Source organism: Devosia sp. (assembly GCF_030689745.1).
GTDB lineage: Bacteria > Pseudomonadota > Alphaproteobacteria > Rhizobiales > Devosiaceae > Devosia > Devosia alba.
In genome coordinates, this window is sequence record NZ_JAUYGL010000196.1 from 1 (window position 1) to 57,671 (window position 57,671).

The window sequence follows — 57,671 nt, forward strand, 5'->3', positions numbered from 1 at the left end:
CAATGATGTGTCGAGCCTCACCACCCAATTGGTGGCGGCGCTGGAAGAAGAGGGCAGCGCGGTCAAGTTCGTCGCGCTCTATGACGGCAGCGGCAATGTGCGGCTGACGGCGCTGTCCGGCGACGCGGTGCCAGACAAGGATTTCGAGCTCTGGGCCATCCAGGGCGGCAATGACCCGATCTCCATGGGCGTCATTCCGGTCAATGCCCGCAGCGCCGTCGCAATCAGCCCCGAGGTCATGGCCGGCTGGGGCGAAGGCTCGGTACTGGCCATTACGCTCGAACAGGCCGGCGGCTCGCCCGATGGCAATCCGCATGGACCCGTTGTGGCCAAGGGCGCCGTTACGCAGATCTGACGCAGTTGGATCGCGCCAAAACAAGAATAAAAATTATCATCAAAAGTACTGCCGTCACCCGGAAAGGGGTGGCGGCAGTTGTGCTGAGGCGCCTGAAAGCAAAGCGATTTCGGCGTGCACAAGAAACTATTCAATTATTTTTCCCTCAGATGAAACAATCTGAAACTTAACTGGAGGGCACCCCGTTCTTTCTCATGTCCCAGCCGAACAATGGGAACGAAACACAGGAAGGAACTACCCCATGAACTTTTCTCTTCGCGCACTCACCGTCGCCACCATGATCTCCGCCGCCGCTATCGGTGGCGCTATGGCCCAGGACAATCCAATGGTCGGCGGCGCTGCCATGATGGCCGACAAGAACATCGTTGAAAACGCCGTCAACTCGGCCGACCACACCACGCTGGTTGCCGCCGTGCAGGCCGCCGGCCTGGTCGAGACGCTGTCCGGCGCAGGCCCGTTCACCGTGCTGGCGCCCGTCAACGCAGCATTTGACGCCCTGCCAGCTGGCACTGTCGACACCCTGCTCAAGCCAGAAAACAAGGATACGCTGGCCACCATTCTGGCCTGCCACGTGATCCCGGCCAAGGCCCTCTCCACCGACATCGTCGGCATGGTTGAAGCCGATGGCGGCGAGCATATCGTGGACACCGTTGGTGGCTGCAAGCTGACCCTGAAGTCGGAGAATGGCGGCGTCACGGTCACCGATGAGAACGGCACCGTTGCCAATGTCACCATCGCTGACGTGCTGCAGTCCAATGGCGTCATCCACGTGATCGATGCCGTGCTGACGCCAAAGTCGGCAATGTAACCAATCAGGGCGCCATGCCGAATGGCACCTTGAGAGAGGCGACGGGTTTGCCGCCTCTCACCACAAGTTGACGTGCCACTGTCTTGCCCAAGAAATACAGTGCACGTCATTCGCCCCGCGCCGCCGCCCGCATACCCTCCTGCGGTCCCGGGCGCGGGGCATCGTCACCAAGGAGAACTGACATGACTGTCAATCGTCGCAATCTGCTGCTGGGTGGCACGGCCATCGCCGCCGTCGCGGCCTTTGCTGGTCTGCGCCCCACGGGCACCCTCCAGGCCGCCGAGGGCGATTTTCCGTTCCAGCTCACCGATGAGCAATGGCGCGCCAGGCTCGACCCGGCTGCCTATGACGTGCTGCGCCACGAAGCCACCGAGCGGCCGTTCAGCTCGCCCCTCGATAGCGAAAAGCGCGCGGGCACCTTTGTCTGCGCCGGCTGCGCCCAGCCGCTGTTCACCTCGGACACCAAATTTGACAGCGGCACCGGCTGGCCCAGCTTCTACACCTTCATCGATGGCGCCCTCGGCACCACCGTCGACACATCCCTGTTCATGACGCGCACCGAAGTCCACTGCTCCAATTGCGGTGGCCATCAGGGTCATGTGTTCGAGGATGGTCCCCAGCCCACCGGCCTGCGCTATTGCATCAATGGCGTGGCGCTGAATTTCATCGCTGCCTAGACAATGCCGGCGCCGGCCCGGCCTGGCCGCCAGACAATCAAGCCTGCGCTCGACGCGACCCATTGCCTTGCGTCGAACTTGGGGGTTTAAGGGTGCTCTCACCCGCCAGATTGCCACCCATGAAACTCACCATCATCCAGACCGGCGAAGTCCCGCTCGCCCTGCGCCCGACATTCGGCCCCTACCGCAAAATGTTCGAAACCATGTTCGACCAGACGGGGCAGGGCTTCAGCTACCAGACCATCAATATTGCCGATGGCGAGCCGTTTCCGCAGCTCGACACGATTGAGGGCATGGTCATCACCGGCTCGGCAGCTGGCGTTTACGACACCCTGCCCTGGCTCGATCCACTGCGCGATTTCATCCGCAGGGGCTATGGGCAGCGCACGCCAATGCTGGGCGTCTGCTTCGGCCATCAGATCATGGCCGACGCGCTGGGTGGCGACGTGCGCAAGTCCGACAAGGGCTGGGGCCTGGGGCGGCACACCTATGCGGTGACCGAACGGCCCGGCTTCATGCAGCATGCGCCTGCAGCGCTGGCCGTGGCCTGTTCGCATCAGGACCAGGTGCTGACGCCGCCCGCCGATGCCACGGTGATCCTGGCCTCCGATTTCACCCCCAATGCCGGACTTGCCTATGGCAATGGGGCCGCGCTCAGCTTCCAGCCCCATCCCGAATTCGATGACGACTATACCATCGCCCTGGCCGAGCTGCGGCGCGGCAAGGCGCCCGATGCGCTGGTGGACAAGGCCGTCGCCTCGGTCGCCACGCCCTCACACAGCGCCGACATGGCCGGCTATATCGGCCAGTTTTTCAAAAGCCGCTGAATCGTGGCGGCGGCAGCGCCGCTGCCGCTGGATTGCACAAGGCTTGCGGCGCAATGCCCCAGGGCAATCGGCGGCCCGTCAACGCGCCATTAAGCATGAATGGCCATTGTAGCCCGAACTTCACCTGTTAGTTGCTCGGTGCCCATCGTGTTCAATTTCGGCAAACTCTCCATCACGCAGAAGCTCGTTCTCGCTTTTCTCGGATTTGGTGCACTGGTCGCCATCTTTGGCAGCATGGCAATCGCCCAGTTGCTGGCGCAGGACAATATGGTGGTCATCGTGCCGCTGGTCCTGGCTGGCGCTGCCGCCGCATCGGGGTGTCTGGCGGTATTCGTGCTGTTCCAGCGTGTCGTCTCGCGGCGGCTCAAGACGCTGGTCCGGCTCACCGGCGACCTTGCCGCCGGCACGACGGACGTCGATATTCCCGCCCAGAAGGCGAGCGACGAACTGACGGTGATGTTCGACGCCTTGCAGGGCTTTCGCGCCGCGCTGGTTGAACAGGCTGCGCTGGAGGCAAGCGAACGGCAGCGCGATGCGGAGGCGGGCCAGCGCCGCCAGGCGGCCGACAAGCTGACCGATGACCTGCAGGCCACGCTGCGCGCCGTCATGGCCGGTGATCTCGGCCGGCGGGTGGATGTGGCCTATCAGCAAGCCGAGCTCCGCCAGTTGGCCACCGAGGTCAATGCGCTGCTCGAGGCGGTCGATCTGGGCCTGACCAGCACCGGCCGGGTGCTGTCGGCCCTGGCGCAGGCTGACCTGACGGCCCGCGTCGAGGGGGCGTTCACCGGCGCCTTTGCCGACCTGCGCGACAACACCAATGCGGTGGCCGAGAAGCTGTCCAGTGTGGTGGCCGATCTGCGTGTCACCTCGCGGGCGCTCAAGACCGCGACCGGGGAGATACTCATCGGCGCCAATGACCTGTCCGAGCGCACCACCCGCCAGGCGGCCACGGTGGAGCAGACGTCGGCGACCATTGAGCATCTGTCGGCCACTGTCGGGGCCAATGCCGGCCGCGCCCGCGAGGCCAATCAGGCCGTGTCGGCCGCTTCGCTGATTGCGGTGGAAAGTGGCCAGGCCATGCAGACAGCCACGGCGGCCATGGCGGCCATATCGAGTTCTTCGGCCAAGATTTCCAGCATTATCGGGCTGATCGACGACATCGCCTTCCAGACCAATCTGCTGGCGCTGAACGCGTCTGTGGAAGCGGCGCGCGCCGGGGATGCCGGCAAGGGCTTTGCCGTGGTGGCGGTGGAAGTGCGGCGCCTGGCGCAATCGGCCGCAAGCGCCTCCTCCGACATCAAGCAATTGATCGACGTTTCGGCCGGCGAGGTGGCCGGTGGCACCAAGCTGGTCGCCGATATTGCCGAACGCATCGTCGCGCTCAATGACTCGGTGACCCAGAGCGCCACGCTGATCGGGGAGATTGCCAGCGCCAGCCAAAGCCAGGCATCGGCGATCGAGGAAGTGTCCATCGCCGTGCGGCAGATGGATGAAATCACCCAGCACAATGCCGCGCTGGTGGAACAGACCAATGCGGCCATTGAGCAGACCGAGGCGCAGGCGGCCCAGCTGGACCGTATCGTTGACGTCTTCACCATCGCCGAGGGAACGGGCGGCGCGGGTCACCGCCGGGCGGCCTGAGCGGCCCGGGAGCTTTCCCATTCACGATGACGTGGTGCGATGGCGCCCTTCCCGCTACGGGGGAGGGCGGCGCAGGAGCGCGTCCGCGACAGGTGAAGCGGCCTAGTTTTCCAGCAGCATGGCGATTTCGGTGCGCAGTTCCCGCAGGCCATCGCCCTTGACCGACGAGGTCAGGATGACATGGGGATGCGCGGCGGGGCGCTTGGCAATGGCCGCCCTGGTCGCGGCAATCACCTGGTCGAGCTCTTCCTTGCCCGGCTTGTCCGCCTTGGTCAGCACGATCTGATAGCTGACGGCCGAATTGTCGAGCTCGTCCATCACCGTCAGATCGGTGTCCTTGGGGCCGTGGCGGCCATCGATCAGCACATAGACCCGGCGCAGCGTGGCGCGGCCCACCAGATAGCGGTGAATCAGCTTGGTCCACTGCCGCACCTTGTCCTGCGGCGCCTTGGCATAGCCATAGCCCGGCATGTCGACGATGCGCAGGTTCTCGCTCTGGCTCTCAAAGATGTTGAGCTCCTGGGTGCGGCCCGGCGTATTGGAGGTGCGCGCCAGCCCCGAGGTGCCGCACAGCGCGTTGATCAGGCTCGACTTGCCGACATTGGAGCGTCCGGCAAAGGAGATTTCCACGCGATCCATCTCGGGCAGATCGGCAATGCTGACGCAGCCTTTGACGAACAGGAAGGGCCGCGCAAACAGCAGCCGGCCGCGTTCGATCATGTCGGGGGCGTAATCGATAGTGCTCATGGTGCTGCTGCCTTCAAACAATTTGCCCGCCGGAGGGTCCGGCGGGCATGTAGCATGGTTGATCGGTTGTGGCGATCAGGACTTGGTCGGTTCGTCCGCCGCCGGCTTGCGCTTGAACGAGCCCAGGATATTGCCAATCAGATCCACATCGACGCCGTGGCGCTTCATGATGAAATACTGCTGGGTCACTGACAGCGCATTGTTCCAGGCCCAGTAGATCACCAGACCGGCGGGGAAGGTGCCCAGCATGAAGGTGAAGATCACCGGCATCCAGTTGAAGATCATCGCCTGGGTCGGATCTGGTGGCGGCGGGTTCAGCTTCATCTGCACCCACATGGTGATGCCCATGATCACCGGCCAGATACCCAGATGCAGGAAGCCGCCAATGAACGGCATGACGGTCGGATCCCACGGGATCAGGCCGAACAGCGTGAAGATATTGGTTGGATCGGGCGCCGCCAGATCCTGAATCCAGCCGAAGAACGGCGCATGGCGCATGTCGAGGCTGATGAAAATGACGGTATAGAGCGCGAAGAACACCGGGATCTGGATCAGCACAGGCCAACAGCCGGACAGCGGATTGATCTTCTCTGTCTTGTAGAGCTCCATCATCGCCTGCTGCTGGGCCGGGCGATCGTCCTTGAAGCGCTCCTGGATCGACTTCATCTCCGGCTGCACCCGGCGCATCGCGGCCATCGAGGCATAGGAGCGGCTGGCCAGCGGGAAGAACAGCGCCTTGACGATCACGGTCACCGCCATCACGGCGAGGCCGAAATTGCCGATAATGCCGTTGAGGAAGGTCAGCGCATAGTACATCGGCTTGGTGATGAAGCTGAGCCAGCCCCAGTCGATCAACAGGTCGATGCGGTCAAAACCGTATTCCTGCTGATAGCGATTGATGACGGCTTCTTCCTTGGCGCCGGCGAACAGATAGCTCTGGTGGGTTGCCGTGGCGCCGGGGGCGACCACCACCGGCGTGGTTTCCACAAAACTGGTCTGGTAGTCGTCATACGACCCGGTATTTTTCCAGGAAAACAGCGCGTTGATGGTTTCGCCGGGCTCGGGCAGCACCGCTGTGGCCCAGTACTTGTCCGAGAAACCCAGCCAGCCCGTGGTGTTGTCGAGCCTGACCTGCTGATCATTCTGCAGATCGCTGTACTTCTTGGAGATCATGTTGTTGGAGCCCAGCACGCCGTGCGGGCCCTCATGCTGGATGAAGAAGTTGGCGACCTTGGGCGTGCCGTGGCGGGCGACGCGGGCATAGGGGAACAGCGAGACTTCGCCGCTGGTCGTGTTCTCGACCGATTGGGTGACGGTGAACAGATAGAACTCATCAACCGCAAAGGTGCGGCGGAAGATCAGGCCCTCGCCATTGTCCCAGCGCAGGGTGACCGGCGTGGTTGCGCTCAGGGCTGTGGCATTGCCCTCAACCGCCCACACGCTCTGGCCATCGGGCACGGCAATATCGGCGCCGGCACCGGGGACGAAGCCCTGTTCGGCAAAATAGGCACCGGGCGCGCCAGCGGGCGTCAGCAGGGTGATGATCGGGGAATCCGGATCGACCGTCTCGCGATATTGCTTGAGCTCAAGATCGTCGAGCCGCGCGCCGGTCAGGTTGATCGAGCCGTGCAGGTCCGGGGTATCAATGGTGACACGCTCGCTGGCGGCAATGGCTTCAGCGCGGTCGGCATAGAACACCTTGCCATCGGGGCCAACCGTCCCCGGCGTGCCGGCGGCGGCTGGGGTTGCTGCCGGAGTCGCCAGTGCCGCTTCGCTCTGGGCCTGCTCGGTGGCAATCTGCGCCTGCTGCTGCGCCCGTTCCAATTGCGGGCCGGCAATGAAGAACTGCCAGCCAAACAGCACGATCATGCTGAGGATGATGGCCAGGATCACATTGCGATTGTCGGTCATTGTTTTGGTTTCCGTGGGCCGCGGCCGGAAGAATTGCGCTGATCGGTCGATCGGGGGGCGTGCACACGCACGATCAAGTCACCCAGATCGGCAACCAGCTTGGCAAAGGGTTCGCTCAGCGCTTCGCGCCGACCCACCAGCACATAGTCGTGGGCAGGTAAAAAGTCACGCGCACATGCTGTCACAGCGGCGCGCAAACGTCGTTTTATGCGATTGCGTTCAGGAGAGTTGCCCGTCTTCTTGGTGACGGTAAACCCGATACCCGGTTCTGCCATGGGCGCGGCAACAACCTGTAGCCCAAATGCAGAGCGCCCGGCGCGATTGCCCCGGGCAGCCCGTTGAAACTGCGAGCGCCTGGTCAGCCGACGCAGGGCGTCAGGCGTTGGCGCCGTGGCCGTCATCCGGCCAGACGACCTTAGGCCGTGAGCTTCTTGCGGCCGTCGCGACGGCGCTTGTTGATGATGGCGCGACCGTCCTTGGTAGCCATGCGCGCACGGAAACCATGGCGGCGGGCACGCACGAGCTGAGACGGCTGATAAGTACGCTTCATGAAATCAAACCGCGCTGGGCGCAGTTCCTCTTGATTGCTGCTCTGGAGCAAGAATATCGGACACACATGGAGCGCGGGGCGCCCACGGTGCGGGTTGGTGGCGTCTATAGGGAAAACTCGACCCCAAGTCAACGCGCCACGCGCTAGTTCATGGCATGTCTTGCCCCGTTGTTTTCCCGGGCGGATCGCCGCATAAGTCCCCTTGTAGCTCTTATGCCGTTGGCGGTCATGGCGGAACTTCTCAAAACCGATCTCTGCATCATTGGTGCTGGTGCGCTCGGCATTTCCCTGGCGATCAAGGCCCGGGCCCGCGACCGCCGCGTGGTCCTGGTGCAGCGCGATGGCGATGAACCCGGCGACGCGGCGCGCGGACAGGTGTTGCGGGCTGCCTTCATGGCCAGCGCCGCGCGGGCCCAGGCCATGCGCAGTGCCGACGGTCTGGGCCTGAGGAATGTTGATCCAAAGCCCAGTTTCCGTGCCATCGCCGAGCGCGCCGCCGCCATTGCCGATTCTGTCGCGCCGCATGCCTCGCCCGAGCGCCTGACCGCGCTGGGCATCACGCTGCTCACCACACCCGCCGCGTTTGCCGATCGGCAGAGCCTGCGCGTCGGCAGCACCCTGGTTCGCGCCCGCCAGTTCGTGCTGGCCACCGGCAGTCGCCCGGCGCTGCCCGCGCTGCCGGGGCTTGATCAGGTGTCCTATTTCACCCCCGACACCATCCTGGCCAATATGCGCAAGCTCAGCCACTTGCTGGTGCTGGGCGGCGACGCCACGGCGCTGGAACTGGCGCAGGCCTATCGCCAGCTGGGGTGCGATGTGACCCTGGTGCCGCAGGGGCCGCTGCTGCCCGGCTTTGATCCCGAGCTGGTGGACATCGTGCTGCGTGCCCTGCGCGAGGAGGGGGTCAATATCATTGCCGAGGCCAGTGTCACCGCCGTGCTGCCGCGGGCCCAGGGCACGGGCGTCGCCCTTGCCCATGCCGATGGCAGTCTGGCGACGCTGGACGTCTCCCACATTCTGGTGGCGCTCGGTCGCGTGCCCGATCTTGATCCGGCCCTGCTCGAGGCTGCCCGGCTCAAGCGCCAGCCCCTGCACCCCGAGCGCCTGCTGGTGAGCCCGGAGGGGCAGACGTCAAGCGAGCTGATCACCGCCATCGGCGGCGCCGCCGGGGTCTTTGAGGCGCAACACGCCCTGCGCCAGGCCGACATTGCATTGGCCCGTGCCAGCGGCCAGGCCAGCGCCCGCATTGCCCCGCTCCGTATTCCCCGCAGCGTCAACACCACGCCACCCCTGGCCCAGATCGGCCTGCACGACGACGGGTCGCCCTTGCGCGCCGGTTCCCTGGTGCTGCGCGCCAATGCCAGCGAAACCGACGCCGCCCGCGCCACCGGCGATTTGCAGGGCAGCGCCAAACTGATCGTCGCCGAAAACGGCGCCATTCTGGGTGGCGCCGTGCTGGGCAGCGGCGCCGGCGAGGTGGCAGCCATGCTGGCCCTGGCGCTTGATCGGGGCATCGGCGCCGCCGACCTGGCCGATATGCTGCTGCCGCCCGCCAGCCCCGCCGCCCTGCTGGTGGATCTCGGGCGGCAGTTCACTGCCCAGCAGCGCCCCTCGCGCTGGGCTCTCCGGCGTGCTGCACTGCGGCGCCTGCTCCCCTGAAATGCGCGGTTACGGGGCTTACGCAGGCTTGCGCTTCGCTTATAGTGGCTGGCAATGACAACCAGAAGCAGCGCTTTGCCCGGCCGGTTCTCCGGCCTCTCGATCAAGCTGATCGCCACCATCAGTGCGGTGATCCTGCTGGTCGAAATCGTGGTCTATTTGCCCTCGCTGGCCAATTTTCGGGCCAGTTGGCTTGATGATCGCCTGCGCGTCGGTGTGGTCGGGGCGCGGGTGCTTGATGCCGTGCCCGATGTCATGGCCCTGCCACGCAGCCTGACCGACCGCCTGCTGACCTCGGCGGGGGCCTATGCCATCGTCTATCGCCGCGACGGCCAGAGCCAGCTGATCGAACTGGCCGATCCGGTCACCCCCGAACTCGTCGTCACCGCCGATATGCGCCAGCGTGACCTGCCCAGCCTGATCATGGGAGCCATCGACACCCTGCTGGCCGGCCCCGGTCGCACCCTGCGCATTATCGGGCCCGGCGATCTCGACCAGACCATGGTCGAACTGCTGATGCCCGAACGGCCCTTGCGCCAGGACATGCTCGATTATTCCGGTCAGGTGGTGTTCATCTCGCTGGCGCTGGCCCTGCTGACCGCCCTGACCCTTTATCTGCTGGCCAGCTACCTGTTCATTCACCCGGTGCGACGGCTGACCGAAAACATGCTGGCCTTCCGCCAGGCGCCCGAAAATGGCAGCCTGATCATCGCGCCATCGGCCCGCCGCGACGAAATCGGCATTGCCGAGCGCGAACTGGCAGCCATGGAAACCGATATTTTCACCCTGCTGCGGCAGCGCCGCCATCTGGCCGACCTGGGTCTGGCCGTGGCCAAGATCAACCACGATCTGCGCAACACCCTGACCTCGGCGCAACTGCTCTCCGATCAGGTGGCCACGCTGGATGATCCCAAGGTGCAGCGCCTGGCGCCGCGCCTCGTCACCACGCTCGATCGCGCCATCGGCTTTGCCCAGTCGGTGCTCGATTATGGGCGGGAAACCGCGCTGCCGCCGGTGCTGGCGCCCACCCGCCTGCGGCCATTGGTGGATGAGGCGGCCTTTGATGCCCGCCTGTCTGCCCATCCCCGTATCACCTTCACCAATGCAACGCCCGATGCGCTGCTGCTCAATATCGACAGTGGCCAGATGGGCCGCGTGCTGCTCAACCTGCTCAAGAACGCCCGCGAAGCCCTTGAAGCCGCCGGCACCAAGATCGAGGCCCCCGAAGTCTCGTTCACCGCCGTGCCCGGCACCCAGGGCATCACCCTGTCGGTTTCCGACAATGGTCCTGGCCTGGCGCCACGCGCCCGTGACAAGCTGTTTGTGGCCTTTGAAGGCTCGGCCCGGGCGGGCGGCACCGGCCTGGGCCTGGCCATCGCCCGCGAGATCGTGGAGGCCCATGGCGGCCAGATCAGCCTGGTCGATCAGCCGGTCGGAACCCGCTTTGATCTGGTCCTGCCGAACGCCTTGCTGGTGAAAAACCAGAGCACGTAGAAAAACCGTCCTCGACGCTTGCCAAGCCGGAAACGCCCCTGTATGGGTTGCCCCGCTTCAGGCAGTCAGGCGTCCTCGCCGCTTCCTGAAATTGCCGTTTCGACATGAAACGGCCGTGCGCGCCCTTAGCTCAGCTGGATAGAGCACCAGACTACGAATCTGGGGGTCAGGAGTTCGAATCTCTTAGGGCGCGCCATTTCAGTCCAGAAAACTGAACTATTTCACCTGAAGAATCGGTGGCATTGGCGGCGGCAAACAGCGTTTCGCGGCTGCCCATGATGCGGACCTTTTCCGGACCGACTTCCACGGTCAGCAGAGAACGCAGATAGGCCTTGCGCGTCGGGTTGTCGGCGTTCTCCAAAACCCCTCGCATCAGCCTGGAGAAGGCGGCGATCTTTTCGGGGTCAAGCGCTGCTTCGCCGCCGAACTCCCGGCGCGCCCGATCCAGGGTGGCCTGCGCCTTCTCACGGTCGGCTTTCAGCATGGTGATGCGTTCGCGCAGCAGGTCATCCATTTCGGCAAGGCCGTCTTCGACCAATGCGTAAAGACGTTGCAGCCGCTCTTTGGCAGTGTCGGCCTCAATCTGCAGCGCCACAAGCCGGGCATTATGAGCTTCCGCGCGCTCTGAGCGCTTGGCAGCAATGGCGGTGAGCAGGCCGGCCAACCGTTCTGGCGCGAACAGCTTCTCATTCAATGCTTTGAGAACTATGTCATCCAGATAGGCCATAGGGATCGTATTGCCCTTGCAGGCCGTCGGCCCCTTCTGGGCGCGGGTGGCGCAAGTATAATATTCATAGACGCGTCCGGTTGCCGACGTGCCGGTGCGCTGGGTCATGCCGCCGCCGCAATGGGAGCAGGTGGCGATAGTGGTGAGCAGGATCGGGCCGCTGACGGCGCGGACCGGACTGACGCGCGGATTGTTGGCAGCGAGCTTGGCCTCGACTGCCGCGAACACGGAATCCTCGATGATGGCCGGCACCGGCACTTCGACAACTTCGCCTGCCGGATGTTTCCCACCGGACTTGGAATTGCGCGAGTGATAGTGCCAGCGCCCGACATAGGCTTTGTTGGTGAGGATGTGATGGACTGGTCCGACACCGAAGGTGCCGCCCTTCTTGGTGCGGTAGCCGTGGCTGTTGAGCCATTTTACCACTTCCTTGATACCCATGGGCGGCTTGGCCGTGGCCGGGTCGCCCTCCAGGTACAGCCGGAAAATCAGCCGCACGGTTTCGGCTTCGACGGGATCGATAGCGAGTTTTTTCTTGATCTTCTGGCCACGCCGTTCGGCTTCGACGATGGTGTAGCCCAATGGCGGGGCGGCACCGTTCCAGAACCCCTGGCGGGCATTCTCGGTCATGGCGCGCGTCACCTGCCGCCCATTTTCCTTGGAGGTATACTCGTCGAAAATGCCGATAATCTGGCGGATCATGGCGCCTGAGGGATCATCGCCGCTAGGTTGGGTGACCGACGCGACTTCGACGCCATGCCTGCGCAGCTTGCGGATGACCAGTTCCATAGCCGCGCCGTCCCGATAGAACCGAGAAAATGCATGGACCACGATGACGTCATAGGGATGGTCGGGATCGCAGGCACGGTCGATCATGGCTTGAAAGGCGGGGCGCCGATCGTCGGTGGCGGTCAGCCCCGGTTCGACATATTCATCGACGACGGTCCAGCCGCCACGCTCGCAGAAATCGGCGTTGAGCTTGCGCTGCGAAGGCAGGCTCACATCATGCTTTGCCTGACGGCCCGTCGACACGCGCAGGTAGAGTGCTGCCCTCAAGGGGGCGGCCGCGGCCTTGAGTGCAATGCTATTGGCTTTGCTTCCGAACGCCATGTCTTACGGCCTCCCGATTACCTGGAATTTTGCCAGCAGCGTCGCATCAAACGCTTGTCGGTGCAAGCTAAGTCCATGCAGAACAAGGACGAATTTCTCCGCCACCGTCAAATGCCTACCCCTTGAGGATAGCGTCGATCTGGGCCCCCAGCATTTTGTCGAGCACCTCGATCTCGGCCTGCGTAATCGGCAGGGCCGAGGGCAACTGATCGATCAGCTCCCATTCCCGCGGTGCGCGCGCGGGGCGGCGCGGCGGCCGCACCTTGCGGGGTGGCTTTGCTGCGCGTCTTGGCGCGGACGGGCGGCTAGAGCTCATGGTCAAGCCCTTTTGCCCGGGCCCGTGCCGGCTCTTTCTCGGGATTGTAGTCGAGGGCGTTGGTCTTGATGCTCTGGCGGGCCAGGCGGTTGCCCAGATAGGTCATTCTCGCCTGGTCCCGATCTTCACCGGCGGCGAGCGGAGCGTCCTGCTCGCGTTCGCGATCCAGGGTCCGCGCATCGATGAAGAATACGGTGCTTTCCCGCGCCCGGCTGGAGGCGACATAGGCATCGTGCCGGTCAAAACGAGCGGACAGCAGGACCAGGGTGTGGTCAACAGTCAGACCCTGCGCTTGGAACAGCGTTGCGGCATAGGCGTGCGCGAGCCGGGCCCGGCCCTTGGTATCGGCGACGTCGCTGGGTGAAAAGCTGATTCGCTGCCCGTCCCGTTCGGCCTCGATCCGGATGATTCCCGCCTTGTCCTGTGCGATGGCGACGATCCGGGCCTCGGTGCCATTGACGACACCGAGTCCGTCATGGCGGCGCAGAAACCGCACCTGATCGCCTATGGCGAGACGCAGTATGTGCCGGTTGCCGGAGGCATCCGCGGCTTCGATCTGGAAGTCGGACCCGGTGAGCGCACTACGCTCCCGCAGTCGATTGCGGATCGCGGCCGACAAGGCCCGCACTTCGGCATTGGTCTTGGCCGTCACCAGCACATTTTTGGCCGGGGCGGTCCTCGTGGTCTCATTCCAGTGATCGGCCACGGCCTCTACTGTCGCACGGGGGCTATACTGAAATGCGATCTGGCCATGCTCGGAAAAGGCCGTCAGAGCTTTTTCGGCCTTACCACGCGCGAAATCTTTCGGGGCTTGCCGCGCCCAGCTTTCGCGCTGGCGGACGACGGTTTGGATGCGGGTGGCACCGACCGTTTCTCGCATGAGCCGCATGGCATGACCGGCGCCGATGGGGACGAGTTGATCCTCGTCGCCAACCATCACCACCACGCCGCCGGTCCGGTCCACTGCCTCGAGCAGCTGGAGCGTCTGCAGCGTGGCCTGCAGGCCGGCTTCTTCGACAATCAGGCAGGTCTTTTCCCCGAAGGGCTGATTGCCCATGGCGATGGATTTGCACCAGGCGTCGATGGCGCGGGATTCAACGCCGAGATCGGTGCCGAGGATGTTAGCGGGGCGCCAGGCCACGGCGGCGCCCTTCACCTGATAACCTGCAGTCTGCCAGGTCTTGGCGACGGTTTTCAGGGTCGTGGATTTCCCCGTCCCGGCACCGCCCTGGACGAGGACAAACCTGGCGCCGCTGGTGGCGGCGCGCACCACATCCTGTTGCTCGGCATTCAGGCCAGAAATGGCGAGCATTTCGTCCCTGGCGCTCCGGTCGGGACCGACCACGCGGGCCTGTGCATTGCGCCGCACCAGGTTCACCAAGGCGCGCTCAGCCGCCAGCATCTGGGGTGTGGAGTAAACGGGCCCGTCGCGTGTTTCGGCGCGTTCAAGAACGCTGTTCCGGGCGACGAGATCATCGGCACCGGCAATGACGTCATCGAGCGTCGCGCCGGTGCCGACGAGGGTGTTAGCGCTGACTTCGATCAATTGGCGGCGCGAGAAGGTCGCTTGGTATTCGGTCAGTTTTTCCGGGACAGTGGCGAGGCGCTCTTTCCGTGCTCCATTGAAATCCTGGGGCTCTTGCTCAACCTGCCGTCCTGCAAGGGCGATCTGTTCGGGATCGAAGCCGAGACCCCGAACCGCCGCGTGCCACTGTTCGGTGAGCTGGTTCAGACTCAGATCCTGTTTGGTGCGGCGGTCTGTGGCGTTGATCGCAGCGGCGAGAGCCGGCGCCTGACCGGAGGTCAGTCCTGCCTCGGCCAACTCTTCTTCCAGCGTCGCCCGGCGAGCGCTGAAGTACTTGGTGAGGGTCTCTGGCACACCGGCAATCGACCACTTCCATTCGTCATCGGCGTGCTCAATGGTGAAGCCGTGCGCCTGCAGCCCACTGGCGAGCCGCAGCCTGAAGACCGCGCCCAGTGCCTTTTTCCAGCTGCGCAGTGCAACCGAGTCGATGCCACCCCAAGTGCCGTCATCGCGTTCGGCAATATTGGGTATGCAGAGATGATGATGACGTTGTGGATCGGCGAAGACGACGCCATCCGCATGGCGTTCCGGACGCGCCTCGGAATGCGTGAAAGCGGCGGCAACGAAACTGGCCTGTTCACGACGGCTGCCATTGTGACCGCGTCGGGCCAGGGAAATTTCCTGCTCCACCAGCCGAACCACGTCTTCGAGCGCATCCTGCTCGATATCCGCGAAGACCTGGCGCAAGGCCCCGTGGGAGCATGCGAATTTGACGGAAAACCCCTTGGGCGCGGATAGGGTCACGTCTATGCCCAGCATGCGGGGGCCGCCCCCTGCTTTGGTCAGCGGCTTCCCGGTGGCATCGAGCCCGGCGCAGATGCGGTCGAAGTCGTCGGCCCGCACGATCTGGCCGGCGGCGATGCCCAAGGCGTCGTGCCCGCGCAGCCAGATACCGGCGCTGTCGTCGGCAGCGTAGTAGTCAAGTGCGGCTGCCGCGGCTTGACGGGTGTAATAGGACGACGATTTGATAACGGCGAATGTAGCGACCAAGAAAAGGGCCCCCAATGGAGGCCCTTTAGATATCCCTGATTTTCTCACCTTTTGGAGGAACGATTGGACGAGGAAATCTCAGCGATTTCAGATGGTTGTCTGTATCAGCGACGACGCGCCCAGACGGTGATCGGCCATTCCAGCCGGTAGATCTGTTTCAGGCCAACAAGAACGGCATGGACGGCGCCGCCGCTAACCCCAAGCCGGTCGGAAAGATGCTCCTCGGGGATAACGGGAACCTCCTGCGGATCCGGGGGCACGGTTTTGCCGTCAACAACCCTTGCGGACTTCCAGTCCCGGACCTGGCGGATGCCGATCCATTGCTGGGCAATTTCCCTGGCATCCGGACCGGGGGTCTGCTCACAGATGATTTTCAGGCGGAACCGTTGCAGGATCGAGCGAGAAACCTCGCCATACGCCGAGCGGAACTGGGTCAGGTCTTGGGCAACGGCAATGGTCGAGAGGCCTTTGTTTCTGCCGGTATCGAGGATTTCCGGCCAGCGCGGCAGCATGCCCAGGGTTGGCGCCTCCTCCAGGGCAATGGTGCGCAACCTGGTCTGGCTGACCGGCAGGTCAGGATCGCCGACATGACCGGCAATTGCGTCGATCGCCATGGAAATCCAGCCTGCCGAAATGCGGGGATGCCGCCCGTTGCGGGGCAGCACAACAATGCGGGGTTGCCTGCCGGTGCCGTGCAGCCATTCGGCGAAGGAGAACTGGCGTTGCGGCGGCAAGTCGTTCCACGCCTCGGCCAAAGGACGCAGCGTGCGCAGGACGTTGATGCGCCAGGTGATCAACAGCGACACCGTGGTCTTGGACAATTCCCCCGCAGCATCCACTTCGATCAGCCCTGCCGCGGGAGGATAATGCAATTCCCATTGCTGCTTGAGCCAGAGCGGATCGGACAGCGACATGGCGTAAAGTTCCGGCGCGGACCAGTGTTCATGGCTACGCATGCACTCAACCATGACGCCGGCGTCGAGCGTGGCGGCGCCGTCCTGCCACATGCCACTCTCCTTCGTCGCAAGGGCGCGCTGGGCCCCCGCGGATTCGCAGTCATCGATCGTGCGGATGTCTCGGCTCATTGCCCAGCCATAGCGCGACCGGCCGGTGCTGGAAATGACCGCAATGTCTTTGTTGTCGACGGGCAATCCGGCTAGGATTTCGCCGGTGGCGTCGTAGACGAGCAGACCAAAATCGCGGCCCGTCTGCTTGGCCTGCATGAGCAGTACTTCCAGTAGCTTGAGCAGGATGCGCGTTTTGCCCGAGCCGATCGCCCCGAGGATCAACAGATTGAGAACCTGCCAGCCCCGCGGCCAGGCGACACCGGGCGCGAGCTCAGGCATCCATTGTTTCCGCTTGCCGGCTTTGGCCAGGATCTCGGCATTGGCGCCGCTTGCTGCCGCCTTGCCGAAGATGAGGCGCCGCCCACTATAGTGCTGGCGGGTATCCACTGCCGGTGTTGCTGCGTGCGCGATGGCAAACCCGGCCAAGCCGGCAAGGCCCATGCCGATACCAATCCCGCAAAGGCGAAACAGAACCTGGTCGGCAATGTCGTAGTCGAGCCAGCCCTGACCACGCCAGGAGATGAGGCGCATCAGGGCATCGACCAGCATGGGCGCGGTCACGGTGACCGGCTGGTCGGCCTGCCAGCCGGAGAGAGGCAGGCAGATGAACGCAAGGGTGAGGATGAAACCGGTCAACAGCGCCATCGTGGTGGCGCGGAAGATGGCCGAGGTCAGGGGGACCACTTCGTATTCGGCAAGTTCAAGCGTGTTCATCATCAATTCTCCAGGTGGCCCTGATAGCGCCAGACAACCAGCTGGCTGGCCCGGGGCACCATGTTTTGGGGCAGATGCGCATTGTTGCGGTGAAGGATGTTGCGATCCATTTCGAGCATGGCGGCGACATAGTCCCAGGACAGGTCCTGGGTGGGGCGATAGACACAGCCATCGACCTCTGCCGTGAGCCGGCGGCAGGCCGGCCAGTCCAGCACGGTCTGGGAGCGGACGAGCGGCGCGTCGAACACCGCTTCGGTCACAATCGGTGCCGCCAGGAACCCGGCAAGACCCAGTGCGATACTGGCGCTGATGGCAATGGCGTAGAGCCGGCGGGGCGTCCAGTTGAACGAAGGTTTGTCTGGCTCAGGATCAGCCGCCTGCATTGCGGCGATCGGCAGGATGTCGGGCGCGATGGCCCGCGCGACGTCGATATATTGGGCCAGGCTCAGCCGTTCGACATCGTGGCGTGACAGGCGCAGAAACTCCTCGGCACTGAGCGACTTGAGACGGGCGATGAATGCGCCCGTCTCCTCTTTCGCGTCCCGGGCGATTGCCGCCACCGAGGTCTTGAACTTTTCCAGATCAGGCATCGACGCTCTCCCCGGCGAGGAAGGGCATCACGCGGGTCAGCTCCTCCTGGATCGTTCCGGTCCAGGCCGCCACGTCGCGCACGAAGCGCTTGGCCTCGTCGCGCGGCTTGCCGGTCTGGCGCAGGGCCTCGGCGTAATTGTCCGCATGCCAGCCGACGACCGTCGAAGGCAGGACGGGCAGGCGCTCATAGAGCACCATGGTGCGGGGGTTGAGGCGCGGGAGGCGGATCGAGGGATAGCGATCAAAGACGTCGAGCACCTGCTTGCGCAAGCCCTTGTCGAGCTCGGCCGCGGCAGTGATCGGCGAGCCGACCATTTCGTTGCGGGCGACGATAATGGGGCTGCCCGGCAGGTTGCGCTCGGTGCGGCGCACGACGCGCACCAGCTGCGAGGCGGCGTCGCCACCCGCCTTGGTGACGATGACGGTCACGATGCCCAGACCCAGGAGGTCGATATCTTCCTCAAGATCGAAATCGGTAATCGCCTCATGATAGACCGGCGACAGGGCGCCACCGACTTCAAGAAGGCACGAGCGGCCGGTCTCGGGCATGGCCGTTGCGGCGCGATACCACGGTGCCAGGACATCGGCCCCGGTTACCGCGTCGGCATTGACGTCATGCCGGTCGGGAACCAGCAGGCTGGTGACGCTCTCGCCCGACTTTTCCGCCAGGGTGCGCTTGCTGTCGAGCTGGAACAAGTCGAGCGGATAGCCGGCGAGGCGGAAGGCGGTGATGAACTGGACGGCGGTATGGGTCTTGCCGACACCGCCGTCATCGGCATCGAGCACGATGCCGATCGGAGGCGTCAGCGCACTCGTCGAAAGAAGGGAAGAAGGGGTAGTCATGGTCGGCTCCGGGGTTGGTGGAGCCTTCAGTCTTTCCGATTTTCCGCCTCATCGGTCTGGAACGATTGAGGCGGAAAAGAGCTTGCATATCAGAATGTTGAAGGTGCTCGGTGGGCCTTCAGCCGCTCTCTAGTCGTTCGAAATCACCGAGACCTTACGGGTTTTGCGCGCAACAACCAGGTGCTGGTCGGTGCCGGCAGCGTCCGAAAGTGCGCGCAGCAACTTGTCCGGCCCGATCAGGTCGGCCATCGCCTGAGCCAAACGCCTGAGCGCCACGACGATACTGGCGTCACTGTCCGGATGGTCCCGACTGGGCCCGTCCGTGAGCACTTCGCGGAAAACATCCTGGATGTGCGGCGGCACCATCACCCTGGCCCCGGCCTGCACGCGGCCCGCGATCCTAGCGGCTTCGAATGCCAGGGCATGATCATCATGGGACCGGGACCAGAAGGTGAGCGGGTTGATGTTGCCAAGCATGGCGATCTGGAACAGATCATCAAGGCCCAGATTGGTGTGCGGACTTTCGGCATAGGCTTCACGAATGATGATAGCGGCCAGTTCCGGCGGTTCGCGCTCGGCGCGATCGTACGCCACCACGATCCTTTCGGCATGGGCGAGGGCGCGCGAGAGGATTTTTACCGGCGCCAGTTCACCATCCAGAGGAATAGCATTGAGATTGCGGATCTTGGGGTGGCCGGCATATTTGGCTTTGGCCCAGTGTTCGACCTGTTCGACATTGTCGAATTCGGTCCAGACGACAAGGTGCCCAGTCCCGATGTCGCGCAGATGTGCGCCCGTGCGCGGCAAAGCCTTCTGCAGTTCGTCCCGGGCGCGGGTCCGATCTCCCAGCAATGCACGCAGGCCGCAATCGGCCAGGATGGCCTGTACAGCGAGACCCGCGCGAAGCCGGTCGACGATCTTGCGTGGCGGGTAGGCGCCTGGCGTCTCTTTACGCCCCTGAATGGGAACGAGCAGGAGGTCATCTCCAGACACTGGACCCACACCACCAACCATCGGGGTTGGGAGAAAGGTCGCGGCCGGGAGGGTAAGCCCAAGCTGGCCGGTCGGGCCGATGCACTCCTGCCGTTCCTGCAACTTTACACGCTGCCGAGCGCCCTCATGGCGGCGCTGACCCTCACGCGTGCGACCGCGCCCTTTCGCTTCCGCCGCCTGGGTCTTTTCGGCCACCTTGCCTTCGGCGCGCCGGACCCGCTCCCACAATCCCGGCAATTCGGCGGTCAATCCGATCAGTGCCCGATCAAAGTTTTCCATCTTCAGCACCAGGCGTTCAGCCTCACCCCCGATTACCAGAACCGGCATGCCGTCATAACTGAGGAGCAACCCGGCCTTGGGGGGAGCGATGCGACCACTTGCGATATCTTCGGGCTGCACATCGACGACATTGCTGGCCGCAACATGGAACTGGCCCGCCAATTTCGGGTCCGCCAGCAGATCGGCCAGCACCATCAGCTTGCCCCCAATCTCGCCGACAGCATGCACCATCAGTTCCGGGCCGCTGGCGCCGCCACGGGCAAGGTTGACCGGGAACAGGTCAGGCAAATGACCTGTCGCTTCGAAGCGCGTGGCGAGACGCGCCACGATGTCGGTGATGACCACCAGCCGCCCGGCCGCAGGCGCGCAGTTGACGATGAGGTGCCAGAGCATTTCAGCGTTCATTGTTTCCATTCCTTTGTTTTGCTGCGCGGTTCATGAATGACCGGATCGCAGAATTGGTTGGTGTTGAGGTCTGCTCCGTCGGGCGGGTACCCGACGCCTGTTCAGGGTCGCGCTGCACCTTCTGTGTCGAAGAGGCAGGCCTGGGGCGGGCGGGCGACGAGGGCGGTTGCCACGGAGGTTTTGGCGGTCGGGCGCCAATAGCCGGCGGTGGCTCGACCGCATTGCCCGGGGGTTGCTGGTGAACCTTGCGCCGCTGCCGCGAATAGACGGCGCTCAGGTGCCCCCGTGCCAGCGGCCGCCCATCGTCACGGGTGACACTCGCGCGCCGCAGAAGTTCGATGATCTGGTGCCAGGACAATCCGCGCGCCAGCGCCGTTGAAAACCAGCCGAGGTGCTGGCCAACGGCGATGTCGAACGAAATCCGCCCTGCCGGTCCCACCAGGGTCCGGGCAAATGCTGCAGCGCCGTTCTTGAGTTCGGTGTCTTGGTCCATGATCTGACGTCGTCGACTGGCTGAGGCGTGAAGCCTAGATGGGCCAGAGGCCCTTGGGCGTGGCAGGATTGAATGGAAAAGCGTGTTGCAGGCCAGTTGGTTAGGTCGCGGAGGCCTCGGACGGCCAGGGCACGAAGTGCCCGGCCGCCCGAGATTACCACCCAGATCGGATCGGCTCGCTCGTTGCTACCGCGCCATCGGAGCGAAGTGGCCGGCAACAAAGCCCCGCAGCCAGGAAGCGGTTTCGCGTTCCACCTTCTGGTCATCCTGAGGATCATAGGGCTTGAAAAGAGGCCGCCAGCTCACCTGGGGCAAACCGGACGGGCCAGCGGAGCGCACCAGGTATTCGGTGCGGGCGATGACGACGTCCATGTGAAGGCTGCTGGTATCTTCGGCGCCGTCGAAATCAATGGCGGCTCCAAGCACGGCGGAAGCGACGCATTCGAAGCCGGCGTCATTCAGTTCCGGGCCGATGGCCATCCGGCACAAAGGATACTCGACGGCCGCGACCTCTTCGGCACTGACCGCAACGTACTCGATGTGCTCGCTTGCCGTGCCGAGCCTGGCATCGCGCGCTTCCTGGCTGGCATACGCCTCTGCGCGGAACTCGGTCCCCATGACGATCATGTAGTCGTCATAGCGGGGATCGTCTTCCTGGATCGGCGTATCCAGAAGCGACGCGTACTTCGCGAGAATGTTCTCGCGGCAAAAACTGAAATTGACCATCTCGGCCTCCTTGTCGATGCCACCCATTGGCATTGACCGCTTCATAGGCCGAAACAAAATCTTCTACGTCTGAATTGATCTAACACGGTAAACAGAAGCTAAAGGCCGATCTCTTCGATAGGCTCGCCGGCGAACACGACGCGATGGATTCCCTCGATGCTGTCGCGGGCAAAGCGGGTTTCGATGCTGGGAGAAATCTGCCGGACGATAACCTCATCGGCGCTTTCATGCACCAATTGGCGGATATAGGCGATGATCGTGTCGCGATAATTCACGCGCCCTTTGACCAGGATCGACACATAGTCCTTGGGGCGAGCTATGGCGCTCTTGTGGGCGTAGGCCAGCTCACCCGGTTCGTAGCGCGGGGACATGGTCGTGTCGGAGATGGCGACGGCATAAAGCCCGTTCGACTGCACCTTGATCGGCAGGGTGAGGTGGTAGAGGGGGAAGCTCTCGACAATGCTGCCGCCATCAAAGCGACCGCCCGATCGATATACAGGAAACCTGCCCAGTTCCTCGGCTTTTTTGATCTCCGCACGCGACGCCGCCTGGTCCGCAAGATGCCTGGCAATGGCGTCAAGGTCAGCGGCGGCGTCCGGACTGAGTTCCGGCTCGGCGGGAGCGTATTCTGGTTGCCATCCAACCTCTGTCTTGATCCGATCAATTTCGGCCTCGGACGGCTGGGTTCCTGTCTGCAGGTAGGCCTGCGTCGTTAGTAGAGCCCTTGCCAGGCGACCATAATTGCCCGCGTGCAACGTGAGTTTCTTGCCCCGCAAGAGATCTGACACAAACGTGGCGTTGAAGCGCCCGCGCCGGGCGATGTCTGCTTGGGATAGACCCAACTCGGCCATGCGTGCGGCGACCCGTCCGGCAAGCGTGGATATGTCCGATTCCATGATCGATCTCGAAAACCGTATATATCTGAATTAATCTAACATGGCTCGATGGGCGGCGATACCCCGCCTCGGCGAGGTCCTTCCTCCCTTTTGGGTCTGTGGAGGGAGAGGGCGGTCTCCAGGAAATGACGGGTTGAGGGCGAGAGAGAGTTCTCCGCCGGCCCGCTTGGAGAAATACAATGAGCAGTGTGGAAGTTCTGGATGCGGTTCATCGAAAACATGTCGGCTATCGTGTCGATGTCAGCCGGGGGGAGCGGATCGGGCGAGTGAGCTCGGAATGGTTCAACCGGCCCGACGACCAGCGCTATCTGTCCTTGTCCGAACTCTATGCCTCCGTTCGGGAACGGGCCGAGCGAAGCCGGACGCGCACGGTTGACAGTGCGGCGATCCGGGTTGAGGCCCGCAGCGACAATCCTGAACACATGGCGTTGATGCTGCCGGGCGCGGATAGTCCTGCGGCGCCGACGCACTGGAGTTTTGGACAGTTATCCAGCTTGGTCGGCGCGCCCGCCGCCTATCTGCGGCAATTGCCAGCACCGCTAGCCGCGATCAATCTGCAGTATGGCCTCAGCAGTCATCGTGCCGAACAAATCAAAACGCTCGAAACTACGGATGGCCGGGTCGAACTACGGGCCGTGACCGGGCCCGATTATGGCCGCATCTATGACCACGAGCTGGTGGAAGCGGTACAGAAGATTGCAGGCAACGGCACCGGTGACACCAGATGGAAGGTGCCCGGCGTGCTGGATTGGTCGAGCGGCATCTACAATCCCGATGTGGATATCGCCAAGGATACGACCACGCTTTATGCCTCCGATCGTGATGTCTTCCTGTTCCTGGTCGATGACCGCAACCCCATCGAGGCCGGGCGGCTGCCCAATGGTGAGCCGGACCTGTTCTTCCGCGGCTTCTATTGCTGGAACTCTGAGGTCGGCGCCAAAACCTTGGGCATGGCCAGCTTTTACCTCCGGGCGGTCTGCCAGAACCGCAATTTGTGGGGCGTGGAGGATTTTCAGGAGATCACCATCCGTCATTCCAAATATGCCGCTTCCCGTTTTGCCCACGAAGCCGCCCCGGCGCTGACGCGCTTCGCCAATTCCTCGCCCCTGGCCTTCGTCAATGGCATCAAGTCGGCGCGGCAGCAGATCGTGGCCCGCACGGACGAGGACCGCAGCGAGTTCCTGCGCGCGCGCGGCTTTTCCAGAGCCGAGACGGCAAAGGTCATCGAGACGGTCTTCGTCAAAGAAGGCCGCAAGCCCGAATCCATTTTCGATTTCGTCCAGGGCATTACCCGCATGGCCCGAGACAAGCCGCATCAGGATGTCCGGCTCGATCTCGAAGGCAAGGCCAAGAAACTGCTCGATCGGGTGTGAACATCCCGAATCCCGAGATTGCGGCGCCGTCCTCAGAGCTAGAGGGCGGCGCCCTTTGTCGTGACGGGTCGACAGGTCGGGAGAGAGGCTCCCGGCGGCCCGTTACGGAGTATGATCCATGTCCACGACCCCCAAGAAAAAGCCCGCGATCGCTCTCAGCACCTCGCGGGACATTCCTCTCGACAAGCTCGTGTTGAGCCAGGCCAATGTCCGCAAGAACAAGGCCGGTGTTTCCATTGAGGAACTGGCCGAAGATATTGCCCGGCGCGGCCTGCTGCAGGGCCTGAGCGTCCGGCCCGTCATGGACGAGACCGGTGCCGAAACCGGTATGTATGAAGTCCCGGCCGGTGGCCGCCGCTTCCGGGCGCTCGAACGGCTGGTCAAGCAAAGGCGCCTGGCGAAGGATGCGCTGATCCCTTGCCTGGTTCGGGAGGGTGGCATCGCCGAAGAAGATTCCCTGGCTGAAAATGTGCACCGCGAGGCGCTGCATCCGCTCGACCAATTTCGTGCCTTTCTGACGCTGCGGGAGAAAGGCCAGAGCGCGGAAGAAATCGCCGCCGCGTTCTTTGTTTCACTCAATGTGGTCAAGCAGCGGCTCAAGCTCGCCGCCGTCTCGCCGGTCCTGCTCAACGCTTATGCCGAGGACGCCGTGTCCCTCGACCAGCTAATGGCCTTCACGGTCACCGGTGATCATGGGAGGCAGGAGGAGGTCTTCGAGCGCGTGAAGTCATCTTACGACAAGACGCCATATTCGATCCGGCGCATGCTGACCGAAGGTGCCGTGCGGGCCTCGGACAAGCGGGCACAGTTCGTTGGTGTTGGTGCCTATATCAAAGCCGGTGGGACTGTGCTGCGGGACTTGTTCGAATCCGACGACGGCGGCTGGCTGCAGGACGCGTCTCTGCTCGATCGGCTCGTCGTCGAAAAACTCCAGGAATGCGCTGAGCCGATCGCGGCCGAAGGCTGGAAATGGGTGCAGGTGGCGGCGGACTTTCCCTATGGCCATAGCTATGGCCTTCGTCGCATCCATGGCGAGACCGTTCCGCTGACGGCAGAGGAAGAAGCTGCCCGGGCCGCTCTCCAGGGTGAATACGATCAGTTGGTCGCCCAATACGAGGACGGCGGAGACGACCTGCCTGACGAGGTGGACCAGCGCTTGGCCGAACTCGAAACGGCGCTCGCTGGTTTCGAGGATCGTCCGATGCAATACGATCCCGAGGAGATTGCCCTGGCCGGCGCTTTCATCAGCATTGCCGGTGACGGCCGTCTGCGCATCGAAAGTGGTTACGTCCGACCCGAGGATGAGCCCGGAACGGACCGCGCTGATAATGCCGGCGGTGAGACTGGGCTGGAAAACCAGGCGGCCTCTGCCGCTGCCATGGCTGCGATCCCGGAGGCCACGGACACCGAGGACGATGAGGGGCTCGCGCCGATCTCGGACAAGCTGCTCGCCGAGCTGACGGCACATCGTACGCTCGGCCTGCGCTATGCTCTTGGCGCCTGCCCCGACGTCGCCTTGCTTGCAACACTCCACGCCCTGGTACTGAAGGCATTCTATCGCAACGCCCCGGAAACCTGCCTCGAGCTTGACCTGCGCAGCAGCAGTTTCGGCGGTGCCGGTGTCGGCCTGCAGGACAGTGCCGCCGCCGAAGTCATTCGCGCCCGGCATGATGGTTGGAGCAAGACGTTGCCGGAAGACGCGGGGGACCTTTGGGACGCCCTGGGCGAGTGGGATGCCGATAGCCGGTCAGCGCTGTTCGCTCATGCCGTCAGTCTGTCCGTCAATGCCGTGTACGAAACCTGGAACCGCCGGCCCGGCGTGTTTGCTCATGCCGACTGCGTGTCCCAGGCGGTAGAGCTCGACATGACCAAACTCTGGGCACCGACCGCGGCGAACTATCTCGGCCGGGTAACCAAGGGCCGGATTCTGCAGGCCGTTGTAGAGGCCAAGGGCCAGCGCGCCGCCGACCGCATAGCTCATCTCAAGAAAGGTGATATGGCGGCCGAAGCCGAAACCTTGCTCGCCGGATCCGACTGGCTGCCTGACGTGCTCCGCCCTGCGGGTGACAGCGGGGCCGCGGATCCGGTGCTGCAGAGTGCCGGCGACAGTGCCGGCCAGCTGGAGGCCGCGGACGATAGCGACCTCGATGAACCGGTCGAGAATGATGGCCGCACGGTCCATCCAGTTGCTGCCGAGTAACCATCCATCCGCGGGGCGGCCTCGGCCGTCCCGCTCCTCTTTTCCCGCCCGGCCGTCGTGCCGGGTTTTCGCATTTGGAGGGCCAGATGGCCGACAACTTGACACTCTTTGCAACCGAACTCGATGTGCGCACACCAGAAAACCTGCTTCGCGCCCGGCAAATTTATGAGGAAACCCCGGAGCACTCGGACAATGGGGCCGCGTTCCGGGATGGCTTTGATCTCAATGTGGACGAACAGGCCAGCGAATGCCGCCTGCGGATTTCTGCCTCGCCCTCCGGCGATACCGGGGTGGTGATCCGCTTTGTCCGGCGCTGTGCGCAGGAATTCGGGCTCACCGGGCCTTGGGGTTTCGAATGGGCGCATGTCTGCTCCAAACCCATGCTGCACAGCTTCGGCGGCGGCGCTCTTGTTCTTGACCTCACCACCGGCGATACCCTGGCCTGGAATGACACTCATGGCTGGTTAGCCCGTCAATTGGCTAAGGCAGGCCGGACGTCATGAGCATTCCCAATTATGACCCCAGCAATTTTCGGACCCTGCTGCGCGCGGCCGCCGACATTGCCATCACGCCTTCTGACATCTGGCCGAAGTCAGTCCCTATGCGCGTTATCAGCCGCTCGATCCCGACGATCCGGACGGCTCTTCCCGGCCAGCCACAGTGACGGTCCGAAATGCAGGCGGCTGACCTTGCCATTCGCCTTGGCCAGCGGGCCGAGGCGGTTTGCCGGTACTATCTGTCCAACGGTCGCCGCACCGGCAAATACTGGATCGTCGGCGATGCCCGCAACACTCCGGGGCGCTCGATGTTCGTGCGTCTGTTTGGTCCGCAGATTGGAAAAGGCGCCGCTGGCAAATGGACCGACGCGGCCACCGGCGAGCACGGCGACTTGCTGGATATTATCCGGGAATCGACGGGTCTCGTCGACTTTAGGGATGTTGGTCGTGAGGCACGGCGATTTCTCAATTTAACGGAAAGCGAAGCGGTACCGTCGTCAGATATAAAGAGCGTCCCGACCATAATTGGATCACCCGAAGCGTCCCGGCGCCTGTTCAACATGGCGCAGCCCATTTTCGGCACCCGGGTAGAAACCTACCTTCGTCAACGCGCCATCTCCGTGCTGCATGGGACCAGTGCCCTTCGCTTCCATCCCCATTGCTATTATCGTCCCGAAGACGGCGGCTCGCGCCAAACCCTGCCGGCCATGATCGCAGCCGTCACCGACCTTCATGGAAAGCAAACCGGAGCGCATCGCACCTGGCTTTCCAGCGACGGCGTGGACAAGGCACCCGTAGCGACGCCCCGCCGGGCAATGGGCGATCTTCTGGGCCACGCTGTCCGTTTTGGCACGGCTGGCACCATCATGGCGGCAGGCGAAGGCATCGAAACCGTCCTATCCCTCAGATGCGTCTTGCCTGACTTGCCCATCGCTGCAGCTTTGTCGGCCGCTCACCTCGCCGCCATCCTGTTCCCGCCATCCCTTCGGCGGCTCTATATCATTCGCGACAATGACCGGGCCGGCGCCAATGTCTGCCACCATCTCGCTGACCGCGCGCATCGGGCCGGGATCGAACCCATCGTTCTGTCGCCCGGCCTGGCCGACTTCAACGATGACCTGCGGCGCTTCGGCATGGAGGGTCTTCGGGAATCGGTCGGGGAGCAACTCTTCCGTCGCGACCGCATTCGCTACCTTCGCGGGACGGAATAGGACGGCAAGGGAAAGACAGTGGTTCCATTCTCATGGTCATCACATTCTCTTGGCCCGTCGGTAGGAGCCGCGGACCCGGCCCTGCAGAGGGCGATCGGCCCATGGCCTGGTCGGCCCGGCAATGGCGATGGTCAACTATTTTCCGGCGGCGCGCGATTTTTGGCGACAATGTTGATCGATAGCGACGCCGTTCCAGCGCGAACAAAATAGTTGGCCTCTGCCATCCTGCGCTGTCGCTCCGGCCCCGCGCGGCGCTTGGGGTGCCATTCCGTCCCGGTCATGGGCTTTATCGCCATCAAGGCCGCGAGGGTCGCGGTCGAACCGACGGAGCAACATTATGCGAGAACACGACGCGATCGAACCGCACCATCATTCCTCTTCGACCGATCATATTGTCAGCCAGTTGCAGCTTTATGGCTGGCGCCCTTCCGCCGACGAGGCTGATCCTCGACCAATTCCCGAAGACAATGTTCTCGCCGGTGTTGTCACCGATATCTTCGATGCTCTCGCGTCCAGTCTTGCCGACACTGCGCTCGATGCCGATCTCGGCGAATTGCTATGGTCGAGTGTCAGCACCTTCCATCGGGCTGCTGCCCGGCTGGAGCGGCAACTCGATGACAATGAGCAGAACCAGCGCCGGCTGCAGCAAGAGCAGGATGGCAGCGAGGTCAAATCGGTCGAACTGGAAAACCTTGTCGCCACGGGACAAGCCCTGTCCGAACGCCGCGATGCCCTCGAACTGATGCGTGACCAGGCCGCCGAATGCTTCGAACACCAGACCGGCTCGGCCTGGCGACCGCGCGCGGGCTCGATGCTGAACCGCAAAACCATGACCGCCAGCCTGATCGACAGCCGCGATTTTCTTGCCGCTCGCCACCGGGCCGAAACCGAGCTCCTGATGCCTGCTGGCCCCAAGGTAGCGCTTACCGGTGGCATGGATTTCAACGACTACCAGTTCATCTGGGATCTACTCGACAAGGTTCACACCAAGCACCCCGATATGGTGCTGATCCATGGGAAGTCGCCCAAGGGGGCGGAATTCATCGCCGGCAAATGGGCCGAAACGCGAAAGGTCCCGCAGATTGGCTTTGCCCCCGATTGGACCCGGCATGGAAAGGCCGCGCCCTTCAAGCGCAACGACGCCATGCTCGACATCCTGCCGATCGGCGTGATCGTCTTTCCTGGCACTGGTATTCAGGACAACCTGGCTGACAAGGCCAGAAAACTTGGCATCAAACTCTTCGATTGCCGCAAGCGGGGTGGCGCGTGAGCGCCACCCTATGGGGCGCCGACCAGGGGGGTGATATTCGGCCAAATGAGCACCGCCGCCGCTGCGCTGGCTTCACGCCAGTCAGGAGTTTATAGCGTGGGGTATGGCTGCAAGCGTTCCCAATGCACCGGCAAACACCATGATTGGACGGACCGGCATTATTCCGAGCTCGTCTGGCCCCTCTTTACGACCTGGTCCATCTTCATTCCCACCTCGCGGCACATCTTATGATCGGTAGATGAGGGGCACAGAGACCAGGACGCTCTGTGGATTTCACCACTGAGGTACGCTGAGTTGTCATTAACCGCGGCAGGTAACCAGCCTCATACCCGACATGGCGCGCGCCATGGGGAACCCGGCCACGTGACCAAGCAGCGCCCTGCAACGCCAATAGCGCGAAGACCACGGGCATGTTCGCCGGTGCCTATGTCGAATCGAAGGCGTTTCGAAACCTGACCGAAGGTTGATCCACGCCGCTATCCGTGGAGCGGTTTCCATGGCGCAGGGTGGTCGCCATAGCCTTCTTGAGCTTTCCCGATAACCAGTCCGCTCCCGTCCGGCCCCTCAATGGGCTGATCTGGCCGAAGACCAGCTGCGCTTCGATCGCCCTTGGCGCAACAGCGTCGTCAAGCTTTCTTCCCCTGCCGGCGGGGGCCGGCATTCCCCGCGGAAAGACAAGAAAGCTCTCCTTTGCCGTTTCCCCTACGGGTGCGCCGTCGATCGTCTTCGGCCCTTTGATCGCCATCGAGGCCGCAAGGGGCGGGCTCGTAGGCAAATCAAGGAGACCATCATGGCAACCATCGGCACATTCAAATCCACCGCCAACAACGAATTCACCGGGGAAATCCTCACCCTTTCGGTTCAGGCGAAGAATGTCCGCATCGCACCCGACACTCGGGCCAATGGAGAAAATGCCCCCAGCCACCGCGTCTTCGTCGGTCGCGCAGAAATTGGAGCCGCCTGGTCCAAGACGTCCAACGAAGGCAGGAACTATCTGAGCCTCAAGGTCGATGATCCCAGCTTCTCCAACCCCATCTACGCCAACCTCTTTGAGGATGAGGACGGTGACACCCACAGCCTCATCTGGTCCCGCCCTGCCCGCCGCAGCGAATAAGGAATAGAGAGCCCGCCCGCAACTGGGCGGGCTCCTCTTGCTCAAGGGACCAAGCGCGTAGCGACAAGCCTTGGCCACGTGGAAAGTGAAGGGCATCAAAGGTGTGGTGGCCTGTGCTAACCAAACGGCTCGCTTGGGATCTAATTGCGAACTCCTCAAAGCAGCCATTCGCCACCGCCAAGCTTTTCGGCTTAGTCTAGCGCAAAATGGTCTACCGGCTCTTGACCAATAATAATCGAGAACGGGCATTCTCGGTGAGCGCAATTATTGCTTATGGTGACCAAGAGAAATTCCGCCGGCAGGTTCGGATCCGGTGGTAATAGCATTATGTAGTCGGGGGAATGCAGTTTGAGTCCGGAGATCCTAACGCGACTTCTCGCATCGATGAATGCCGGCCGGCTTCTGGTGGTCTGCGGCGCGGGCCTGTCGATGGCGCCGCCCAGCAGCCTACCATCCGCACGCACCGTAGCAGAACGCTGTTTTGACAAATACCAGCTCGAGGTCGATCCCGCCTGCGATATCGCGCTGCGTGACAATCTCGAGGCGCTAGCCGAACACTTCGTGGCCACCAATACGCTCCAGTCCGTCTTCATCGAGCATTTGGTGCCATGGCCGGCCTTTGCGCGACCGTACAATCCCGGTCACGCCGCAATCGCCGATTTTCTGATCACCCGCGCTGCGGTCGCGGGCATATCTAGCAACTACGACATCCTCATCGAACGCCGGGCCTGGGATTACGGCGCTGCCTTCAGAGGCTCCCTCGATGGCGACGAGGCCAATGTCGATGCAGCGCGCCAAGCCCCGCTCTTGAAATTTCATGGATGCGCACAGCGCGATCCCGCGTCGACCGTCTGGGCCCCATCCCAACTGGAAGATCCCGTTATCTCGGCCCGCATCGAACGCAGCAAGACCTGGATGGCAGCGAACCTGCGACAGAAGGACATACTGGTCGTCGGCTTCTGGTCAGACTGGGAATATCTCAACGCTGTGATCGGCGGCGCCCTTGCGGACGTGCAGCCGCTCTCCGTCACAGTCGTCGATCTCTCGCCGACAGATACCCTCGAAGAAAAGGCGCCCCAGCTCTGGCAGGTCGCCCATGCCGACAACGTTCATTTCGAGCATGTTCGCGAATCCGGCGCGGACGTGCTCGACGAACTGCGCAGGACGTTCTCCTCGAATTATCTACGCCAGGTCCTGGCCGCGGGCCGGGCCGTCTTCGAACAGACGACGGGCGTTCAATGCCACCCGGACTGGCTCCAGATCGCCAATTTTGACAGCGAGACCCTTTACGGGCTGCGGCGGGATGCCGAAGGCATCCCGGCTGTACAGCCGGCCACACGCCTTCGCCCCGGCAATGTGGAGGCGCTTGGGTATTTTCACCTCTTGTTGCGCCAGGCTGGCGCCACCCAGCTTCCCGAAGGCTACGAACTGAACGGTCGCAGCATCCGGGTCATCAATGGCGCCGAGGCGATCCTCGGTTCGCTTAGAACGAAATTCATCGAGCCACCCGTGGCCGTCACCTCCGAAGTCGTGGTTGCCGTGGGCGCAACCGATCTCGGTCTTCCCAGCAATGTCATCCGGGGTGGCCGAACCGGCGATCTCATACGTCCGGCGGCCGCCGGAGACTGGTTTGACGTCAACGGCGCACGCGCGGAGCTGAACATCTGATGGATATCGCGACTCAAGCCGAAATCGTGCTTCGCAATGCACAATATGAAACCTGGTCCTGGTCAGGACCGAGTGGCCCCGTGACCTGTTTCGAGAGCGCCGCCCTCATGGGCTTCGTCCACGTCTTCGTAAACGCGGAGGCGCTCATGGCCGGTTGGCAGGCCAGCCAGAAGACTAGCCTTGCACGTCACGCCGCGTCCCTGCGAGGAGCCGGCATCAAGGCCTGGAATGTCTATTCGGTGCTACTCACCGCCGAGCGTGCACCTTCGCTGGCCCGCGCCATCGAGCGGATAGAGGAAGACTTCACACTCACCCGAAAAATCGCCCGCACGGCCGTGACAACGGCGGAGGACGTCGAAAGGGCGTTGCTGCCCTTAATAGGGCTCCGCGCGCAGCCGCTCCTCGGTGCGACCAACTTCGAAGACCGCCTCCGCAGCCGCTTAAAGGACGTTCCCGCCGACGCCGTAGCCGCCTTTCTCAACGAAACGCCGGCTGTGGAGGTCGCGCGCATCTTGGGAGCCAGGTCATGAAGCTCGATTATGTAGAGGTCTGCGGCTTCCGTGGTTTCCGAGACAAGGCTAGGATCGATTTCGGCGGCGGCTTCACCGTCATCACCGGCCGCAACGGCGTCGGCAAGAGCACCCTGTGCGACGCCGTCGAGTTCGCCATCACCGGCCTGATCGAAAAGTACGCCGTCGAGAAGGCAGCCAAGGAAAGCCTCGCCGATTATCTGTGGTGGCGCGGCGCCGGCGAACCGGAAGCTCACTATGTCACCGCTGCCTTCGTTAGCGACAAGGGCAAGCCATTCAAGATCACCCGGACCCGCGAGAGCGGTGCCGATATGTCGCCGGAAGAAATCCAGGCGGCCTTGTGCAGCGGACCTGTGCCCGAGGATGCGCTGCGACAGCTGACCCGAACCTCCATCATTCGCGACGAATGGATCGCTGCCCTCAGTCTCGATCTGTCCGAGACCGAACGCTTCGATCTCGTTCGCTCGGCCCTCGGCGCCCTCGAAGGCTCAGAGGCGGCTGCGAAGGCCAGGGATGTCGTCACCGCCGCCGATGCCTCTCACGCCCGTAATGAAGCCGTCTATGAGAACGCGCGCGCCAAGTTGGGCGAGCGTCTGACCCAGCAGTCGGAAATCCAAGCCTCGCTTAGTCGCTCCGGCGACGTCTCTGCCGCGTTGGAGATCGTGGGCGCCGCCGTGCCGAATGCGCCCACCGACATGGTGCTCCGCCTTGAGGCGGCTCGCGGCGCGCTTGCAGACGGGCGAACGCGAACCGCCCGCAGCGCTGAAGCGGCGGAGGCCGGTCGGGTTCTGCTCGCCCGTCAGCAGGCTTTTCAGGCGCCCAATGCGGTGACAGCGCGGGAAACCGCGAGGGCCGGGCTTGAAACGACAAGGCATGCGAAAGGCGTCGCTTTGGCGGACGTTGCCGCCGCCGAGACGCTGCTCGCCCGAGAAGAGGACGCGGATGCGGTCGCAGCCTCGCTCGCGATTCTGGTCGAGCACGGCGAGCGCCTTGGCGTTCATGAGGACCATTGCCCGCTCTGCGCCGCCCACCGAACCTCTGCGGAGTTCGCCGCAGGCGTGGAAGCAGCGCGTCGGCGGATTTCAAGCCTCGCCTCCGGGGTTCAGGACGCCCGCCGCAGAATGGCTGCGGCCAGTGAACAGGCGCGACAAGCGTCGTCCGCCTTCACCATAGTCGAGCGTGAAGTTTCTGGCCATCAAGCCGAAGAGCACGCCTTGCGAGAGGCCGAACAGACCCATGCCGCGTTCTTCGAGAGTTGGGGGATCGATCCGCGCTTCCTTTCTGACCCGGACGGGCTCGAAACCAATGTAGCGGCCGAGCGCGACCGATTGATCAACCTCGAGCGCGCCCTGATCGTTCTGGAGGCGTCCCAGTCGGTCACGCGCATGGCGTCGATCGAGAAAACCATCGAAGTTCTGCGAGAGGACATCGACAAGCTCGCCGATGTAGTCAGCCAGTCACAGGCCGCCGCAACCAGCGCCCGCAAGATCGACCGGGCGGTAAAGCGCGTCAGCGCCGAGATCATCGATGAAAGGCTGGCTCAGATCAGCCCCTTGCTCAATGAACTCTATCAACGTCTGAGACCACACGCGGATTGGAGGACCATTGATTACAGCATCCGAGGCGATGTGAAACGCTTCCTGAGCCTGAAGGTCGGCGACGGGCTGAACCCGCAATTCGTTTTCAGCTCTGGCCAGCGACGTGCGGCTGGACTGGCGTTCCTATTGTCGGTTCACCTCGCCCGCGCCTGGACGCCTTGGCGCTCACTCCTTCTCGATGATCCGGTCCAGCATATCGACGATTTCCGCGCGCTTCATCTCGTCGAAGTACTGGCGGCCCTTCGCCTCGACCGCCGCCAGATTATATGCGCGGTCGAAGACCCGGCGCTTGCCGACCTGCTTTGCCGGCGCTTGGTGAGCACGACCGCCGAGCCCGGCCGCAGATACGACATCGATCTTGGGCACCAGGGCGCGACGAGCGTCCTAACGGCTGCGGATGTCCCACCCATGCCGGTCGGCGTGCTGCGCAGCGCTCTCCAGGTTGTCGGGGAGTGAGTTCATCCGATCCGGACGTCAACGTAGTTGAGGCTGTCCAACGATAGATCTGGATAATTCATCGATCCCTTGGCCCGGAATCCCCTCTTACCCCCACTTTTGCGTGATGCGCTTCGACGCCACTTGACGCAAACAGACGCATTTCGAAGCATATTGAAGAACGCACACCTGTGCATCTGTGGATGCCACCCACCTTTGGCACGTATTTGACCAAACATTGCAGCTTCTGGTCGTTGCGGTCATCTGCACGGCCTTCGGATCGCAGCATTCTAATATCTGCATGGCCTTGATGGTAGTACACTGATCTGATCTAAATCACCATTGGCGCACCTACCGCGTCAGGACGCAAATCAGCCGGCCGATACAGGCGGCAAGTTTTTCAACGACAGGATGGAGACGAGCGCCTGACTTGAATTGGAGGTGACCCATATCCAGGCTCGTTCTGTCTGGGAGGCCATCGAGTTCGTCCAGGTAGCCGAAAAGCTCGTTAGCCAAACGTCATCGACAAAACGCTTGAGATTACGGGTTACACCACCAAGGGCACCGTCTCCTTCGGTGATCCACGCGCCCACGCTGCTCGGCACAAGTGCCCAACCGGCCGTGCGGGCGAGCTCTCGGCAAGCAGAGTTTTACCGGTGCCCGGCCGTCCCTCGGATGCCGAAGATCAGTTGATCCGCAGAGAGCGTCCCGGCTTTGACCGCGGCCAGATCGGCCAAGGTCTGATCAATCCAGCGACGCAGCGAAGCGGTGAGTGGCAGGTCGGTCAAAAGCGGCACAGTCGAAGTCGGGACCGCAACGACGGGCTTAAATGCCAGTGCGCGAGCAAGATTTTTGACACAGGCGCGTGCCGGAACCTTAGGCCGAATGGCGCTCAGAATGACCGACAACGGCAGGCTGGCCAGTTCGGGCGTTACGCCACGCTCCACTCCCCTGCTGACGCGGACGATGACCTTCCGGCGCGAGACTGGCGTTGGCGGTGAGATGATAATTGTGGCGTAGGCCGCAGCAAGCACGGTCTCATCCAATAGGGCCGCTGGACAATGCGAGACAAACGCAATGATGCCGCGTCTCAGGAGATAGCGCAGGGTGTCGCTGCCGACACGATGGTGGGTTGAGTGAAAGTGGCGCCCCATCGATCGGTTCAGTGGCATTTGACTCAAGGGCTTAGCGCTCCAGATCCGTTCGCGGACCTCCGACTAAAACCGGGCACAACTATCGGACTATTCACTGCGTATGTCCCTGCGGTTCGTCTTGGACCACCCCCGCATCCTCAAAATCACTCTGGCGAGCGGCTGATGGTCGATGTGGCGCGCGATATCTGGAGGGCGTCGATGTGGATGCGTAGACTGCCTCCGGTTTAACAAACAAATTGGGGAAGAAGGTGTCGGCGCTTGATTCGCCACAAAGCCGCCGCATAACATCAGTTAGATGAAGAGGCCGATCCTCGCCTAACTCACGACGAAAATTGCGCCCGTCGACGGAGACTGTAATGATGCCTTGTCCGTCACTTTCCAGCGCGAGGGGCCTTTGATTGAACGCTTTAGTACACCCCAGCGCTGACGTCGCCAGCAAGGCGATAGGTCGCGGTACGCGCATCTGGCAGTTCTTAGTCGTTTTGGCCGGCGCGCGGATTGGCGAGGACTGCAGCGTATGTTCCCGCGGTTTCATCGAGAACGACGTGGTGCTCGGCGATCGCGTTACAATCAAGAGCGGCGTGCAATTGTGGGGTAGCCTGCGAGTGGATGACGACGTGTTCATCGGCTCCAACACAACTTTCACCAGCGATCGTTTCCCGCGCAGTGAGCAATGCCCATCTACCTATGCGGTAACGACCGCTAAATCTGAAGCTTCTCCGAGGCGAGGCGCGGCTATCATGATTGGCCGAGGTGCAGCAGCGGCTACATGCGCAATCGTAACGCAGTCGGTACTGGACAATGGGTTGGCGGGCAGCGCCCCGCGAGGCGTAGCTCCTCATCGCGTCCATTCGGCGCGCAGCAAGGTCCATCGCAAGAGCAGGAACCGTGTAGGGTGTGTTTGCAAGCAAGAGAGTGATTTGAGGCTGTGATGGAATGAGTCCGACGACAATTTGTTTAGCTGGCAAGAACGATGTCGCAGTCGATGCGCTTCTGTACATGATCGAGCGTGGCTGGAAGGATCAGTTAGTGGTCTGTCCGAACCGGTCGGACTCTGGTTCGTCGACCTGGCAGCCTTCACTTGTCCGGTTTGCTAGAGAATTTGGAGTACCGGTCGTTGCGCTCGAAGCTGCAGAGCAGATCCAGGACGTCTTGTTTATCTCACTAGAGTTCGATCGAATCATCCGCCCGTCTTCGTTCAGTTCCCGCAGGCTCTATAACTTCCACTTCTCAGCACTGCCCGCCTATAAGGGTATGTATACCTCCGCGCATCCTATCCTACAACGCGAGACCCGTAGCGGCGTAACGCTGCACGAGATCGACCGCGGAATCGACACCGGGCGGATCATCGACCAAGTGGTCTTCGACCTCTTGCCGGACTGGACGGCGCGCGATCTATATTTCGCGTATATGGAGAATACGAAGTCCTTGTTCCGTAAACGGATAGACTACATTCTTTCTCCGGACGCAATTGTGGCGGTCGAGCAAAGTTCAATTGGTTCGTCTTATTACTCGCGTGATTCGCTTCACTACGGAGATATCTCGATCCGTCTGAATGATACGGCTGAGGGAATTGTACGACAGTTGCGCGCTTTCAGTTTTCGCGAATACCAGACTCCACAAGTTGCTGGCGTTCCGATAGGAGGTTGGACGATAACATCGCGACGGAGCAAAACCGGCCCCGGAACGGTCGTGTGGGGCGGTCCAACAGCACTGACGGTTTCGACGATTGACTACGACTTGGAGCTCACAATCGATAGGCAGATGGAGTGGTTCCGTGTTACCACTGAATCAAGTGACTATGAACTTGACGCGCTGGTCCCGGGAGCGATCGACACCCGCGACGCAAAAGGGTGGACTCCGTTAATCCGAGCCGCATATCGCGGCGATGCGGGCCTATGTCGAATCCTGCTTCAGCGCGGAGCGAATCCTAATACCGCCAACATGAACGGCACCACGCCAATTATGTACGCGTATTCCGGCTTGGATCGCGCGCGTGGAATTAGGACTGCGCAGGAATTGAGGCGATTTGGGGCTGATTCAAGCCTTAAGGATCGCTTCGGCAAGTCCCTGCATGATTATCACCATGACGTATTACCAAGCATTGAGTGTGACCAAGGAGCAGATTTGACGTGATCTCAAAGGGCTTCGTCGTCTCCAAAAGCACCGTCCGTTTCTCGCCTCGAGTACCAGCCAACACCTGTAAATTTCGAAATACGGCCTATGTTATTAACAGAGAGCCTTCATGAGTGAAACGGAACCCCAGTTCAGTGTGGACCAATGCCGCATTGTGGAACTGCCCAAGATCTCTGACCCGCGCGGCAACCTTACCTTCATAGAGGGCAGGCGTCACGTGCCTTTCGATTTTCAGCGAGTATATTACCTCTATGATGTGCCTGATGGCGCGGAACGGGGTGGCCATGCCCACAAGGCCCTGCACCAGCTCATCATCCCTATGTCGGGGAGCTTCGACGTGATGCTGGACGACGGTAGGAAAAAGAAGCAATTCCAGCTTGACCGCTCGAACTTCGGCCTCTACGTGTGCCCCCTCATCTGGCGTGAGCTCCATAGCTTTTCGTCTGGTTCGGTCTGTATGGTGCTCGCCTCAAACACGTACGATGAGGCGGACTACTATCGCGATTACAGCGAGTTCCTGCGGGCGATTGGAGGACAACCATGAATGTGCCCTTCCTCGATTTGAAGGCTTCTTACCTCGAACTACAGAGCGAGATCGACACCGCCATCCAACGGGTGCTCCATAGCGGCAGCTACATTGGGGGGGCTGAGGTCGAGGCCTTCGAGAACGAATTCGCTGATTTCTGCGGCGCCCGCCATGTCGTGGGGGTCGCAAATGGGCTTGATGCGCTCAGGCTGGCCCTGCTGGCGCTGGGTGTCGGGCCTGGTGACGAGATCATCGTGCCGAGTCACACATTCATCGCTACCTGGCTCTCGGTGAGCCAGTGTGGGGCGACGCCGGTTCCGGTCGAGCCTATAGAGGGTGGGTTCAACATGGACCCGCAGCAGGTGGCTGACCGCGTCACGCCGAGGACCAAGGGTATCATCCCAGTGCACCTGTATGGCGAGCCGGCCGACCTGGCCAGCCTGATCGATATTGCCAACCGCCACGGCTTGTTCGTGCTCGAGGATGCTGCACAGGCGCACGGGGCCGTTTATCGTGGCCGCCGCATCGGCTCTCACGGTCATGCCGTAGCTTGGAGCTTCTACCCGGGCAAGAACTTGGGGGCATTCGGTGATGGCGGCGCAGTGTCGACTAACGACGAAGCGCTGGCGCGCCGCGTGCGCATGATTGGCAACTATGGCTCGCGCACAAAATACGTCAATGATGTAATCGGATACAATAGCCGCCTGGATCCGGTCCAGGCGGCCATTTTGCGTGCCAAGCTACCCCGAATCGATGAATGGAATGCTCGCCGCAGCAGCATTGCTGAGCGGTACAGCCAGGCGTTTGCGTCGCAACTGGCAGCGCCCGCTGGCCCGCAAGAGCGCCAGGGCCACGCGTGGCATTTGTATGCCGTCCGCCATCCGGAGCGCGACCAACTGCAAAAACAACTTTCGGACGTAGGCGTCACGACCCTAATCCACTACCCGCGACCACCCCATCTGCAAGAGGCGTATGCTTCCCTGGGATTTGGCCCCGGTAGCTTTCCAATGGCCGAGCAATATGCTTCCACGCTTCTCAGTCTGCCGATCGGCCCGCACCTCACGCAGGCCCAGGTCGATCACGTCATCGATGCTGTCATGAACGGTGTGTCCTCGATTTCCTAAGCGTTTACCGTCTCGCTTAGGCCTTTGCCTTGGCGCCCCCCGCGAACGGCGCATCGCCGCTAGGAGTTACTATGCCGGAACAGACCGCCATTGCACCTTTGTCAAGCAGCGTCCAGCAGCATAAAAGCCTGCTGCTCGAACAACTTGAGTTATCCGTCCAGAGAAACAGCGGCAGCCGCCTGCAACGAACGCTACGTGCGCCGTTACCGCTGCTTACCTCAAAGGCCATAGAGAAATACTGCCAAATCACGGGTTCGACCTGGATGCTGCAAGCAGAGTTGTTCTGGGGCGAGCGTATGAACGTAGTTTTCCCGGAGATCGTCTCATGCTTTCTATATCGCTATGGCTTCTTTGAGCCCGATCTGACCCGGATGGTCATCCAATCTGTCAACCCCGGCGACACGGTTTTCGACATCGGAGCGCATTTCGGCTATTATAGCCTGCTCGCCTCGCACCTAGTCGGTCCACAGGGCCAGGTGCACAGCTTCGAGCCGACCCGTCACACCCACGAAGTGGTTCGGTCGAACGTGAGCGGTAAAGGCAACGTCAAACTGACCAACTCAGCGGCCTGGTCGGAAGACACGGAGTTGAAGTTCAAGGATTTCGGCATGACCATGTCGGCGTTCAACTCGCTGTATGAAGCCAAGCTCGAAGACGCTATAGCCCAGAAACACCAGCCCACCGAATACGTCGTGTCCGCTATCTGTATCGACGAGTATATCGCGGCCAACCAAGCGAGACCGAAGTTCATCAAGATTGATGCGGAAAATGCCGAGTACGACATTCTGCTCGGCATGAAGCGTACGCTCAACGAAATCCGCCCCTTGGTGACCCTTGAGGTCGGTGACGTCAAGGCCGGCAACTACAAGGACAGCGCTTCTGCGGTGCGCCTGTTAATACAGCATGGCTACCAGGCCAAGGAATGGAAGAATGGACGCCTTTGCAACCATTCGCCGGCCAGTTCCTACCGCCATACGAATTTACTATTCGTCCCTGATTGAATACGCAGCGCATACATGAGTCCGCCGTGAGGGCGAGGCCCGTCCCTAGGGACGAGAAATCAACAGCCCCCTAGTTTGCAACTTAGAACACCCACTACTTGGTGACTCACTGCGTTTTCAAGGCTATCGAGCACGCAATCAAGGCCCCTATTTTGATCGATCCAAGGTGACCCTCCAACAATGACCGTTCAGCAAAACGAATCCAGCGTTCCGGCCTCCTTGAGACCGAGCCACTCTTCGATGCTGATGTGGGCACCTTGCATAGCCATTTTGCTCTACCTGATCAGCTCGCTGATGCTCTTCAAATTCGGCCCGATCGATTGGGCTGTCCATAACGAGGGCGAATTCTGGGCTTTCAACGCGCTCTACCTGTCCATGTTTTCTGTTGGCTATGCCGTCGCGCATTGGCGACGGCATTGGTGGACCGCTGGCGGATTTGCACAGTCTCCTCGCAATTTTACGGAGCGCTTCTTCTGGCCCGTATGGTTCTGCGCGGTTGTGGTTGTTTTGATTGCTCATCGTAACCTAACCCTCGGGCCAAGCTACATTCCAACCACGCTTTTGTCTGACTTTATCACTGGCCTGATTACACCGGAGAAAGGCTACATCTACAAGCTGAGCGCCGAGGCAAATGCCAACTTTTCGGGCAACCCACCGGTCACTGCGTTGTATGGTGCACTTTCCTTTTCCAAACTAGTTCTAGTGTACATGTTGGTGTCAGATTGGTCTGGACTATCCCGCCTAAAGAAGATTCTGGGGCTCGCTGTCGCCATTTTCCCAATTCTCTCAGGTGTGAGCGTAGGTACCAATAAGCCTATTTTCGATGTTGCATTTACTTTTTTGTTCCTCATTTTGGCCTGTGTTGTAATCACTCCACATGTGGCGCGGCTTGCTTTCATCAAATCAAGACTCGTATTGATTGGGATCACTGTACTTATTGTTCTATTTTCGGTGGCTTATTTTCAACATACAATGAGTGTGAGGGCTGGCGGTTTGGAATACGCCGACAGGCTTGGTTTAAGTGTTGGCGCAGAGGTGGCTTCCGCAGAAGAGGCGAGGCCTGTAGCTGTCAAGCCGGCATTCAAAAAGTATTGCGATATTTCTGGTGGCGTGGTGCTCAAGGGTTGCGAATTATTGTCCATCGGAACAATATACTTGACCCAAGGTTATTATGGAATGTCGCTCTCCGCCGACATCCCCTTCGAAACCACATATGGACTGGGCCATTCCAAGTTCATTATTGACGCCTTGAGGAACTATCTTGACGTTGACCTGGGGCCTCGAACCTTTCAGCAAAAAATCGATGATCGGTGGAGTGCTGAGGCGCAGTGGCATTCGGCCTACAGCCAGTGGGCCAATGATGTCGGTTTCTTGGGTGTCGCACTTGTAATGTTTGCGGTCGGCTTCTACGTCTGCGCCATATGGACCTCGGCCCTGACAACGCATAATATGGCCGCAGTATGCAACATACCCGTGCTTGCCATATTGATTTTCTTTATCCCCGCCAACAACCAAGTGTTCAATCAGTTGGAATCGTTAGCGACGTTTATCGTATTGCTCATCACATGGCTGGGCAGCCTACCTATGGGGACGCGCGTCCGAACTTTCCTACGCGCAAAATGATATTGAACACACCTAAACCACCATCGATACTTTCGCATCGGCTCTGGGCGCACCTCTCACGAAGGCGCCAGGTCCAGATCATCATTGTGCTGTTCTTGTCCATTTTGACGTCGGTACTGGAAGTGGCCAGCATCAGCTCGCTGCTACCGTTGCTCAGTGCGCTGATCAACCCGGGTCAACTTGCTACTCTGCCTGTGATCGGCAGCCTGTTCGACCTCGTCAACGCCCAGTCTGACGCCCAGATCCTAGCTATCGCGAGTTTTCTGTTTTGCGGCCTAGCTGTGCTGGCGGGTGCAGCCCGCTTTTTGTTGACAAACATCCTAGCCAGGCTCAGTTACGCCATCGGTTCAGACTTCGCGCTGGGTATCTACTTGCGTGCGATCCGGCGCCCTCTCTCTGAGCAGCTGAAGTCCAATAGCAGCGACGTGATTTCCGCAGTCTCCATCAAGTCCGAGATAGTTGTCCGACAATTTCTCTTCCCGATCCTGACAATCGCCAACAGCAGCGTGCTTTCGGTGGCCATCATCGCTTTGCTGTTCGTGGCCAGCCCAATCGTTACTATCGCTTCGTCGCTGTCGTTCGGCCTGTTGTACCTAGCGGTACACCTATTGACCCACAAAAGGCTTCGTACCGCAAGCGAGACTATCGACACCGAGACCAATCGTATTGTCAAGAAGATGCAGGAGGGTCTGGGATCAGTCAGAGACATTATTCTTGATGGCAACCATAAGCTCTACGAACGCGACTTCGTCACCTCCGAAACTCCGTTGAGACGAGCAAGAGCTGATATTCAGATCATCAGCCAAGTGCCGCGCTATGTGATCGAAGCCGGCGGCTTTGTGCTCTTCGGCGCGCTGGCCTACGTTCTTGCGTCCAGAGGGATGCTGTCCGAATTTCTGCCCGGGCTGGGGGTGCTTGCGCTTGGTCTTCAGCGCCTGCTGCCCACGCTACAACAGGCCTATGCTGCCTGGGCTTGCATCCAAGGTGCCCGGCATGTGGTGGCCTCGACCCTCGAATTCCTTGACCTGGAATTGCCGCTTGAAGATAGCGCGACCCGCCCGATGTCATTCAACCGCTCGATCGACATCGACGCAGTGCACTTTTCATATGGCGTGGGCAATCGTCGAGTCCTGAACGGCATCAGCTTTCAGATCAAGAAAGGCACGCGCCTTGGCATCGTCGGTAAGACCGGCAGCGGCAAGTCCACCTTGCTCGACATCATGATGGGTCTGCTTGCGCCCACTGGGGGCACCGTTCGCGTAGACGGTGTTGAAATCGATTTTCGCAGGCCAGGCGGTTGGCACAAGCTTGTGGCACACGTTCCTCAATCCATCTTCATCGCTGACGCCTCGATCAGAGAAAACATCGCCCTCGGGGTCGATCGAAAGCTGATCGATAGCGAACGCGTGCACCGGTGTGCTGAGAAGGCCCAGCTCGCAGAATTCCATGACCAGCTTCCCCAGGGCTTGGACACCGTAGTGGGTGAGCGTGGTGCTTGGCTGTCGGGAGGGCAACGCCAGCGCATCGGGATCGCCCGGGCGTTGTACAAGTCGGCCACCTTGTTGGTGCTTGACGAGGCAACGGGTGCACTCGACGAAGGTACGGAATCGGCGGTCATGCAGAGCATTGAAGAACTGGGCGACGAAATCACGATTGTCATGGTGGCGCACAAAATGGCCTCTTTGCGCTTTTGCGATCAGATCATTGAGCTCCGAAACGGGGCGATCTATCGCGTCGGTATCTTTCAGGACTTTGCCGACGGCGCTGTCCTTAAGGACAATGCGACGTGATGACTGACCTCTCGACGCGCAAGGCCGAACGGTGCGTGGTCGTAGTCAACAGCTGCGACGCCTATGCAGATATCTGGCCACTCTTTTTTGCGGCCTTCAAGGACCGCTGGCCGGACTGCCCTTTCCCCCTCGTGGTCAACACAGAATCACTCGACGCCGCAGCACCGGGATTACGTGTGAGCAGCCACGTGATTGCGGCGAATGAACCGTCGCCGTCGTGGGGCGCTCGCCTGTTGTCGACTTTGAAAGACCAGCCGTCCGAGTACGTGCTTATGCTGTTCGACGACTTCGTGCTCGAAGAGCAGGTGGACGGCAAGGCTATTAATCAGTGCATTGAGTGGATGGACGCTGATCCGACCATCACGGTGTTCTACCTCAGCCATGTGCCCGGCAGCGCACGTCCCACCAGTGATTACCGAGGCTTCGAGGTGATCCCCCGCTTGACCAACTACCGGCTCAATTCTGCACCGGCCGTGTGGCGCCGCCAGCACCTGATCGAGCTGACTCGCGCAGACGATAACCCTTGGATCTGGGAGCTGTTCGGCACGAGCCGTACCTTCTTTCATCACGGTCAGTACTTTTGCGCTCAGCCTGGTCATGAAACCACGTACCGCTACAACTACACCACGGGCGGTGCGATCTACCGCGGAAAATGGGTGTCGCAGGTAGCGGGCCCGCTGATTGAGCGCTATGGCCTAGACATCGACTTGCGTGAGCGGGGCGTCGCGCCGGCGCAGGGTTCGCCACGAACTCTGGCGGAAAAGCTGCGCATGCTAGTCCAAGGCTTCCGTGCGTCGGGTTCATTGGCACTGCTCATCATTGGGCTGCTGCTCCTCTCTAAACTACGCGCGCGCAAAGAACCGGCATGATGGACTTCACGTTTGTTGTGATCACCTACAACCACGAGGCCTATGTACTCGAGCACCTGGAGAGCATTGCCTACCAGATCCGGGAGCACGGCCAAGGCTACTCGTTCCAGTTGATCGTCGCGGACGACGCCTCGAAGGACCAGACGCTGGCATTGGTGCGACACTGGCTGAACCAGCACGCCAGCCTGTTTGCAGATGTGCAAATCCACACGCAAGCCACGAACCAAGGGACCTGCGACAATTACACGAAGGTGTGGCAGTATGTGCGCGGCGACGTGTGCAAGCTCACAGCGGGCGACGACGTGTACTCTGGCGAGAATCTGCTCGCAGAATGGCGACGCTTGCACGAGCATGACATTTCATCGGGTTATCCTTTGAACTTGATCGACGGCCAGCTCTCATGGCCTGCGTTCTTCAACGTGAACATGGTGGCGAGCAACTGGATCTACGGGCGGGGCGACTACATTAAGCGCATGCTTGGCATCAACTTCAGCCACACACCCAGCATTGTGTTCTCCACCCGGGTGCTTCGGGACGATGTGATCCGAGATTTCGTGCGGCAGTTTGCTGTCACTGAGGACTTCCCATTACACGTGAAGATGGCTGAACGTTTCACCCCCCTGTCGTTCTCGCAGTCACCGTTGGTGCACATCTACTATCGTCGCACCGCTGGCTCCACCTACCTGGTGCGCAGTGCCGCTTTCGACAAAGACAAGATTGCAATCTTCCGCTACTTAAGGGATCACGTGGCCCGGGGCTTTGAACGATTGCTGATTAGCAACCGGATGTTTTGCTTCCGGCAGACCTCCCCGTGGAAACGGCGACTGCTAAACCTCAACTATCTCGTCTACGGAACCCGCGCTGCATTGCATGGCCTCAGTATATTGAGCGAATACAGGCAATTAAAACCTGAGCTTGAGAAACACAGGCTTCACTACCAGAGCATCCGTACCCGGGCCGAAGCACAGAGGGCTGCTTTCATACCTTGAATTGAAGGCCCTGGTTAACAAATTTTCGTTCAGGATAACTCGCCATGTTTCTCCCTTCAAAGCGCCTTCTCATCACAGGAGGTACTGGTTCATTCGGCAACGCGGTGCTCAAGCGCGCGCTAGACACCGATCTAGCTGAAATACGTATCTTCAGTCGCGACGAGAAGAAGCAGGACGACCAGCGCAAGCGGTACTCCCACCCCAAGCTGCGCTTCTACATCGGTGATGTGCGCGACCGCGACAGCCTGCAACAGGCCATGCGCGGCGTCGACTACGTTTTCCACGCGGCCGCCCTCAAGCAGGTGCCATCATGTGAATTCTATCCCATGCAGGCCGTGCTCACCAACGTGCTTGGCACGGAGAATGTTCTGTCCGCGGCCATTGCCGCCGGTGTTCAGCGAGTGGTCTGTCTGAGCACCGACAAGGCGGTTTATCCCATAAATGCCATGGGCTTCAGCAAGGCCATGATGGAGAAGGTGATGGTGGCCGCCAGCCGCAATCTGGAGGACACATCGACAGTGATCTGCGGAACCCGCTACGGAAATGTGATGGCCTCACGCGGCTCGGTGATCCCGCTGATTGTCGGGCAGGTATTGCAAGGCAAGCCCATCACACTCACCGACCCTGCGATGACGCGCTTCATGATGTCGCTAGACGACGCGGTAGATCTAGTCCTGTATGCCTTCGAACACGGCAAGAACGGCGACATCTTCGTGCAGAAGGCCCCGGCCGCTACCGTAGAGGTGCTTGCTCGTGCTTTGCTGGAACTGCTGGGAAAACCCGATCATCCGGTACAGGTCATCGGTAGCCGTCACGGCGAGAAACTCTACGAAGCGCTGCTGAGCCGCGAAGAACGAGGCTACGCCGAGGATCTTGGCGGTTACTACCGCGTGCCGCCTGACAGTCGTGATCTCAACTACGGGAAGTACATCGATCAGGGCGAACCCCGACTTACGCAGGCGTTGCATGGCGAAGAGTACCACTCGCACAACACTGAGCGCCTGGACGTGGGCGGGATGAAGCGACTGCTTTTAGGGCTGGAGTTCCTTCAAAGGATCTTACGCGGAGAAGCGGCGATTGCGGAGGACTGACATGAATGTTCTGATAACCGGAGCCCAAGGATTCGTAGGGCGCAACCTGAGTGTTGCGCTGGGCGAGCGCTCTGGCTGGAATGTGCTTGCCATCGGTCGCGGCGACTCCCCCGAAGCGCTGGTCGAGGCGTGCGAGCATGCCGATGCAATCATCCATCTGGCTGGCGCCAATCGCCCAGTCGATCCGGCAGAGTTCCTCACTAACAACCGCGACGCTACACAACGCTTGTGCGACGTGCTGACCGATCTCGCAGCACGTACCGGCAGGCGACCGTCCGTGCTGTATGCTTCTTCCACACAAGCAACACAGGACAATCCATACGGAGCCTCCAAGCGGGCGGCCGAAGAAGCGCTGCACGCTTTGTCGTCGCAGCACGGACACCAGGTACATATATTCCGCTTGCCCAACGTGTTCGGAAAGTGGTGCCGTCCGCACTACAATTCGGCGGTGGCAACCTTCTGCCACCAGGTTGCGCGCGACCTCCCAATCGAGATTCGTGATCCGGCCGCACCGCTCAACTTGGTTCACGTGGACGATGTCATCGACCGGTTCCTCGCCTTGCTCGATGGTGCTTCACCTCAACTCGACGCCCAAGGATTCGAGGTGGTCGGGCCGGTGTACAGCACCACCGTGGGCGACGTTGCTACCACCATCCGGGCTTTCCGGGAAAGCCGCGAGACCGGCGTGATAGGCGCAGTTGGGCATGGTCTCGGGCGGGCTTTGTACGCCACTTATGTCAGCAATCTACCGGTGGAGGCGTTCGACTACCCTCTGGTGCGTCACGAGGACCACCGGGGAGTGTTTGTGGAGATGCTCAAAACACGTGAAAGTGGCCAGTTTTCGTTTTTCACCGCGCATCCCGGCGTGACCCGCGGCGGCCACTACCACCGTGCCAAGACCGAGAAGTTCTTGGTGATCCAAGGGGAGGCCCGGTTCCGTTTCCGCCACATACTTACCGCGGAAACCCACGAGATTCGGACAAATGCGCAATCACCGCGTATTGTGGAAACGATTCCCGGCTGGGCCCATGATATCACCAATACGGGCGATCAGACTATGATTGTGATGTTGTGGGCCAACGAAATCTTTGACCAGCAAAGCCCCGATACGATCGCGGCTCCACTTTGAGGCTCCGATGAAGAAATTGCATGTAATGACCGTCATCGGCACTCGCCCGGAGATAATCCGCCTATCTCGTGTAATGGCGCGGCTTGACGAGCACTGCCATCACGAGATCGTGCACACCGGGCAAAACTACGACTACGAACTTAATCAGATCTTTTTCGACGACTTGGGCATTCGCAAGCCTGATCACTTTCTGGAGGCTGCCGGCAGGACTGCGGCAGAGACCATCGGCAACATAATCGGACGCATGGACGGACTGCTGGCGAGCCGTCGCCCCGAATCATTGCTGGTCCTCGGGGACACCAACAGCTGTTTGTCCGTCATTCCCGCCAAGCGGCGCAAGATACCCGTATTCCACATGGAAGCCGGCAACCGCTGCTTCGACATGCGCGTGCCGGAGGAGATCAACCGGCGCATTGTCGATCATACGGCCGATGTGAACCTAACCTATAGCGACATCGCCCGCGAATACCTTCTGCGCGAGGGTCTGCCACCGGACTTGGTGATCAAGACCGGCAGTCCAATGGCCGAGGTGTTGGCTCATTACCGGCCGCGCATAGATGGGTCCGACGTACTTAACCGACTCGGACTTGAGCCCGGCAAGTTTTTCTTGGTGAGTGCTCACCGTGAGGAAAACGTCGACAGTGACACATCATTCGAGGCTCTGGTGAACCTCCTCAATGGCATCGCACGTCAGTACGGTCTTCCTGTCGTGGTGTCTACCCATCCGCGCACCCAGAAGCGCATAGACGCCACCAGCGCCCGGTTCGAGCCACAGGTGCGGCTGCTTAAACCGCTGGGGTTCTCGGACTACAACCATCTCCAGATGCATGCGAAGGCTGTGCTGTCCGACAGCGGGACGATCACGGAGGAGTCCTCCATCTTGAACTTCCCAGCACTGAACATCCGTGAAGCCCACGAGCGTCCCGAGGGCATGGAAGAAGCCTCGGTTATGATGGTGGGACAGTCACTTGAGCGGGCCTTGCAGGCCCTGTCAATTTTAGAGCAACAGCCGCGCGGTCAGGACCGTCTGCTGCGTGAGGTGGCCGACTACAGCATGCCCAACGTGTCGGACAAAGTTCTGCGCATCATCCAAAGCTACACCGATTACGTAAACCGGGTCGTGTGGAAGAGATACTGAGTGGTCCATTCATGAGGTTGTTGATCGTATCCCAGTATTTTTGGCCAGAGAATTTTCGGATCAACGATCTGGTAAAGGAGATGGTAGAACGCGGTCACGACGTGACCGTATTGACGGGCATTCCCAACTATCCCGAGGGGCGGGTGAATCCGGCGTTTTGTGCCGAGCCGCACCGGTTTTCTGAGTGGGCCGGCGCACGCATTGTGCGAGTGCCTATGCTCGCGCGCGGCCAAGGAACCTTGCGACTGCTGCTGAATTACCTCTCGTTCGTGGTTAGCGCCAGCATGCTGGGAACATGGAAACTGCGCGGACAGAACTTCGACGCCATTTTCGTCTATCAGCTTTCTCCGGTCACCTCAGCGTTGCCGGCTGTGCTGTTGCGTGCCATCAAACAGGCTCCGATAGCCATGTGGGTGTTGGATCTGTGGCCGGAGACTTTGAGTGCGGTTGGTGTCGTGCGTTCGAAATGGGTGTTGGCCGCAGTGGGACGTCTGGTTGGGTTCATCTATCGGCGTTGCGATCTGATATTGGCGCAGTCCAAGAGCTTTGTGTCAGCCATAAAACGCTACGCTGATGCGGGACAACAAGTGGAGTACTTTCCGAGTTGGGCTGAATCGGTCTTCGATGGTGCTGAGGTTGAGCCGGCGCCTGAGGTCCCTGTTGTATCGGATAGTTTTAATGTCATGTTTGCGGGCAACATCGGCGACGCTCAAGACTTTCCGTCTATCCTGAAGGCTGCCGAGCTTCTGCGGGACCAGCACTCGATTAGTTGGTTGATCGTCGGCGATGGAAGAACCGCAGGCTGGGTTACCGCTGAGATCGAACGACGCAATTTAGCGGAGCGGGTGATCATGCTGGGGCGTTTTCCCTTAGAGCGAATGCCGGCCTTTTTCCAGCATGCGGATGCGCTGCTTGTCTCCTTGAAGGATGAGCCGATCTTTGCGTTGACCATTCCGGGGAAGGTCCAAAGTTACCTGGCGACCGGTATTCCTCTTATCGCCATGCTGAACGGCGAGGGTGCCAAAGTTATTTTTGAATCAGGCTCAGGATTGGTCTGCCCAGCGGGTGATGCCGAGGGACTTGCCCGCTCTGTCCTGGCTCTCTCTCGCATGTCGCGGGAACAAAGACAAGAAATGGGGTTGCTCGCAAAGAGAGCGTACTCACGTGAGTTCGATCGGGAGGTGCTGATGGATCGGCTTGAGTATTGGCTTTTGAGTCTTGAGATGAAATCCGGCAGGGCGACTACATAAATCTTCTGTTTGATCTGGTGCTCGCGCTGATGACAGCGTCTTCAAAGGCGTTGCCGGCCAGACTCCTCGCCTCGCCTAGCGCCATCGGGGCCAGCGCTCACTACTGGAGCGGAGCGGGTGGGCGAGTTAGCCCAACAGTGTACTGAGATAACGTCCGTAGTCGCTCTTGCCGAAGATATTGGCGCGGGCGACTAGGTCGGCTTCCGATATCCAGCCCTTGTGATAGGCAATCTCGTCAGGCGAGCCGATCTGCAGACCTTGGCGCTCCGTCAGCGTCCTGACGAAGTTGCCCGCATCAAGCAACGAGGCGCAAGTGCCGGTGTCGAGCCAAGCGAAGCCCCGCCCCATTAGCTCAACCTCAAGCGTCCCTTGGGCGCGGTATGACTCAAGAAGATCGATGATTTCAAGTTCGCCACGTTTCGACGGCTTGACGTGTCGGGCCAGTTGCGGCGCTCGTTCGTCGAAAAAGTAAAGCCCCGTGACGGCAAAGTTGGAGCGAGGCTTTTCTGGCTTTTCTACAATCGACAAAACCTCGCCCCTGCCGCCGAATTCAACGACACCATAGCGCTCCGGATCGGCGACGCGATATCCGAAAACCGTGCCGCCACTTTCCTGCCTTGCTGCTCCGGCCAGGAGTTCCGCCAGCCCGTGGCCGAAGAAAATATTGTCGCCAAGAATCATCGCCGACGGTGCGCCGGCGAGGAAGTCTTCTGCTAGAAGATAGGCTTGCGCGAGCCCATCAGGGGAGGGCTGCTCGATATAGTTGAGCGACAGCCCCCACTGGCTACCATCGCCAAGCAGGCGCTGGAATTGCGACTGGTCATTCGGCGTAGTGATGACGGCGATCTCCCTGATGCCGCCAAGCATCAAAACGCTTAGAGGGTAGTAGATCATTGGCTTGTCGTAAATGGGCAGCAGCTGCTTTGAGACACCCATGGTGATCGGCCACAGCCGTGAACCCGACCCGCCAGCAAGTATTATGCCTTTTCGCTGCGTCATCGCGCAAATTCCTTAACAGGTTCAGTAGGTCCAATTCGCCAGTTAAGCCGAGAAGTGCCAAGATTGGCTTCGAAGTCAGCAAATTCCAATCTTGAACCGAGCGGCCGGAGCGCTGTTATCGGGTTGTGACTGCTGGAATGAACGTTGATTCGGCAAGCAAGTTTCGCCTCTGCCATGATGATGCGGGCGGAGTCCGCTCCGGCCGTTGCGTCTTCGGTTTCCGCCTTTTCTACAGCCGTTCGTGCGGTGGCATTGACGATGGCCTCGGCGTCGCTCCCAACGACGGCCGCTGCGCATCTTTCGGAGTCTGTGAAACCAGCCTTGTCGTGGCCGAGAAAGACCGTCGTCGCATTAGAAGAAGGCGGACAGGCCTGCGCCCGCACCACCTTTCCGGCCATGCTAAAAACCAGCGGCCTCACGCTGTCCTGCCGAGCCGCAGCCCGAGCCCACCCTCTCGGTCGACGAGTGGACGCCACCATGCCTCATTGTCGAGATACCATTGAACAGTACGCTCGATCCCTTCCTCCACGCTGACTTTCGGCCGCCACCCGAGTTCCTGGCGTATGCGACTCGGATTGATGGCGTAGCGCGCGTCGTGGCCGGGCCTATCCGAAACGAACTGGATCAGATCGGAATGAGGCGCGGCATCGGGACGCTTGCGATCAAGAATAGCGCAGATAGTCCGTACCAGGTCGATGTTCCGCCGCTCGCTCTCGCCACCGATGGCGTAGCTGCGGCCGAGTTTTCCCCGCGTTAGGACGAGCAACAACGCGTCGGCATGATCCTCAACATAAAGCCAGTCGCGCACATTTTCGCCCCGTCCATAGACCGGGATCGGCAAACCATGGAGGGCATTGAGGATAACCACCGGAACGAGCTTTTCCGGGAAATGATACGGCCCGTAATTGTTCGAGCAATTGCTGATGAGAGTCGGCAGTCCATAGGTCTCGTGCCAGGCACGTACTAGGTGGTCGGAGGAAGCCTTAGAAGCGGAATAGGGCGAGCGCGGGTCGTAAGCTGTCTCCTCGGTGAACTGGCCGGTCGAGCCGAGCGAGCCGAAGACCTCGTCGGTTGAGATATGCTGGAAGCGGAAGGCTTCGAACCGATCACGCTTGATCCAATAGGTGCGGGAGGCTTCCAGAAGATTGTAGGTGCCGATGACGTTGGTCGAGATGAAATCGCCCGGACCGTCGATCGAGCGGTCGACATGGCTCTCGGCCGCAAGGTGCATGACGGTGTCCGGCTGATGGTGAGAGAAGATTTCGTCGAGCCGGGCGCGGTCGCGAATGTCGGCGTGCTCGAAGGCGTAGAGTGGGCTGCTTTCGACCGAAGCCAGGTTTTCGAGATTGGCGGCATAGGTCAGGGCGTCGAGATTGACGACCGAATGCCCGCGCATAATCGCCAGGCGCACAACGGCCGAGCCGATGAACCCGGCGCCGCCGGTAATGAGGAGCTTCATTTTGTGGTTTCCTCAAACAAGAAGTGCGTTGCCAACCCGAAAGCGCCGGTGTTTGCTTATCCTTGGCCGAGTGCATCGGAACGCAGTACGGCCGCCAATTGAAGCCGAGGCTGTCCCAGCATACGGCGCCATCGAAATTCGAGTCTCAATAGTCGAGCGCGCGTACCCTTCTTCGCCGACACGGGAAAAATCGGTGGTCGTCGAGAAGCCTGCGGCCCTTGCCTGGGCGGTCGACTGGTCGGCAATATGCTCGATGTAGCTGCGGCCTTCATTAAGGGAGCCGACCTTACTCTCGTCGAGGTCGAATCCGACGGGGTGAAAGCCGACTTCGCCGAAGCGAAGCATTGGGGGCAGCCCGACATAGCCGAGCCCAACGGTGGCTTTTTTTTGCTCGAAGCGAACAATTAGATCAGCCAGCAAGACAATCTCCCCATACGTTCCGTGAACACAGCGGGAACCACCCGCCGTTACACCACGTGGTCGCCAAATGCACGCGGCAAATCCCTCTTCGTGACCGCCGAGGGGGTTAGTCATTGGATATGCTTGAACAGGATGTGGCGGGCTGCCGCTTCGTTTTCTACCCCCAAAGCTGCAATCAGCTGTCCCATTGCCTCGTCGATCTGACCGTTCGCGCCATCGCTGCGGGCCGCTCGCATGATCTTGGGGTGCAGCGTGGCGTCTGCATTGTTGTCGTCATAGAACAGCTCTTCGTACATCTTTTCGCCGGGCCGCTTGCCGGTGACGACGAGTTCAATGTCGCCATCAGGGTTCGAATCGTCCCGCAGCGTCAGGCCCGCGAGCCTGATCATGTTCTCCGCCAGGTCCTTGATCAGGACTGGCTCGCCCATGTCGAGCAGGAAGACATCACCGCCCTGCGACAGCGAGCCGGCCTGCACGATCAGCTCGGCCGCCTCGTGAATGGACATGAAGTAGCGCGTCATGGCCATGTCGGTAATGGTCACCGGGCCGCCATGGGCGATCTGCTGCCTGAACAGGGGCACGACCGAGCCGTTGGAGCCCAGCACGTTACCGAAGCGCACTGCACAGAAGCGCTGCCCGGTGCCGCGCATGAGCGCCTCCTGCGCCTTCTGCTGCACGATGAGTTCCGCCCAACGCTTTGTTGCACCCATGACGTTGGTGGGGCGCACCGCCTTGTCCGACGAGATCAGTACGAAGCTTTCGACCCCGTGGTCGAACGAGGCTTCCACGACGCTGCGCGTCCCCAAGACATTGTTCGCGATGCCTTCCAGCACGTTCGCCTCCACCAGTGGCACATGTTTGTGCGCTGCGGCATGGAACACGACCTGCACATTGTCCTTTGTCAGGGCGCGCCGAAGCAGGCTCTGGTTGGTGATCGAGCCGAGCACGGGCACGACAGCCAGGTCATGGAGACCGCTGAGTTCGCGCTCGATCTGGTAGAGTGCATATTCGTTGGCCTCAAACAGCACCAGCCGCTGGGGTGCCCACTTGGCGATCAGGCGGCAGAGCTCGGAGCCAATCGAACCACCGGCCCCGGTGACCATTATGGTCTTGCCCTGGATCATCTTGCGCAGAAGGTCCTGGTCCGCCGGCACGGACGAGCGCCCGAGCAGCTCATCGATGTCGATCTCGCGGATCTGGCTGATCAGGTACTTGCCGCTGACCAGGTCGCTGATGGGCGGCAGGGTGCGGATCTTCACTCCATGCCGCCCAATCTCAGCCACTATCCGCTGCCGTTCGGCGGGAGCAAGGGTCGAGATCGAAAGAATGACCTCCTGCACACCATACTGCTCGGCCAGCATGGGCATGGCAGAAGGCGGGAAGACGCGGATCCCGGCAAGGTCCCGCCCCTGCAGGGATGGCTGGTCGTCGAGGAACCCGACGATGAACTGGCTGCCATGGCGGCGCAGGGCATTTGCGAGTTGTACCCCGGCTTCGCCGGCGCCATAGATCGCGATCGGCTGTTGCCGGCCCGAGCGCTTGGTTGACCACAGGAGACTCTTGGCCAGAAACCGGCTGCCACCCACTATCAGGATCGCAACCGCCCAATAGATGATGGGCACGGACCTGGGAACGACCATGCGACCAGCAAGTTCCGACAGGAACACCAGCACCACCCAGCAGGCCGTCGACAGCGAAATCGCCTGTACGATGGTCCACAGGGCCCGCTCCGGGAGGTAGCGGATCACGGCCCGATAGAGGCCAAACCGCACAAAGATCGGAATGGAAACAAGGGGCGCGGTCCCAATGGCGAGAAACTGCTCGACGGTATTCGGCGGCAGCCAGTTGCCATGCCGCAACGCAAAGCTGGCCCAGAGCGCAAAGGACAGGGCGCAAATGTCGAAGCCGACAAGTATGGCACGCTTCCACAACCGCGGGACTGCCCCGACCATCGTGACCAGATTGTGGGACATCAGGTCCGTTTCCTACCGTTAGTAGCCGGGCGATCGGAAAGGCCGGCCTGGGCAGCAATGCAGAGCACTACCAGAGGACAATAAGCTACCAGGGCGATGAGCCAATCCATTGAGCTTTGGTTGCGGGCCAAAAACGCCAGTGGGAACAGCCAAAGCATATTAATTGCGGCGTATAGCAACGTTACCTTGAGGTGTCCATTCCATCTGCGTGACAGCCGCTGATAGGTATGTTCGCGGTGTGCGGCAAACCACCTTTCGCCGGCGAGGATCCGGCGGAACAAGGTCACCGTTGCGTCGGAGACGAAGGCGGCCGGCAGAATGACCCAAATCGCACCGCTGATGTAGCCATTGGCAAAGCTGATCAGCGCCATGCTCAACGTAAAGAAGGCCAGATAGTTGCTCCCTGCATCCCCCATGAAGACGCGCGCCGGAGGCCAGTTAAGCAAAAGGAAGCCCATACATGCGGCCGCGACGACGCAGAGGGGCAGGACGACGGTCCACGATGCATCGCCAAAATCGCCAAGGACGACAAATGAAGCCGCTGCTCCAAGGATGAAGATCGCCTCGGAGGCGGCGATGCCGTCGATGCCATCCATGAAGTTGAAGAGATTGATCCACCAGACGCCAAGGAACAACACCGTCCCCCAGGTCAGCAACGCGACAATGCCGTCAATGGTGAACCCCGGTGCCGACAGGCCAAGCGTTACGTAAATCAGCATGCCGACCAGCAGGACATGCAGCACGATCCTGTAGCGAGCCGGCAGGTCCAGCCTGTCATCTAGGAAACCAACAAGCCCGCCAACGGCGCTGACAAGTATCGCCCATGTCATCATGGCGTGGGCGCCTGCAAGCGACGGCAGGACGAGCAGGGTTCCCGCGACCGCGATTCCTAGGCCGCCACCGCTAACGGTGGGCTTATAGTGGGACGAGCGGTGGTTGGGCACCTGAATCAGACCCAGTTTCTGCCCGTTAATGCTGATCTTGCGGGCAATCTGGAAAGACACCACGAACGCCAGGGCAGACATTAGCGCAAGAATTGCGGTCATATTCACTAGGATCGTCCGGACAAGGGAAATCATCCCTAGCGACTATAGCAGAGTGCCTCAAGCCTTGATTTCGGATCGTGTCCCATAGCGTGGTGTAGCTGAGGCTGGGCCTCGAGGCTTTTCCGGCATGGGCCGGGCTGATCAGCGGGCCACGGCTGGCAGGCTGACGAGAGGATCATCGCTCAATGGGGCGACGGATTCCAGTGTCATGTAGCGAGACCTCTGGACGGCCCACTCATCATTTTGCTCGAGCAGGATGGCGCCGACCAGGCGGATGATGGCGTCATCGTTGGGGAAGATGCCCACGACCTCGGTGCGGCGCTTGATCTTGCCATTGACCCGTTCGATCGGGTTGGTGCTGTGGAGCTGGACGCGATGCTCCCTGGGGAAGTTCATATAAGCCAGCACATCGGTCTCGGCCTCGTCCATGATCGCGGCGAGCTTGGGCACTTTGGGGCGGATTTGGTCGGCGACGGCCCGCCATTGGGTGCTGGCTGCCTCTGGCGTTTCCTGTGCGAAGGCGGTGGCGATGAAGGCGCTGGCGACCCGCCGCCCGCTCTTGCGGGCATGAGCCAGCACATTGCGCATGAAGTGGACCCGGCAGCGCTGCCAGGTTGCGCACAGCACCTTGCTGACGGCGGCCTTGATGCCCTCATGGGCGTCCGAGACCACCAGCTTGACCCCGCGCAGGCCGCGCCGTGTGAGCTTGCGCAGGAACTCGGTCCAGATCGGCTCGGCTTCGAACGTGCCGATCTGCATGCCCAGAACCTCGCGCCGGCCGTCACTGTTGACGCCCACGGCGATAATCGCCGCCACCGAGACGATCCGGCCGCCCCGGCGCACCTTGAGGTAAGTGGCATCGATCCACAGATATGGCCAGTCGCCTTCGAGGGGGCGATCGAGGAAGGCCTTCACCTTGCCATCGATGTCTTCGCACAGCCGGCTCACCTGACTTTTGGACATGCCGCTCATGCCCATGGCCTTGACCAGGTCTTCGACCGACCGGGTTGAAATACCCTGAACGTAGGCCTCCTGGATCACCGCCGTCAGCGCCTTCTCGGCCAGCCGGCGCGGTTCAAGGAAGCCGGGGAAGTAACTGTCCTTCCTGGGCTTGGGGATGCGCAGCTCGACCGTGCCGGCCCGGGTCTCCCAGTCCCGGTCGCGATAACCATTGCGCTGCGCCAGGCGCTCGGCACTCTTCTCGCCGTAGCCGTAGCCGTAGCCGTAGCCGGCGCCGGTGGCTGCGCCCACCTCCAGCTCCATCAGCCGCTCGGCGGCAAAACTAATCATCTCGCGCAGAATATCGGCGTCGGGGGTCTTCTCCACCAGCGCGCGCAGGTTCATCATATCGTCGGTCATCGGTCGTCCTTCCGGTATCAGGTTGGTGTAAGCAACCAGACCCTACCGGAAAGCGCCGATGACTACCGCGCTACTCAGCTACACCACGTCCGGGGACACGACCCTTGCTTGCTGCGGCTGCAAATGTATCTCGACGGACTTCTGTCGACATGCATCCGCGGAGCTTGTGACCGCGTCGTGATTAGATGTCGTTCGAAATTGTCGGGCTTGGCTGCCGCCGGGAAGGCAGAGGTCACATTTTGGGACAGTTTTGGGACAAAACAGCGTGCCAAGAGAGGCAAAACTGTCTTCCATT

At 61.1% G+C, this 57,671-nt stretch carries 51 protein-coding genes and 1 tRNA gene; 30 read left to right on the forward strand and 22 right to left on the reverse strand.

Going from position 1 to position 57,671, the window contains the following annotated elements:
• The 5 genes from Q8O80_RS17160 to Q8O80_RS17180 form a co-directional block, all read left to right on the forward strand.
• A partial coding sequence (locus Q8O80_RS17160; protein ID WP_305581476.1) for an anti-sigma factor domain-containing protein occupies window positions 1–355 on the forward strand: 355 nt, incomplete at its 5' end.
• A gap of 277 nt (window positions 356–632) precedes the next feature.
• The gene (locus tag Q8O80_RS17165) at window positions 633–1,163 is read left to right on the forward strand and encodes a fasciclin domain-containing protein (protein WP_305581582.1); all 531 of its coding nucleotides are present in this window, start codon (window positions 633–635) and stop codon (window positions 1,161–1,163) included.
• A 182-nt stretch (window positions 1,164–1,345) separates the two neighbouring features.
• Window positions 1,346–1,840, forward strand: a complete 495-nt coding sequence (msrB, locus tag Q8O80_RS17170) for a peptide-methionine (R)-S-oxide reductase MsrB (protein WP_305581478.1) — start codon at window positions 1,346–1,348, stop codon at window positions 1,838–1,840.
• Window positions 1,841–1,959: 119 nt separating this feature from the next.
• Window positions 1,960–2,667 (forward strand): type 1 glutamine amidotransferase, encoded by a 708-nt coding sequence (locus Q8O80_RS17175; RefSeq protein WP_305581480.1) that lies wholly within the window; start codon window positions 1,960–1,962, stop codon window positions 2,665–2,667.
• A 147-nt stretch (window positions 2,668–2,814) separates the two neighbouring features.
• Window positions 2,815–4,308, forward strand: coding sequence for a methyl-accepting chemotaxis protein (locus Q8O80_RS17180; protein ID WP_305581482.1), 1,494 nt, complete (start codon window positions 2,815–2,817; stop codon window positions 4,306–4,308).
• A 102-nt stretch (window positions 4,309–4,410) separates the two neighbouring features.
• On the opposite strand, the gene yihA is transcribed toward Q8O80_RS17180, so the two are convergent.
• From yihA to rpmH, 4 genes are all read right to left on the reverse strand, one after another.
• Window positions 4,411–5,055: a ribosome biogenesis GTP-binding protein YihA/YsxC gene (gene yihA, locus Q8O80_RS17185; RefSeq protein WP_305581484.1), complete on the reverse strand. Its 645-nt coding sequence runs from the start codon at window positions 5,053–5,055 to the stop codon at window positions 4,411–4,413.
• A gap of 75 nt (window positions 5,056–5,130) precedes the next feature.
• Window positions 5,131–6,966, reverse strand: a complete 1,836-nt coding sequence (gene yidC, locus Q8O80_RS17190) for a membrane protein insertase YidC (protein ID WP_305581486.1) — start codon at window positions 6,964–6,966, stop codon at window positions 5,131–5,133.
• Window positions 6,963–7,367 carry a ribonuclease P protein component gene (gene rnpA / locus Q8O80_RS17195; protein WP_305581489.1) on the reverse strand — a complete coding sequence of 135 codons (405 nt, stop codon included), beginning with the start codon at window positions 7,365–7,367 and terminating at the stop codon, window positions 6,963–6,965. The genes yidC and rnpA overlap by 4 nt, the downstream gene beginning before the upstream one ends.
• Before the next feature lie 14 nt (window positions 7,368–7,381).
• Window positions 7,382–7,516 (reverse strand): 50S ribosomal protein L34, encoded by a 135-nt coding sequence (gene rpmH / locus Q8O80_RS17200; protein ID WP_046136922.1) that lies wholly within the window; start codon window positions 7,514–7,516, stop codon window positions 7,382–7,384.
• Window positions 7,517–7,744: 228 nt separating this feature from the next.
• Here rpmH and Q8O80_RS17205 point away from each other — a divergent pair, with 228 nt between their 5' ends.
• From Q8O80_RS17205 to Q8O80_RS17215, 3 genes are all read left to right on the forward strand, one after another.
• Window positions 7,745–9,175 (forward strand): FAD-dependent oxidoreductase, encoded by a 1,431-nt coding sequence (locus Q8O80_RS17205; protein WP_305581495.1) that lies wholly within the window; start codon window positions 7,745–7,747, stop codon window positions 9,173–9,175.
• A 54-nt stretch (window positions 9,176–9,229) separates the two neighbouring features.
• Complete coding sequence (locus Q8O80_RS17210) at window positions 9,230–10,669, forward strand: HAMP domain-containing sensor histidine kinase (RefSeq protein ID WP_305581497.1); 1,440 nt, start codon at window positions 9,230–9,232, stop codon at window positions 10,667–10,669.
• A 119-nt stretch (window positions 10,670–10,788) separates the two neighbouring features.
• Window positions 10,789–10,865: transfer RNA gene (locus Q8O80_RS17215), tRNA-Arg, on the forward strand.
• On the opposite strand, the gene Q8O80_RS17220 is transcribed toward Q8O80_RS17215, so the two are convergent.
• From Q8O80_RS17220 to Q8O80_RS17265, 10 genes are all read right to left on the reverse strand, one after another.
• Window positions 10,836–12,506, reverse strand: coding sequence for a recombinase family protein (locus Q8O80_RS17220; protein ID WP_305581499.1), 1,671 nt, complete (start codon window positions 12,504–12,506; stop codon window positions 10,836–10,838). The two genes, Q8O80_RS17215 and Q8O80_RS17220, sit on opposite strands and share 30 nt — an antisense overlap.
• A 115-nt stretch (window positions 12,507–12,621) precedes the next feature.
• Window positions 12,622–12,822, reverse strand: coding sequence for a hypothetical protein (locus Q8O80_RS17225; protein ID WP_305581501.1), 201 nt, complete (start codon window positions 12,820–12,822; stop codon window positions 12,622–12,624).
• A complete protein-coding gene (mobF, locus tag Q8O80_RS17230; RefSeq protein WP_305581503.1) occupies window positions 12,812–15,397 on the reverse strand; it encodes a MobF family relaxase in 2,586 nt (861 codons plus the stop codon). Before mobF ends, Q8O80_RS17225 begins: the two co-directional genes overlap by 11 nt.
• Window positions 15,398–15,501: 104 nt before the next feature.
• Window positions 15,502–17,178 (reverse strand): type IV secretion system DNA-binding domain-containing protein, encoded by a 1,677-nt coding sequence (locus Q8O80_RS17235; RefSeq protein ID WP_305581505.1) that lies wholly within the window; start codon window positions 17,176–17,178, stop codon window positions 15,502–15,504.
• Between the two features lie 2 nt (window positions 17,179–17,180).
• Complete coding sequence (locus Q8O80_RS17240) at window positions 17,181–17,768, reverse strand: hypothetical protein (protein ID WP_254674030.1); 588 nt, start codon at window positions 17,766–17,768, stop codon at window positions 17,181–17,183.
• Window positions 17,761–18,612, reverse strand: coding sequence for a hypothetical protein (locus Q8O80_RS17245; protein ID WP_305581509.1), 852 nt, complete (start codon window positions 18,610–18,612; stop codon window positions 17,761–17,763). The genes Q8O80_RS17240 and Q8O80_RS17245 overlap by 8 nt, the downstream gene beginning before the upstream one ends.
• 129 nt (window positions 18,613–18,741) lie before the next feature.
• Window positions 18,742–20,289 (reverse strand): hypothetical protein, encoded by a 1,548-nt coding sequence (locus Q8O80_RS17250; RefSeq protein WP_305581511.1) that lies wholly within the window; start codon window positions 20,287–20,289, stop codon window positions 18,742–18,744.
• Entirely contained in the window at window positions 20,279–20,782 is a 504-nt protein-coding gene (locus Q8O80_RS17255) for a hypothetical protein (protein ID WP_305581513.1), read from the reverse strand. The genes Q8O80_RS17250 and Q8O80_RS17255 overlap by 11 nt, the downstream gene beginning before the upstream one ends.
• 186 nt (window positions 20,783–20,968) lie before the next feature.
• The gene (locus Q8O80_RS17260; protein ID WP_305581515.1) at window positions 20,969–21,535 is read right to left on the reverse strand and encodes a hypothetical protein; all 567 of its coding nucleotides are present in this window, start codon (window positions 21,533–21,535) and stop codon (window positions 20,969–20,971) included.
• A gap of 71 nt (window positions 21,536–21,606) precedes the next feature.
• A complete protein-coding gene (locus tag Q8O80_RS17265) occupies window positions 21,607–22,359 on the reverse strand; it encodes a hypothetical protein (RefSeq protein WP_305581517.1) in 753 nt (250 codons plus the stop codon).
• A gap of 224 nt (window positions 22,360–22,583) precedes the next feature.
• On the opposite strand from Q8O80_RS17265, the gene Q8O80_RS17270 reads away from it, so the two are divergent.
• The 10 genes from Q8O80_RS17270 to Q8O80_RS17315 all read left to right on the forward strand — a co-directional run bounded on the left by Q8O80_RS17270 (window position 22,584) and on the right by Q8O80_RS17315 (window position 34,321).
• The gene (locus Q8O80_RS17270) at window positions 22,584–23,777 is read left to right on the forward strand and encodes a DUF932 domain-containing protein (protein ID WP_305581519.1); all 1,194 of its coding nucleotides are present in this window, start codon (window positions 22,584–22,586) and stop codon (window positions 23,775–23,777) included.
• Between the two features lie 118 nt (window positions 23,778–23,895).
• Window positions 23,896–25,977 carry a ParB N-terminal domain-containing protein gene (locus Q8O80_RS17275; RefSeq protein WP_305581521.1) on the forward strand — a complete coding sequence of 694 codons (2,082 nt, stop codon included), beginning with the start codon at window positions 23,896–23,898 and terminating at the stop codon, window positions 25,975–25,977.
• Between the two features lie 86 nt (window positions 25,978–26,063).
• Window positions 26,064–26,480, forward strand: coding sequence for a hypothetical protein (locus tag Q8O80_RS17280; protein WP_305581523.1), 417 nt, complete (start codon window positions 26,064–26,066; stop codon window positions 26,478–26,480).
• Complete coding sequence (locus tag Q8O80_RS17285; protein ID WP_305581525.1) at window positions 26,477–26,641, forward strand: hypothetical protein; 165 nt, start codon at window positions 26,477–26,479, stop codon at window positions 26,639–26,641. Before Q8O80_RS17280 ends, Q8O80_RS17285 begins: the two co-directional genes overlap by 4 nt.
• Window positions 26,642–26,650: 9 nt before the next feature.
• Complete coding sequence (locus Q8O80_RS17290) at window positions 26,651–27,685, forward strand: toprim domain-containing protein (RefSeq protein ID WP_305581527.1); 1,035 nt, start codon at window positions 26,651–26,653, stop codon at window positions 27,683–27,685.
• A gap of 337 nt (window positions 27,686–28,022) precedes the next feature.
• Complete coding sequence (locus Q8O80_RS17295) at window positions 28,023–28,955, forward strand: DUF2493 domain-containing protein (RefSeq protein ID WP_305581529.1); 933 nt, start codon at window positions 28,023–28,025, stop codon at window positions 28,953–28,955.
• A 790-nt stretch (window positions 28,956–29,745) separates the two neighbouring features.
• Window positions 29,746–30,069, forward strand: coding sequence for a DUF736 domain-containing protein (locus Q8O80_RS17300; protein WP_305581531.1), 324 nt, complete (start codon window positions 29,746–29,748; stop codon window positions 30,067–30,069).
• A 348-nt stretch (window positions 30,070–30,417) separates the two neighbouring features.
• A complete protein-coding gene (locus Q8O80_RS17305) occupies window positions 30,418–31,737 on the forward strand; it encodes an SIR2 family protein (RefSeq protein WP_305581533.1) in 1,320 nt (439 codons plus the stop codon).
• Window positions 31,737–32,267 carry a hypothetical protein gene (locus Q8O80_RS17310; RefSeq protein WP_305581535.1) on the forward strand — a complete coding sequence of 177 codons (531 nt, stop codon included), beginning with the start codon at window positions 31,737–31,739 and terminating at the stop codon, window positions 32,265–32,267. The genes Q8O80_RS17305 and Q8O80_RS17310 overlap by 1 nt, the downstream gene beginning before the upstream one ends.
• Entirely contained in the window at window positions 32,264–34,321 is a 2,058-nt protein-coding gene (locus Q8O80_RS17315; protein WP_305581538.1) for an AAA family ATPase, read from the forward strand. Before Q8O80_RS17310 ends, Q8O80_RS17315 begins: the two co-directional genes overlap by 4 nt.
• A gap of 629 nt (window positions 34,322–34,950) precedes the next feature.
• On the opposite strand, the gene Q8O80_RS17320 is transcribed toward Q8O80_RS17315, so the two are convergent.
• Window positions 34,951–35,481, reverse strand: coding sequence for a hypothetical protein (locus tag Q8O80_RS17320; RefSeq protein WP_305581540.1), 531 nt, complete (start codon window positions 35,479–35,481; stop codon window positions 34,951–34,953).
• Between the two features lie 909 nt (window positions 35,482–36,390).
• On the opposite strand from Q8O80_RS17320, the gene Q8O80_RS17325 reads away from it, so the two are divergent.
• The 12 genes from Q8O80_RS17325 (at window position 36,391) to Q8O80_RS17380 (ending at window position 50,120) form a co-directional block, all read left to right on the forward strand.
• A complete protein-coding gene (locus tag Q8O80_RS17325; RefSeq protein WP_305581542.1) occupies window positions 36,391–37,590 on the forward strand; it encodes a formyltransferase family protein in 1,200 nt (399 codons plus the stop codon).
• Between the two features lie 109 nt (window positions 37,591–37,699).
• On the forward strand, window positions 37,700–38,134 hold the full coding sequence (locus Q8O80_RS17330; RefSeq protein WP_305581544.1) for an FdtA/QdtA family cupin domain-containing protein: 435 nt from the start codon (window positions 37,700–37,702) through the stop codon (window positions 38,132–38,134).
• The gene (locus Q8O80_RS17335) at window positions 38,131–39,240 is read left to right on the forward strand and encodes a DegT/DnrJ/EryC1/StrS aminotransferase family protein (protein ID WP_305581546.1); all 1,110 of its coding nucleotides are present in this window, start codon (window positions 38,131–38,133) and stop codon (window positions 39,238–39,240) included. The genes Q8O80_RS17330 and Q8O80_RS17335 overlap by 4 nt, the downstream gene beginning before the upstream one ends.
• 71 nt (window positions 39,241–39,311) lie before the next feature.
• On the forward strand, window positions 39,312–40,241 hold the full coding sequence (locus Q8O80_RS17340; RefSeq protein ID WP_305581548.1) for an FkbM family methyltransferase: 930 nt from the start codon (window positions 39,312–39,314) through the stop codon (window positions 40,239–40,241).
• 180 nt (window positions 40,242–40,421) lie between these two features.
• Window positions 40,422–41,864: a hypothetical protein gene (locus Q8O80_RS17345; protein WP_305581550.1), complete on the forward strand. Its 1,443-nt coding sequence runs from the start codon at window positions 40,422–40,424 to the stop codon at window positions 41,862–41,864.
• Window positions 41,865–41,959: 95 nt separating this feature from the next.
• The gene (locus tag Q8O80_RS17350; protein ID WP_305581552.1) at window positions 41,960–43,654 is read left to right on the forward strand and encodes an ABC transporter ATP-binding protein; all 1,695 of its coding nucleotides are present in this window, start codon (window positions 41,960–41,962) and stop codon (window positions 43,652–43,654) included.
• Complete coding sequence (locus Q8O80_RS17355; protein WP_305581554.1) at window positions 43,651–44,523, forward strand: hypothetical protein; 873 nt, start codon at window positions 43,651–43,653, stop codon at window positions 44,521–44,523. Before Q8O80_RS17350 ends, Q8O80_RS17355 begins: the two co-directional genes overlap by 4 nt.
• Entirely contained in the window at window positions 44,520–45,512 is a 993-nt protein-coding gene (locus Q8O80_RS17360; protein WP_305581556.1) for a glycosyltransferase family 2 protein, read from the forward strand. Before Q8O80_RS17355 ends, Q8O80_RS17360 begins: the two co-directional genes overlap by 4 nt.
• A gap of 44 nt (window positions 45,513–45,556) precedes the next feature.
• On the forward strand, window positions 45,557–46,603 hold the full coding sequence (locus Q8O80_RS17365) for a polysaccharide biosynthesis protein (protein WP_305581558.1): 1,047 nt from the start codon (window positions 45,557–45,559) through the stop codon (window positions 46,601–46,603).
• Window position 46,604: 1 nt separating this feature from the next.
• On the forward strand, window positions 46,605–47,732 hold the full coding sequence (locus Q8O80_RS17370) for an NAD-dependent epimerase/dehydratase family protein (RefSeq protein WP_305581560.1): 1,128 nt from the start codon (window positions 46,605–46,607) through the stop codon (window positions 47,730–47,732).
• A gap of 7 nt (window positions 47,733–47,739) precedes the next feature.
• Window positions 47,740–48,870, forward strand: a complete 1,131-nt coding sequence (wecB, locus tag Q8O80_RS17375) for a non-hydrolyzing UDP-N-acetylglucosamine 2-epimerase (protein WP_305581562.1) — start codon at window positions 47,740–47,742, stop codon at window positions 48,868–48,870.
• 11 nt (window positions 48,871–48,881) lie between these two features.
• Window positions 48,882–50,120, forward strand: coding sequence for a glycosyltransferase family 4 protein (locus Q8O80_RS17380; protein ID WP_305581564.1), 1,239 nt, complete (start codon window positions 48,882–48,884; stop codon window positions 50,118–50,120).
• A gap of 126 nt (window positions 50,121–50,246) precedes the next feature.
• Here Q8O80_RS17380 and rfbA read toward each other — a convergent pair whose 3' ends face one another.
• The 7 genes from rfbA to Q8O80_RS17415 form a co-directional block, all read right to left on the reverse strand.
• On the reverse strand, window positions 50,247–51,119 hold the full coding sequence (rfbA, locus tag Q8O80_RS17385) for a glucose-1-phosphate thymidylyltransferase RfbA (RefSeq protein ID WP_305581566.1): 873 nt from the start codon (window positions 51,117–51,119) through the stop codon (window positions 50,247–50,249).
• Window positions 51,116–51,517, reverse strand: coding sequence for a hypothetical protein (locus Q8O80_RS17390; protein ID WP_305581568.1), 402 nt, complete (start codon window positions 51,515–51,517; stop codon window positions 51,116–51,118). Before Q8O80_RS17390 ends, rfbA begins: the two co-directional genes overlap by 4 nt.
• A gap of 17 nt (window positions 51,518–51,534) precedes the next feature.
• A complete protein-coding gene (gene rfbB, locus Q8O80_RS17395; protein ID WP_305581570.1) occupies window positions 51,535–52,578 on the reverse strand; it encodes a dTDP-glucose 4,6-dehydratase in 1,044 nt (347 codons plus the stop codon).
• A 12-nt stretch (window positions 52,579–52,590) separates the two neighbouring features.
• Complete coding sequence (locus Q8O80_RS17400; protein ID WP_305581572.1) at window positions 52,591–52,998, reverse strand: hypothetical protein; 408 nt, start codon at window positions 52,996–52,998, stop codon at window positions 52,591–52,593.
• A 110-nt stretch (window positions 52,999–53,108) separates the two neighbouring features.
• The gene (locus Q8O80_RS17405) at window positions 53,109–54,971 is read right to left on the reverse strand and encodes a nucleoside-diphosphate sugar epimerase/dehydratase (protein WP_305581574.1); all 1,863 of its coding nucleotides are present in this window, start codon (window positions 54,969–54,971) and stop codon (window positions 53,109–53,111) included.
• On the reverse strand, window positions 54,971–56,017 hold the full coding sequence (locus Q8O80_RS17410) for a glycosyltransferase family 4 protein (protein WP_305581584.1): 1,047 nt from the start codon (window positions 56,015–56,017) through the stop codon (window positions 54,971–54,973). The genes Q8O80_RS17405 and Q8O80_RS17410 overlap by 1 nt, the downstream gene beginning before the upstream one ends.
• A gap of 141 nt (window positions 56,018–56,158) precedes the next feature.
• Window positions 56,159–57,376, reverse strand: a complete 1,218-nt coding sequence (locus tag Q8O80_RS17415) for an IS256 family transposase (protein ID WP_305581576.1) — start codon at window positions 57,374–57,376, stop codon at window positions 56,159–56,161.
• Between the last annotated feature and the right edge of the window lie 295 nt (window positions 57,377–57,671).

Coding starts and splice junctions, on each gene's coding strand:
- Q8O80_RS17165 (WP_305581582.1), top strand. CDS start 633: ATGATCTCCGCCGCCGCTATCGGTGGCGCTATGGCCCAGGACAATCCA.
- msrB (WP_305581478.1), top strand. CDS start 1,346: ATGACTGTCAATCGTCGCAATCTGCTGCTGGGTGGCACGGCCATCGCC.
- Q8O80_RS17175 (WP_305581480.1), top strand. CDS start 1,960: ATGAAACTCACCATCATCCAGACCGGCGAAGTCCCGCTCGCCCTGCGC.
- yihA (WP_305581484.1), bottom strand. CDS start 5,055: ATGAGCACTATCGATTACGCCCCCGACATGATCGAACGCGGCCGGCTG.
- yidC (WP_305581486.1), bottom strand. CDS start 6,966: ATGACCGACAATCGCAATGTGATCCTGGCCATCATCCTCAGCATGATC.
- rnpA (WP_305581489.1), bottom strand. CDS start 7,367: ATGACGGCCACGGCGCCAACGCCTGACGCCCTGCGTCGGCTGACCAGG.
- rpmH (WP_046136922.1), bottom strand. CDS start 7,516: ATGAAGCGTACTTATCAGCCGTCTCAGCTCGTGCGTGCCCGCCGCCAT.
- Q8O80_RS17205 (WP_305581495.1), top strand. CDS start 7,745: ATGGCGGAACTTCTCAAAACCGATCTCTGCATCATTGGTGCTGGTGCG.
- Q8O80_RS17210 (WP_305581497.1), top strand. CDS start 9,230: ATGACAACCAGAAGCAGCGCTTTGCCCGGCCGGTTCTCCGGCCTCTCG.
- Q8O80_RS17220 (WP_305581499.1), bottom strand. CDS start 12,506: ATGGCGTTCGGAAGCAAAGCCAATAGCATTGCACTCAAGGCCGCGGCC.
- Q8O80_RS17225 (WP_305581501.1), bottom strand. CDS start 12,822: ATGAGCTCTAGCCGCCCGTCCGCGCCAAGACGCGCAGCAAAGCCACCC.
- Q8O80_RS17235 (WP_305581505.1), bottom strand. CDS start 17,178: ATGAACACGCTTGAACTTGCCGAATACGAAGTGGTCCCCCTGACCTCG.
- Q8O80_RS17240 (WP_254674030.1), bottom strand. CDS start 17,768: ATGCCTGATCTGGAAAAGTTCAAGACCTCGGTGGCGGCAATCGCCCGG.
- Q8O80_RS17245 (WP_305581509.1), bottom strand. CDS start 18,612: ATGACTACCCCTTCTTCCCTTCTTTCGACGAGTGCGCTGACGCCTCCG.
- Q8O80_RS17250 (WP_305581511.1), bottom strand. CDS start 20,289: ATGAACGCTGAAATGCTCTGGCACCTCATCGTCAACTGCGCGCCTGCG.
- Q8O80_RS17255 (WP_305581513.1), bottom strand. CDS start 20,782: ATGGACCAAGACACCGAACTCAAGAACGGCGCTGCAGCATTTGCCCGG.
- Q8O80_RS17260 (WP_305581515.1), bottom strand. CDS start 21,535: ATGGGTGGCATCGACAAGGAGGCCGAGATGGTCAATTTCAGTTTTTGC.
- Q8O80_RS17265 (WP_305581517.1), bottom strand. CDS start 22,359: ATGGCCGAGTTGGGTCTATCCCAAGCAGACATCGCCCGGCGCGGGCGC.
- Q8O80_RS17270 (WP_305581519.1), top strand. CDS start 22,584: ATGAGCAGTGTGGAAGTTCTGGATGCGGTTCATCGAAAACATGTCGGC.
- Q8O80_RS17275 (WP_305581521.1), top strand. CDS start 23,896: ATGTCCACGACCCCCAAGAAAAAGCCCGCGATCGCTCTCAGCACCTCG.
- Q8O80_RS17280 (WP_305581523.1), top strand. CDS start 26,064: ATGGCCGACAACTTGACACTCTTTGCAACCGAACTCGATGTGCGCACA.
- Q8O80_RS17285 (WP_305581525.1), top strand. CDS start 26,477: ATGAGCATTCCCAATTATGACCCCAGCAATTTTCGGACCCTGCTGCGC.
- Q8O80_RS17290 (WP_305581527.1), top strand. CDS start 26,651: ATGCAGGCGGCTGACCTTGCCATTCGCCTTGGCCAGCGGGCCGAGGCG.
- Q8O80_RS17295 (WP_305581529.1), top strand. CDS start 28,023: ATGCGAGAACACGACGCGATCGAACCGCACCATCATTCCTCTTCGACC.
- Q8O80_RS17300 (WP_305581531.1), top strand. CDS start 29,746: ATGGCAACCATCGGCACATTCAAATCCACCGCCAACAACGAATTCACC.
- Q8O80_RS17310 (WP_305581535.1), top strand. CDS start 31,737: ATGGATATCGCGACTCAAGCCGAAATCGTGCTTCGCAATGCACAATAT.
- Q8O80_RS17315 (WP_305581538.1), top strand. CDS start 32,264: ATGAAGCTCGATTATGTAGAGGTCTGCGGCTTCCGTGGTTTCCGAGAC.
- Q8O80_RS17325 (WP_305581542.1), top strand. CDS start 36,391: ATGAGTCCGACGACAATTTGTTTAGCTGGCAAGAACGATGTCGCAGTC.
- Q8O80_RS17330 (WP_305581544.1), top strand. CDS start 37,700: ATGAGTGAAACGGAACCCCAGTTCAGTGTGGACCAATGCCGCATTGTG.
- Q8O80_RS17335 (WP_305581546.1), top strand. CDS start 38,131: ATGAATGTGCCCTTCCTCGATTTGAAGGCTTCTTACCTCGAACTACAG.
- Q8O80_RS17340 (WP_305581548.1), top strand. CDS start 39,312: ATGCCGGAACAGACCGCCATTGCACCTTTGTCAAGCAGCGTCCAGCAG.
- Q8O80_RS17345 (WP_305581550.1), top strand. CDS start 40,422: ATGACCGTTCAGCAAAACGAATCCAGCGTTCCGGCCTCCTTGAGACCG.
- Q8O80_RS17360 (WP_305581556.1), top strand. CDS start 44,520: ATGATGGACTTCACGTTTGTTGTGATCACCTACAACCACGAGGCCTAT.
- Q8O80_RS17365 (WP_305581558.1), top strand. CDS start 45,557: ATGTTTCTCCCTTCAAAGCGCCTTCTCATCACAGGAGGTACTGGTTCA.
- Q8O80_RS17370 (WP_305581560.1), top strand. CDS start 46,605: ATGAATGTTCTGATAACCGGAGCCCAAGGATTCGTAGGGCGCAACCTG.
- wecB (WP_305581562.1), top strand. CDS start 47,740: ATGAAGAAATTGCATGTAATGACCGTCATCGGCACTCGCCCGGAGATA.
- Q8O80_RS17380 (WP_305581564.1), top strand. CDS start 48,882: ATGAGGTTGTTGATCGTATCCCAGTATTTTTGGCCAGAGAATTTTCGG.
- rfbA (WP_305581566.1), bottom strand. CDS start 51,119: ATGACGCAGCGAAAAGGCATAATACTTGCTGGCGGGTCGGGTTCACGG.
- Q8O80_RS17390 (WP_305581568.1), bottom strand. CDS start 51,517: ATGGCCGGAAAGGTGGTGCGGGCGCAGGCCTGTCCGCCTTCTTCTAAT.
- rfbB (WP_305581570.1), bottom strand. CDS start 52,578: ATGAAGCTCCTCATTACCGGCGGCGCCGGGTTCATCGGCTCGGCCGTT.
- Q8O80_RS17405 (WP_305581574.1), bottom strand. CDS start 54,971: ATGTCCCACAATCTGGTCACGATGGTCGGGGCAGTCCCGCGGTTGTGG.
- Q8O80_RS17410 (WP_305581584.1), bottom strand. CDS start 56,017: ATGACCGCAATTCTTGCGCTAATGTCTGCCCTGGCGTTCGTGGTGTCT.
- Q8O80_RS17415 (WP_305581576.1), bottom strand. CDS start 57,376: ATGACCGACGATATGATGAACCTGCGCGCGCTGGTGGAGAAGACCCCC.